Source organism: Halomonas sp. AOP43-A1-21 (genome assembly GCF_052376775.1).
GTDB lineage: Bacteria > Pseudomonadota > Gammaproteobacteria > Pseudomonadales > Halomonadaceae > Vreelandella > Vreelandella colorata.
In genome coordinates, this window is sequence record NZ_JBQSWC010000040.1 from 1 (window position 1) to 46,040 (window position 46,040).

Consider the following 46,040-nt stretch of genomic DNA (forward strand, 5'->3'; position numbering starts at 1 on the left):
CTAGCCTTGAGCATGCTGCACATGAGGGTAAATAGCCAGAGGTTATAGGGTGTGCAGCCCAATCATCGCACTGCGTGTTATGCAGTTAATCTAATGTCCTGTTTGGCAAAGCAGTGTATTCAAATTTTAAGGCGAGATAACGCTTATATACCGTGCAGCCAAAGGAAGCAGGCAGCTTTGGCATCCATTACTGGCTATGTGTACAGGGAATGAGATCTTCTCATGTTATGCAGGACGAAAACAGAATCGTAATTTAAGAAAGCGGCTCAAGACTAAAGCATTAAGGCTAAACGTTGGCCGTGGGAATCCTCATCAATGCAGCCAATTTACTCTGTCGGCCATGCAGTAAATCTGCCAGCGTGTAATTATCCAAAACCCCCAAGAAAGCTTCAAGCGCATCATTAAGAATCGGCTTTAGGCGACAAGAAGGGGTAATGACGCAAGCATTGTTGTCTCTAAAACACTCGACGAGCGCCATTTCCTGCTCGGTGTCTCGTATCAACGCGCCTAATCGAATAAGCTCGGGCGCGCGATTGAGCCAAAGTCCGCCATGTTTGCCGCGAATTGCTTTAAGGTATTCTTTTTGATGTAATTCCTGGACGATTTTCATCAAGTGATTGCGCGAGATCGAGAACGTCTCGGCAATTTCCGTAATGGTTGTCCGCTGTTCACCCTTGGTTGCCAGGTAAAGCAGCACGCGAATCGAATAATCCGTAAAGCGAGTTAAATGCATAGCAGACCGAGGGTGGATTAAACGCTGCATTGTACGGCGTTTTTCGGGCGTGGGGAACGTCCTTCCTAAGCGGGATCACCAAGGAACAGCCTGGATGCCGCTATGTATGCTTATTCGTCTGGGGTCGATGTTTTTTTAACCTATGACAGATAAATCGTTAGCAAGGGGGTATAGCATGAACAAACGATATACACAGTGTTCGTACATATTAGCCGCACGGAAAAGCTGTCTCAGGGAGGTCGTATGAGCTATGACATAGCCCTTAAGCGGGTTTATTCAGCGTTTGAAGAGCATGATGGCGCACGTATATTGGTCGACCGCCTATGGCCACGTGGTAAAGAACGTGCCTCCTTAGCATTAACCGACTGGTATCGGGATGCGGCGCCTTCCTCGGCCCTGAGGCGTGATTATCATCAGCAAAAAATTAGCGAGGCCTCCTTTCAAACCCGTTACCGGCTGGAGCTAAAAGAGTCTTCTGACGCGCTACTGCCCCTAATGCGCTACGCCCGGCAAAGAAAGCTTACGCTTTTGACCGCCTCACGCCAGCTTGAGCAGTCGCATTTGCCGATTTTGCGTGAAGCGCTTTTGGGTGCCTTAGAAGAAGAGGACAGCGGTGATCGCGAGCTAGCGTCTTCACCTTGTATGTTAAGCCAGCAGACCGAGATCTAATTATTTGAGCTATTTATGACATTAAAGCGCGGAGTATTCCGCGTGTTTTTACTGGTAGTGTTGACGCTTGGCTTGTTGCTGGTAGGCCCCGCGTGGATGCTTGCCAGCGGCATGATTGTGACGGATGCGCATTGGTCAACGCTTGACCGCTCTTCGTCCGGGTTGGCACCGCATCCCGACGCGTCAGCCGATGCAGTGATCCAGGTCTATGCTGCCCATACTTATAATTGGCGTGGCGCTTTTGGCGTGCATCCATGGATTGCAATGAAGAAGCCGGGGGCATCGCACTATTATATTTATCAAGTGATGAGTTGGCGCCGACCTACGGTTGTCGCCGCGGAGGATATGCCGGATCGTGCTTGGTATGGCAATACGCCTTCGCTTTTGGCCGATTACCGTGGGGAGGATGCGGCGGTGCTTATTCCGGCTATTGAGGACGCGATCGCCCGCTACCCCAGCGCTGAACAGTATCGAATATGGCCAGGCCCTAATAGCAATACGTTTGTTGCGTGGGTCGCTCGCGAAGTCGAGGGGTTTGATGTCACGCTGCCTGTGACGGCCGTCGGTAAGGATTACTTGTTTGATTCATTGATTGCCCCGGTGCCAAGCGGTACCGGCTATCAGCTTTCACTGGGCGGTGTGGCGGGGCTACTGGTGGCGCTTGAGGAAGGTATTGAAGTTAATCTGCTGGGGCTCTCTGTAGGAATTGACGTTAAGCATCCTGCGCTTAAATTACCCGGCGTGGGTCGTTTAGGAATGCCTGCCAATGTTTTAGGTAATGGCCCTTTCGTAACAGAGTAAATAACTAAGAAGGGCAATATAGCTTTAATTTAAAATAAGCTTTTTTATTAATGTATTGTTTGAGTGCAAGCTTTATGAAATTACACTTTTGTTGTGCGCTTTGAATGTTTGGTAATTAAGCGCCGCAATGAAAAAATCTTTCTTCTGACTGGTATTCTCGTGGTGGTTTTGGAAATATATTCCTATTCAGAGCTTTCAGGAGAAATAAATTGCTTATTGATCGATTTGATTTGAAAATTATTGAACAGCTTCAGCGTAATGATAACCTTTCTATTGCCCAGCTTGCAGAAGGCATAGGGCTTTCGGTAACCCCTTGCTGGCGTCGAATCCAGCGCCTTGAGAAAGAGGGTGTGATCGAAAAAAGAATCGCCGTCCTAAACCCTGAAAAGCTTAATCTTGGCTTGACCGTGTTTGTCATGATTAAAACTGATAAACACAATCAAACCTGGCTGGATGCTTTTAAAGAAGCCGTTCAGTCCTTCCCCGAAGTGATGGAAGTTAATCGACTAGCGGGAGAGTACGATTATTTGCTTAAGGTCATTACGCGCGATAACCAATCGTTTGATGCCTTTTATAAAAGGCTTATCGCTAAAATAGAGCTCAGTAATGTCACATCATGCTTCTCAATGGAACAGGTCAAAAAAACTACCGAGCTGCCACTCGGCGACGTCATCTGAATGGATTGAATATATTCGTGATGACGTGATTGGCGAGGGAGAGGTTATTCCTGGGCCATTTGGGCCTCGGCCTCTTCTATACGCTGACTACACGGCATCGGGCCGGGCGCTGGGGTTGGTTGAAGAAGCCATGCGACATCAGGTGTTACCGTTTTACGCTAATACCCACACCGAAACCTCCTATACCGGTAAAACCACCACTCAACTTCGTGAAGCGGCCCGCCAGGCAGTAATGAGTTCTGTAGGCGCTGATGCCGATTACGCCGTTATCTTTGCCGGCGCAGGGGCAACGGCTGCGATTAATCGCTGTAGCCATATTCTTGGTCTTCAAACCCCGTCTGAATCCTTGTCGCTTTCCAGGCCCGTTGTCTTTCTCGGACCCTTTGAACATCACTCTAATGACCTTGTGTGGCGTGAGTGCGATGTAGACCTGGTGCGTATTCCGTTAAACGAGAGCGGCACCCCTTGCCTTGAGACGTTGGCGCTAGGTCTTGAAGAGTACGCTGACCGCAAGACAAAGGTGGTGGCGTTTTCCGCAGCTTCTAATGTCACCGGTATTAAAACAGACGTTGCCGCACTGGCTCGCTTGGTTCACCGGCATGAAGGCATTGTATTGCTCGATTATGCCGCCAGTGGCCCTTATGTGAGCATCGACGTAGCGGGCACGGGTGAGGGCGATCATATTGATGGGATTTTCTTGTCGCCGCATAAATTTGTGGGTGGCCCGGGGAGCTCCGGCATTCTGGTTATCCGCAAAGCGCTATGCCGTAATCCCATACCCTCCGTGGCGGGCGGCGGCACAGTGTCTTATGTGACGGCTCAGCACCATCGCTATGTAACCAACGTTCAGCGGCGCGAAGAAGCCGGGACACCAGGCATCCTGGGCGATATTCGCGCGGGCTTTGCGTTTCGTATTAAAGACCTGGTCGGCGCTGCCAATATTGAGGCGCGCGAAAGTGAGCTGGTCGAGATGGCAATGAAACGTTGGCAAGCTGTCAGCAATATTCATCTATTGGGCTCTTTGACTGCTTCTCGACTGGCGATCTTTTCATTCAATATAAGCGCGGGTGGGCGTGACATTCACCATAACCTGATTGTTGCCATGCTTAATGACCTGTTTGGTATTCAGGCGAGGGGTGGCTGTTCCTGTGCCGGTCCTTATGGTCATGAGCTGCTATCAATAGATGAAAAAACGGCAGTTGAACATGAAGATTTAGTCCGAAAAGGCAGAAGCTTATATCGCCCAGGTTGGGTAAGGCTCGGTTTTAATTTCTTTTTTAGCAATGAGACCGCTAACTATGTAATATCGGCAGTCGAATTTATAGCCCGCTATGCACCTGTACTGATGAAGCTGTATTCCGTGGATGAAACCAGTGGCGTTTGGCTTGCTCGCCATCAAAGCGCCACCCAAGCGCCAACGAATCTCTTGGATGCGCTTCTGCCGCAATATGCTCGCCAAGCGCCGACCATAATGGCAGAAAAAGACGATTGCTTTGCTCAGGCTCAGCAGCTCGTTGAGCAGGCCACAGCGCTGCCGTTAGAGGTGAATGCGCCGTTTACAGATGTACCCGTTCGTTGGTTCTGGTGGCCTCATGAAGCGGAGCAGGCTATTCAGGCACAAATCGAGATGACGCAATGACCATGACCCCTTCACTGGCGGGCGCTGGCTTAGAAGCGCTTAATGCCCGCGTTCAATACGACTTGGCATGTTTGAATATTCCACCCGCTAACTGGGTACCTCCCCAGGTGATGGAAGACGGGCAGCCTGTGCATGATGTGGTGGTTATTGGCGGCGGGCAGTGCGGCATGGTGGCAGCCTTTGCGCTGCTATCCGGTGGCATTAGCAATATCCGTATTTTCGACCGTAATCCGGCTGGTCTAGAAGGCCCTTGGCTGAACTACGCGCGTATGGAAACCTTGCGCTCTCCCAAAACCTTGCCTGGCCCCAGTTATGGGTTTGCATCGCTCACGTTCAGGGCTTGGTATGAAGCGCAGTTCGGTAACCCGGCATGGGAAGCGCTTGATAAAATTCCGCGCCCCACCTGGATGGCCTATTTAAGCTGGTACCGCGACGTATTAAAGCTCCCCGTTGAGAATGACGTAAAGGTCGAGCACGTTACGCCCGAAGGTGATTTGTTAAGGCTTGAGCTTTCAGGCGCCGGTGCGCCCAGCAACACCGTGCTTACCCGAAAACTAGTAATGGCGACTGGCCGTGAAGGCACTGGCGCACCTAAAATTCCAGCATTCGTTAATAACCTGCCCGGCAACGCCTGGTCGCACTCGGCGGATGAGATCGACTTTGCACGTTTAAAAGACAAGCGGGTAGTGGTGATTGGGGTAGGGGCTTCTGCGGTTGATAATGCCGCCGAGGCATTGGAGCATGGTGCTCAGGAAGTACGCTTTTTAATTCGTCGCCCGCAGATGCCCACTATCAATAAAATGATGGGCATCGGGTCCTTTGGCTTTACCCATGGCTACGCCACATTGCCCGATGAGTGGCGCTGGCAAATTATGCACTACTCGTTTGCCACCCAAACGCCGCCACCCCGCGGCTCCACCTTACGCGTTAGCCGTCATAACAATGCTTATTTCCACTTTGACTGTGGTGTAAAAACCATGCAAATGGAGGGCGATGAGATTGTTATTGAAACCCAGCAGGGTACTGTGCGTTGTGATTATTTGATCCTGGGCACCGGTTTTGAAATCGACCCCCTGGCGCGCACAGAGCTTGCCGGCTACGCCGACCGTATTCTGCTATGGCGCGATTGCTACCAGCCGCCCGCCGAGCTTAAGAACGACGAGTTAGGTAACTTTCCTTACGTACAGCGTGACTTTGCGTTCCAGGAGCGTGAGCCGGGAGCCGCACCCTGGTTGCGTAATATTCACTGCTTTAACTATGGCGCGACCGTGAGCCTGGGCAAGGTCAGTGGCGATATTCCAGGGATCAGTGAGGGCGCAAGCTGGCTAGCAGGTGCAATTGCCGCCAATCTTTACCGGGAAGATGTCGAACGTCACTGGCAGCGGCTTGAGCAGTACGATTCGCCAGAATTATTAGGCGATGAGTGGCAAGCGACGCCTTTACCTGATGCGACTGCTAACGCCTAAGTGGCGTATTAATAAGTAGCGTATTAAAAAGCAAGGAATCACCATGACTCATGTATTAGAACAAGCGGCTAATGTGCCCTCTACTGGCCCGTTGGCAGATGCGCTGGCTGTGCGCCACAAGCTGATGGATCTCACCCAGGCTTCCTACGAAGCGGCTTTATTGCCGAGTGATGCAGGCCAAGTGCCTGCCGACATCAGAGCGGCTCTGTCATGTCGGATGGCGCGTATTTGCCAGCAGGCGGGTTTGACCCAGCACTATGCTAATTTACTCGCGGGCTATGGCAGCGATGCTGATCCTTACCAGCTTGCCGAGCCTGGTAACCAGCCTCCCGCAAACGAAATACGCCTTTGTGCCATGGTGACTTACGTTGATTTAGTCACCCAGCGCCCCCGCGATGCCACGAAGGAAGATATTCAAGCGCTCAAAGAGGCGGGTATTGAAGAAAGCGATATCGTTCGGCTGGCAGGCCTAGTGGCATTTGTTAACTATCAGCTGCGCGTTGCGGCGGTACTAAGCGTGATGGGAAAAGATAAAGTGGGAGAAGTTAAATGAGCCGCGTTATTCATAAATTTACGTCTCGAATCCCCACCTGGCGCCCCTATATCACGCCTATCGACTTAGATAGCGCCACGCCTGCCCAGCATGAAGCGCTGAAAGAAACGCCTTCCAATACTAAAGTCTCTGATTATGTGCTGGTGCTGGCGCACGATCCTGAGTCGTTGCGGATTCGTACCTCGTTGTTTAACGGCATTATGTACGATAAAGGCGGGCTGTCGCGGGATGAGCGTGAGTTAGGCGCGGTGGCTGCCTCCGTGGTCAATCGCTGCATTTACTGCGCGGCCGTTCATGCCCATCGTTATAACAATATCGTGGGCGATGAAAAGGTCATGCAGGATATCTTCTTGTGCGGTAAAGAGGCGGATCTGGAACCTCGCATCAGGGCTATTTTAAAGTTCGCGATGCGCCTGTCCGAGTGCCCACCTAACGTAACCGATAGTGATATTCAAAGCTTGCGCGATGTGGGTCTTGACGATCAGGAAATTGTTGATTTAACACTTTCAACCACGCTGTTTGGCTGGGCAAACCGGTTAATGCACACCCTTGGCGAACCTGTTTCTAACCTCTGATTTTTAAGCCCTGACACTGAAAATTAAAAAAACGTTGGCACACTCTAAGGACTTCCCATGATTAAACATACGTTCCCCCGTCTGGCATTGGTAAGCGCTGTATCCTTGTTGATGGCATCCCCGGCACTGGCAGAAACCCTGCGTCTGGGTACCGTAGTGAGTGCGCCACACCCCTGGATTGACGCTGCAGAAGCCTTTAAGGCAGAGGTTGAAGAAGCGACGGATAATCGTATTACGGTGCAAATTTTCCCGGGCGGTCAGTTAGGCAATGACCAGACCATGGTGGATGAGATTCGCATTGGCACCACGGATATGATCATTGGTGGGGTGATGAATGTGGCTCCCTATGTTCCGGATTTCGAAATTTTCAGCCTTAACTATCTGTTCCAGGACATGGATGAGTTCCGTGCGGCAACCGCTCCTGAGTCGGCGGTTTATAGTTATTTTGATCAGGCTATGACCGATGCTGGCGTTGGGCTAAATCTTTTGAGTTTGACCGGCGGCGGAACGCGTAACCTGAGTACCAATACCGGTCCGGTCGTAGAGCCGTCTGATTTGGAAGGCGTAAAAATGCGCGTTACAGGTTCGCGCCTGGATGCTGAAACATGGCAACTGGCGGGTGCATTAACTACGTCGCTTCCCTGGACAGAAATTTATACCGGCTTGCAGACCGGTGTTGTTGGTGCGTTCGAGAGCACTATTAGCGGCTATCTTTCAAGCCGTTTATACGAAGTAGCACCGTTTCATGCCAAAACGGAACACCAGATCATGATGAGCCACATCTCGATCAGCGAAAACCGCTTCAATCGGTTCTCTGAAGAAGATCAGACCATTATTCAGCAAGCGGCTCAGCATGCCGGTGAATATGGCACTGAGAAGGGGGTTGAGTACGATGCCGAGTTTATCAAGCAGTTTGAAGACCTCGGGGTTACCGTGACGGAGGTTGATAAACAGGCGTTTATCGATCAAGTGGTGCCTTTGCACGATGAGTTTGCTGAAGAGCGCGGTTTAACTGACCTGCTCGAGACTATCCGCAGCCTATAAAGACCTTGACCAGCATGCCGCTTTCTTTGCACCACAGCGTGGGGCGGAGAAGCGGCGCGTGCCAATAAAAGGACAGACGAATGCGGAAAATCAATGATGTAGTGGAAAAGCTCTTGCTGTGTTTAGCGGGGTCTTTGTTTGCCGCTTTTATCTTGACCGTTCTCTATCAAGTAGTTGCGCGAAATTACTTAAAAATCTCTGTCTCCTGGACAGATGAAGTGGCAATGGCTTGTTTTATTTGGGCGGTATTTATTGGCGCGGCGGTTGCAGTGCGTAAGCGCAAGCACTATGTGATCGATATTTTCCCCCCACAGTTTGTCATTACCCAGCGTGTGCTGCGCCTATTTGGCAGCCTAGCCTGCCTGCCGCTGATTTATGTGCTGGTGGTGCATGGCAATATTCTGGTGGATATGGGGTGGAATCGTCGTTCGGTAGCGCTGGGAACGCCGATGGCCTATGTATTTGCTGCCTTGCCTGTTGCCGGCCTCGCTATGCTTTTATTTTCCATTGAAGTTATTTACGACGATATGGTGGCGCTTTGCAATGGCGGCAAGGTCAAGCGAATGAATGAGGTGGAAGGCTCATGAGCCCACTAATTATACTAATCGGCAGCTTTTTACTGCTGATCGCACTGAGTGTGCCGATTGCCTTTGCTATTGGCTTGGCGTCTATTTTTACTATTTTGGAAATGGGGCTGTCGCTGACGTCGGTTGCCAACCAGATGTTTGCCAGCATTAATTCGTTTCCGCTTTTAGCCGTCCCGTTTTTTCTATTACTGGGACGCCTGATGAATGATGGCGGGATCACGGATCGCCTGCTCAAATTTGCTGATAGTTCAGTCGGGCATGTGCGCGGTGGGCTTGGGCATATTAACGTCATGGTCTCCATGATGTTTGCCAGTCTCTCCGGCTCGGCCGCGGCCGATACGGCAAGCGTTGGCGCCGTGTTGATTCCGGCGATGAAAAAGTCGGGCTATCCGGCTCCCTTTGCCGTTGCTTTAACCGCTGCCTCATCGGTATTAGGCGGTATTATTCCGCCTTCGATTCTGATGGTTATTTACGGTGCGTTTGGCAACGTATCGGTCGGTGCGCTTTTTCTAGGCGGCGTCCTTCCAGGGGTTCTGGTAGGGCTTATGCAAATGGGCTACGTCTACTACATCGCCAAGCGGGAAAATATTAAAGCGACAGGCAAGTTTTCCTTTAAGCAAATGGGGCGCACTGCGATTGTCGCGGCTCCGCCGATGGCCTTGCCTCTCGTGGTGCTTGGCGGTATTACCACCGGTGTTTTTACCGCGACAGAAGCCGCATCGGTAGCGGTATTAGTCGGCTTGATTCTAGCGGTTGTGTTTTATCGCGCGATTCGTTTTAAGCAATTGCCGTCTATTCTGGCAGAGTCAGCAATCTCTTTTTCGCTGCCTATGTTTGCGGTTGCCTCGGCGGGCATTATGGGCTGGTTAATTTCTTATCTGGGGATTGCCCAGGATGTCGCCAACTTCATTTTATCGGTGACTGACCACCGTGTTGGCATCATGCTGATGGTGATGTTCTTTATGCTAGTGATCGGGACGGTATTAAGCCCCGTGACGGCCGTTATTATTTTCTTGCCGATTATTCAGGGTATTTGTATCGCTGCGGATATTAATCAAATCCACATGGCATTAGTGGTTATCTTGTCATTAACTCTGGGCCTGATAACGCCGCCCTATGGCATTTGCTTGTTAATCGCCACCCAAATTGGTGAAGTTTCCATGCCGCGTGCTTTTATGGCAGTGCTACCTTTGGTTGGATTAATCATGGCGGTCATCTTGGCACTTATTCTTCTGCCCAGCGTATTTTTGTTCCTGCCTCAAATGATGTTCCCTAAAGCGTTTTAAGCGTATTAGTTAGGCCCCATGTCTGGAAAAAACGGCATGGGGCTTTTTTTGTGCCTCTAAAAGCCGTTTTTATCAACCAAAGCCTTTCCTATGTTTGCAGATACTTTTTTTATATTCTAGTATTTACAGATAGATCAAAGGGAGCTGTTATGCAAACAGCCAATAATATTGCTCAGAACAAAGCTGCCGCGGCTGCCGGTTTAAAAGCCGCCGTTCGCATTTTGGATAAATGGCGGGCGAGTGGAGAGCAGGGCGAAGCCATACTGCGGGTATCTCACAGTACTTATGCTCGAGCGAGGCGGGGCGATATTGACGAGATAAAGCTTGATAGCGACCAGCTGACACGGATCAGTTATCTGCTTAATATTCACGCGGCACTGCGTATGCTGTTTGAAAACCCGGATAACCTCTACGGGTTCGTCAAAATGACAAACCATAATCCCTATTTTAACGGGCGTACGCCGTTGGATGTGATGAGTAGCGGTGACTTTGCCGCGCTCTATGAAACGTTCAAGCGCATTGATAGCCTGCGAGGCGCGCAATGGTAGCGCTTGAAACACTGCCCGAGCTGCCCGCTCAGCCCGTTATTGGCTATCGGTTGATTAACAGTAAGTTTCCGCCGATAGACCTATTTGATGATGTCGCCGACGAAGATGAGTTTGCGGCGCTGCATGCGCTTCAGGCATTAACCAACCCGCGTCTGCAAAATCAAGTAGGTAATCTGGCCCTGTTGCCCGTTAAGGAGATACCGTTTGGTATTCGCGGATGCTCATACGCCGTGGCACCGTTTACCCACGTAAACCCCAGCGGGTCACGGTTTAGTGATGGCGGGTTTGGGGTGTTGTACGTGGCCGATAATTTGGCAACTGCAATTGCGGAAGTGAAATATCATCAACAAATTTACTGGGCGAAGGTTGCAGGCCTGCACTTTGAGCGCTTCGTTTTTCGTGGCTTGAAGTGCGCATTTAATGAGCGAGGCTGTCGGGACGCAACAGTGCTTAAACGCTCCAACCCGATTTACGCCCCTAGTGACTACCGTACTTCAAGAGTACTTGGCTGGTCAGTGCGTGAGGCTCAGGCAGGCGGGCTTCGTTATCACTCGGTACGTGAACCTGAAGCCACGTGCTGGGCGCTCATGACACCTCGACAGGTAAGCGATGTCGTTCAGACGACCCATCTGGAAATGATTTGGAACGGTAGTGTTGCGCAGGTTAACCAACTAAGCGCCTATCAGATCGACGCATAGCCGCTAGCGTTTAGCATGCTGGTCGATAAAACCCTGCATAATCGTTAACGTTTCATCACTGACATGATGCTCCATGCCTTCGGCATCTATCCGCGCGGTAGTGTCATTGACACCTAGGGCGCGCAAAAAATGCAGGACAATATCATGTCGCTTCCTGGAAATTTCCGCCATTTTTTGGCCTTCCTCCGTTAAAAACAGAGAACGGTAGGGCCTGCTGGTGACCAACCCAAGCTCGTTTAAACGCCGGATCATCTTGGAGACCGTTGCCTGGCTTACGCCCATTCGGTTGGCGATATCGGCGGCTCGGGCTTCACCTCGATGGCGAATCAAGTCACCAATTAGCTCGACATAATCTTCGATTAACTCGGTCTCATGGGCATTACGCACGGTTTCGTATTGCCGTGTATGTTGACCAACGGGCGGTAATGCATCGCCACAGTTGCTGTTGCTCATACTGGCGGCGGCGTTGGGATGCGACTGTTCGTTATCACTCATTGGTAAACTGTATCGAGGTGAATGGAAATCCTAATGGGGCATGGTAGCGCATTTTATGAAATAATTGTTAGCCAAGGCTAAACTATTTGCACAATGCTTTTTTGTTGAGCTAAAGTTGTAACTAAAGCGATCCTGAATGGAGTACGGTATGAGCCAGCGAAAAGCATGGTTAAAAACGGTCTTATTGCTTGCTGCGGTGAGCAGCATTACAACCGCTCATGCGCAAACGCTCTCACCCCCTATTAACGTTGTCTCCACCTTTTCAGTATTGGGCGATTTAGTTGCCAAGGTGGCGGGCAATGATGCACATGTGTCTGTGCTGACGCCGATAAATGCCGAAGTACATGAGTGGGAGTTGACGCCGGACAATTTTGCGGCCCTGGAAGATGCCGATATCGTTTTCTATAACGGCTACCAGCTGGAGCAATGGATGCGTCAGGTAGAGGCGACCACTCAAGACAACGTTGCCTTGATTCCTGTTGCCGAGGCCTCTGAATACCCGGTTCAGCATATTGCTATCGGCGATATGCAGGGTGATGTAGACCCACACATGTGGACCGATCCACGGGCAGCTATCGCTTATGTAGAGGTGATCGCCAGTGAATTGGAAGGTTTATTGCCTGAACAGGCTGAGGGTATTGAAGCCCGCGCAAAAGCCGTGACGGCAGAGCTGCAGGAACTTCATGCGGAGCTTCAAAAGGCGCTGAGCGATATTCCTGAAGAGCGTCGTGTCTTGCTCTCCAGCGAAGCGGCGTTTCTGTACTTTTCCGATGCCTACGGATTTGAGCATGACGGTATTTGGGGTAATAACGCCGAAACGGAAGGCTCGCCCCGTCAGCTCATGCGGGTAATCGATATGATTAACGAACGTCAGCCAGCGGCAATTTTCTGGGAAAGTACGATTTCAGACCGCTATGTTTCAAGCCTTGCCGAAGACACGGGTATTCCTGTGGCGGGTCCGCTGTATGTGGATTCGCTCAGCGAGCCTGACGGTGAGGCGGGAGATTATTTTGCAATGTTAAGGCATAACGTTGCGATGTTGCGTCGCGCGTTGGCAACCGAGTAACCCACCATGACAGGAAACACACAGAGTGCCGTGGCAGCTATCGAAGTGAAGGGCCTGTACGCGGCTTATCAGCGAAACACCGTGCTAGAGAACATCGAGCTTGCATTTCCCAAGGGCAAATGGACGGCGATCGTTGGGCCAAACGGTGCGGGTAAGTCGACGCTGTTTCACGTATTGACCGGCAGCATGAAGCCGCTGCAGGGCAGTGTAAAGGCCTTTGACGAGCCGATTGTCATCCATCGCCGGGCAGGGCATATCGCCTATATGGCCCAGCGAGAGGCGATTGAATGGGACTTTCCCGTCTCGGTATGGGAAACCGTCATGGGGGGGCGCTATGGGCATATGCGACAGGATGCCTTGTGGCGCAGGCTGCTGCCTGCTCGCTGGCACCATGCTCGGCATAGCGAAGCGGTGCGAGACGCGTTGGTGGCCGTGGATATGCTGGCCTATGCGGATCGGCCGATCGGAGAGCTTTCTGGCGGCCAGAAAAAACGTGTGCTGTTAGCTCGGGCGCTTGCCCAGCAGGCTAATATTTTACTTTTGGATGAGCCATTGGCGGGTGTTGATCCGCCTAGCGAAAAACTTATTCTTTCGGTACTGCGCCGTGAGCGGGAGGCGGGTAATACCGTGATTATGGTCACTCATGATATGCCGGGTGCACGTCGCCATGTGGATCATGTCGTGCTGATCAACCGTTTTGTACGAGGCACCGGTACGCCGGAAGAAATGCTAAGTGAAGCAAAACTGGCGGAGCTTGCGGTTAGCTCAACCGAACAGACCGTCAATGATCGTCAAACAATGCCAGGGGCTGCCTATGGCCCCGCTCAAGGGTAAATAACGTGGTTGATAGTATGTTGATGATTGAAGCGTTTAGCGACGCCCTGGTAAGTGGATTGATAACGGCATTAATGACCGTGGTTAACCTGTTGCCCAGCAGCGTATCCGATGCCTTTCAATATGCGTTTATGCAACGGGCGCTGCTTACATCGGTTCTGGTTGGCGCCATTTGTGGAATGCTTTCCTGCTATGTAGTGCTAAAGCGCTGGTCGCTTTTAGGCGATGCCATTTCCCATGCCGTGCTGCCTGGTGTGGCGATTGCGTACTTGCTGGGATGGCCTTTTTTTGTGGGCGCATTTATTACCGGCGCACTGACATCGGTGGGTATCGGGGCGATTGAAAGAAACACGCGGATCAAATCCGATGCCGCAATGGGGCTGATGTTTACCGCCTCGTTTGCCCTGGGGGTGGTGATTATCAGTAAGCTGGCTTCCAGCACCCACTTAATGCACATTTTATTTGGCAACGTATTGGGGGTTAAGCATTCAGCGCTAATGCTCACCTTTGTTGCCAGCGTCATTGCCATTTTAACGGTGTGGCTCGCGTATCGCCCTTTGCTGTTATATGCCTTTGATCCCCAGCAGGCGCAAGCGCTAGGTTTTAATACTCAAATTATTCATTACGGCCTGATTCTTTTACTAACCTTGACGATTGTTGCCAGCTTGGAAACTGTGGGCATTATTCTCGTAGTGGCGATGTTAATTACCCCAGGGGCAACGGCGCATCTGCTAACGGATCGTTTCAAAATAATGCTGCTGATTTCGGTATCTATCGGCGTTTGCTCTGCGGTCATCGGGCTTTGGCTATCGGTTGTGTTTAACGTTGCCTCCGGCGGTGCCATTGTATTGGTGGCATTTGCATTCTTCGTGATGGCGCTGCTCTTTTCGCCCAAGCAGGGTCTTATTTCAAGGCAGTGGCGCCATTGGAGAATGGGCTAGCAGCCATGTTAAAGGGGCGAGCCGGGAGCGCCGGAAAGCGCTTCAATTTGATGTTTGACGCCAACGGCATCTTCCACATCAAGTTGAAAGGCGATCCCGGTGCCTGAGGTCTCATCGAACTCGCCCACACGAGCAATGGCTTCTAGAATATGGCGACTAATATGCTCTTCCGCCAAAAAAAGCAGCATATCGCGCTGAGCCGTAATCTCCATACCGAAAATGCCTCGGGCTTTTTCCAGGCCTTCGCCCCGGGCATTGTTGATGACGGTCGCTCCCGTGGCGCCCGCGTCACGTGCCGCCTTTAAAAGAGCGTCGGTTCTTTCATCTTCGACCAGTGCCACAATCAATTTAAAGCGCATTGTTGTCTTCTCTTGGCATTTGCTGAGGTTTTTTCTTAGGTTTACATTTACTGGCCCACTGTGCGATCTGGGCGTACCCCATAACGCTAATGATGGGAAATAGACAGGCCAGTGCGATCATTCCAAATCCGTCCATTAGAGGGCTTCGTCCTGGGATGGAGGATGCCAAGCCGAGCCCTAGCGCAGCAATAATGGGCACGGTAATGGTAGAGGTAGTGACCCCGCCTGAATCAAAGGCCAGCGGAATAATGGAGCGCGGTGAGCGAAGCGTTTGAATAATCACCAGTAGGTAAGCCGCAAAGATAAACCAATGTAACGGCCAGCCCATCACGATTCGCCAGGCGCCTAGCGTAATGCCGAGTGCCATACCCAGCGAAACGGCAATACGCAGCATAAGAGGGTTAATCGTTCCGCCGGATATTTCGCCTGCCTTAATGGACACTGCAATTAACGAAGGCTCAGCAAGCGTGGTGCTGGCACCAATGGTAAACGCGAATACATAGACCCAAAAGTAATCACGCCAATGTCGCTGTGCGCCTTCTTCAAGCATGGGTAAAAAATCGGCATTGGTTAGCTGGGTGGCCATCAACTCACCCATGGGGAAAAGTGCCTGTTCAAGACCCACTAAAAAAAGTGATAGACCTATCCAGACCATCACAAAGCCCACAATAACTCGAGCCAGATGTTTTATGGGCTTACGTATCACCCCGTATTGAAAGCCAAAGATTACCGCCACAATAGGCAGTATATCCAGCAGCGTATCCCATAGCGTGCCCCATAAGTTCATAAGGCCACACCGGGGAGAAAAGGTAAGCCAATAATGCTAAACAGCAGCACAAAAATAATCGGCATCACCGACGCAAAAGCAATCAAGCCAAAACCGTCCAGCATAGGGCTGCGCCCCTTAATGGATGACGCCAAACCTACACCTAGCGCGGTTACCAGCGGCACGGTAATGGTTGATGTAGTGACGCCGCCGGAGTCGTAGGCGATACCCACTATTTCTGCAGGCACTAATAGTGTTAATAAAAGTACGATCACGTAGCCGCTGATGATCATTAAGTGCAGCGGCCAGCCTTTGAAAATCCGTAGTACGCCTACAACCACGGCACTACCCACGGAAGCAGCCACCACCATACGTAAGCTTGACGCAAACATCTGGCGGGCAGCATCGGTGTGATTGATAAGACCGCCTTCGGCGACAACGTTAGCAGCTTGATTGGCAACGGCTATCAGGGCGGGTTCGGCAACTGTTGAGCCAAACCCTAGGGCAAAGGCAAACAGCAGAAGCCACACAAGAGACCCTTTGGTGACAAATGCGCGCGCTAAACTTTCGCCTACCGGAAATAGACCGAACTCAAGCCCTTTGATAAAAAGCGTCAGCCCAATAACAACACATATTAGACCCGTTAGCAGGTCAGCCAGGTCAAGTGTTGAGGGTAGAGATTGGCGGAGAACCACCAATTGAAAAAAAGCCATGACCAATACTACTGGGGCTAGGTCGCGCAGGCTTTCACGCATTTGCCTTACAAGCGATACGACTATTTCCATGCTTCATCAGGCCGAGGGTAGTGTGTTAATGGGAGGTGATAGAAAGAATAACGGTTTTCCTCGTATAAAATTTTGATCTTACGCAAATGCTCGTTCTTTAAACTCAGAAACTGCCAAATAAGGTACCCAAGGTAATCACGCTGATAAGTGCGATCACGGGTAGCACTATCGTGACCATCGCAACGTTGGCATAAGACTGACGATGAGTGAGACCACAAATAGCCAGCAGGGTGATTACCGCGCCGGAATGGGGCAGGGTATCCATACCGCCTGCGGCTATTGAAGCCACACGGTGCATTAGCTCAGGATTAATACCCGCTTCCTGGGCCATTGCTAGGTACTCACTGCCTAGGGTTTGCAGAGCGATTGAAAGGCCGCCTGATGAGGACCCGGTAATCCCCGCCAGTACGCTCATGGCGAGCGCCTCGGAAATCAACGGATTATTGGGTGATACGTTAAGCACCGCATCACGAATAATTGCAAAGCCGGCAAGGCTTGCGATCACGGCGCCATAGCCGACTTCTGAAGCTGTATTAAAAATCGGTAACAGCGACCCCATGACGCCTCTATTGACGGTGTCTTTTAAATCCAGCCAATATTTCCAGCGCGTAATGATCAGCCACGCCGATGCGCTTAACAGCGCAATTAGAATCGCCCAGAGCCCGGTCTGAGCGTCTGGCGATACATTTTCGAAGGCCTCACTGATAAAGCTTAAATCCAGCGATGGAAAAATGCCGTAGGTAAACAGGGCGTTAAGGCCAATAACCATTATCAAAGGAATTATTGCGAGTGCCAGGGGCATCGTGATGGGCGTTGCGTCGGCGTTATCCGTGCTTGTTTCACGCTCTTTATGAGTGCCGTAGCCTTCACCGTTGGCAGCCGCTTTTTTTACGCGGGACTGTATGTAGGTAGTACCCAATCCTAGCATAATAAGCCCCGCAATAATCCCAAGCCCCGGCGCGGCAAAACTATTGGTTTCAAAAAAGGGGATAGGAATCGCATTTTGAATGGCGGGGGTCCCCGGCAGGGCCGTCATGGTAAAGGTGAAGGATCCCAGAGCAATACTGGCCGGAATTAAGCGTTTGGGAACATTGGCTTGGCGAAACAGCTCGCGGCTGATGGGGTAAATGGCAAACGCCACTACGAACAATGAAACGCCGCCGTAGGTAAGTACGGCGCAGGCAAGCACCACCGTGAGCACAACGTGGTGGGTGCCCAGCTTGCTGACGATACCGTTGGAGATGGACTGCGCCGCGCCGGAGTCCGCCATCAATTGACCAAACAGTGCGCCCAGCAAGAATAGCGGAAAGAACTGCATAACGTAGTTCCCCAGCGCCTGCATAAACGTGTCGGTATAGATCGGCAGTAAAAATGCACCGTCACCGGATAACAGTACCGCAAGTGATGCCATTAACGGCGCAAGTAAGAGAACCGAAATACCTCGATAGGCCAGGAACATCAATAACAGCAGAGAAACAGCAATCGCCAACGTGCCCATGTTCTTTGCTCCAGAGAAATATAAATTAGTAATATTAAATAAGCGCCAAGGTTTGGATACTAGGCAGTATGTTGCAAAGCAGCAATGGTAGGGGGACTAAAGTAGTAGCGCCATATGTAAGCGCAGGCGTTTAGAAATAACGCGATGGATGCTTTTTGTAAGCGAGCGATCTGCTAAAATTTGCCCCCTCGATATTAGGCTGTGTATCAAACCGCTGGCTCATTAGTGCGCCGCAAGGCGTTCGCTTGCTTTTCGTACACGTCCTGATCACTTTGTCATCGCTCTGGAACTCTTCATGAATGCAGTGATACTTGCAGTACTCGTTATGGTAGTACTGTCGCTTTTACGTGTGTCTGTTGTCTTTGCCTTGGTTTTAGGCGCCTTGGTTGGGGGCTTGGTGGGCGGCCTTACGCTTGATCAAACCCTGGAGGCGTTTAACAACGGGGTCGGCGGGGGCGCACAGGTGGCGCTGGCCTATGCCACGTTGGGCGCTTTTGCCGTGGCAATCTCGCGCTCTGGGTTGCCAGACATGCTGGCGAATCGATTGATTACCATGCTGGGTAAAGAGACGACGATAAAGCATCAGGCGCGCGTTAAAATGCTGCTCCTCACTGCCGTGTTACTGGTGGCGATTTCATCGCAAAATGCGATCCCCGTGCATATCGCCTTTATTCCGGTTTTAATTCCGCCGCTGTTAACCGTCATGAATCGCCTCCAGCTAGACCGTCGTGCGGTAGCCTGCGCGCTGACCTTTGGCTTAACCGCGCCTTATATGCTGCTGCCGGTCGGGTTTGGGGCTATTTTCCTTAACGATATTCTGCTGGCGAATTTAAACAGCGCAGGCGCCCCCCTGGGCCTGGAAATTACCCGTGCCATGGTGCCTATGGCCATGGCGATACCTGTGGGCGGCATGGCCATTGGGCTTTTAGTGGCCTTGTTCTTTAGCTATCGCGGTGGCCGCGAGTATTCCAGCAAAGACCTGGCGATGAGCAACGCACAGCACGTAAATACGCCTGCCAAACCGCATAAGTTAGGCTTGATAATGTCCGGTGTGGCAATTGTGGCGGCACTGGGGTTACAGCTTTACAGCGGTTCGATGATTTTAGGCGGTTTGGTTGGCATCGGCCTGCTATCCATCGGCGGGATTTTTAAATGGCGTGAAGCCGACGACCTGTTCACCAGCGGTATGCGGATGATGGCGCTGATCGGATTTATCATGATTTCGGCGGCTGGCTTTGCCGAAGTAATGAAGTCGACCGGTGATATTGATGCTTTGGTTGCGGGAGCTTTTGAGATATTTGGTGATAATCGCGGCGTCGCAGCGCTGGTAATGCTGCTGGTGGGTCTATTCATCACTCTGGGCATCGGCTCTTCTTTTTCAACGATCCCGATTATTGCCGCGATCTTTGTACCCCTGGCCGTACAGTTTGGATTTTCGCCCTTGGCGACGGTCGTGCTAGTGGGAACCGCAGCCGCCCTGGGGGATGCTGGTTCACCCGCTTCTGACTCAACCCTTGGGCCAACGGCTGGCTTAAATGTCGATGGGCAGCATGACCATATATGGGATAGCGTGGTGCCGACGTTTTTGCACTACAATCTGCCGCTGATTGCCTTTGGCTGGCTGGCGGCCATGACGCTTTAATCGTCATGCTGTAGCTACCAAGCAGTGCTAAAAAAGAAGCTCTTAAAAAAATTCTTAAAATAGTTCTTAAAAAATAGTTCTTAAAAAAATTAGCACCGAAAAGTAACGTCATATAAACGGCAGCCAGTGGCTGCCGTTTTTATGTAAGCGGTTGTGGCTATTTAGGCAAATGGGCTTCGAAGGCGCTAAGTAATCCACGCAGCAGTGAAAGCTCTTTACGGCTGGGCTGGGCGCGAGAAAAAAGGGCTTGAAGCTGTTCCTCGGTACGTGCATGCGGTTGGGTAAGAAAGCCGCTTTGCTGCATTAAACGGCCCAGATGATCCTGGAAATGCACAAATTGTTCGCGGCTGGGCGGGGTAGCTTCAAGGGGGCGCTGGTAGCTAAAGTCACTCGCATCACGTTTTCGCCAAGCGCGATGGGTCTCATAGGCCAGAATTTGAACGGCTTGAGAAAGATTTAAGATACCGTACTCAGGGTTGGCCGGGATACTTACTTGGTGGGTACAGCAGCGTATCTCGTCGTTGGTTAAGCCTGAGCGCTCACGACCAAATACCAGGGCAACCGGCGCGTTGGTCGCGTTCGAGATGACCTGCTCGGCCATATCATCTGGTTCGTCGAAGTGGGGCAGCGGCAGGCTGCGCAGCCGCGCGCTGGCACCTACTACCTGCACGCAGTCTTGCACAGCATCTTCGAGGCTAGTAACCACTAGCGCTTTTTCCAGAACATCCGTTGCACCTGCCGCTAGCCGCGTTGCTTCTTCATCAGGAAAGCAACGAGGATTAACCAGTACAAGGTTGGTTAGTCCCATGGTTTTCATGGCGCGCGCGGCGGCACCAATGTTGCCAGGGTGGAAGGTTTGCACAAGCACGATGCGTATATTGGAAAGCACGGTAATAACGACCTAAAAGCTGCCTAATAAAGGCGCTGATGGTAGCACGCTTTCATAATGAGTGGCGTGTGTGAATCGCTCACGCCGGGCTGCCGCTAAACGACAAAAACCCCGCACAAGGCGGGGTTTTTGATGACGCTAAATGTCAGAGCGATAGGCTCAAGGGTGCATCACATCATGCCGCCCATTCCACCCATTCCACCCATGCCACCCATATCCGGCGCGGCTTCTTTCTCTTCTGGGTCATCAGCGATCATGCACTCAGTGGTGATCATCAGACCAGCAACAGAGCCCGCAGACTGCAGTGCAGTACGGGTTACTTTCGCCGGGTCAAGAACACCCATTTCGAACAGGTCGCCGTACTCACCCGTTTGGGCGTTGTAGCCGAAGTTGCCTTCGCCATCTTTAACGCGGTTGATAACCACAGCCGCTTCTTCACCAGCGTTGGTTACGATCTGACGCAGCGGAGACTGCATAGCGCGCAGCGCCATGTTGATACCGTGGTTCTGGTCTTCGTTTTCGCCAGTCAAGCCTTGTACTTTGGCCATTACGCGAACCAGTGCGGTGCCGCCGCCAGGTACAACGCCTTCTTCTACGGCTGCACGAGTAGAATGCAGCGCGTCTTCAACGCGAGCTTTCTTCTCTTTCATTTCGACTTCGGTAGCCGCACCAACGCGGATAACGGCAACGCCGCCTGCCAGTTTGGCAACGCGCTCTTGCAGCTTCTCTTTGTCGTAGTCAGAAGAAGTGTCTTCGATCTGCGCACGGATCTGGTTAACACGTGCTTCGATATCGTTTTCTACACCGGCGCCATCAATGATGGTGGTGTTTTCTTTAGACATCGTCATGCGCTTGGCAGTACCCAGGTGATCCAGGTTCGCTTGCTCAAGCGTCAGGCCGACTTCTTCAGAAATAACGGTACCGTTAGTCAGGATAGCGATATCCTGCAGCATAGCTTTACGACGGTCGCCGAAGCCAGGTGCCTTGGCAGCGGCTACTTTAACGATACCGCGCATGTTGTTTACAACCAACGTCGCCAGTGCTTCGCCTTCGATATCTTCAGCGATGATGGCAAGCGGTTTGCCTTGCTTGGCAACAGCTTCCAGAACCGGCAGCAGTTCGCGAATGTTGGAGATCTTCTTATCCACGAGCAGGATGTAAGGATCTTCCAGTTCAACCGCCATGGTGTCCTGGTTGGTCACGAAGTAGGGCGAGAGGTAGCCGCGATCAAACTGCATACCTTCAACGACTTCCAGCTCGTCTTCGAAGCCACGGCCTTCGTCAACAGTGATAACGCCTTCTTTACCAACTTTTTCCATCGCTTCAGCGATGATTTCACCGATGCGCTTGTCGCCGTTGGCAGAAATAGTACCTACCTGAGCAATCGACTTGGTGTCGGTGCAGGGTACAGACATTGCCTGAATTTCTTTAACCGCTGCAGTGACTGCTTGGTCAATGCCGCGCTTAAGATCCATCGGGTTCATGCCAGCAGTAACGCCTTTCAGGCCTTCTGCAACAATGGCTTGAGCCAGTACGGTGGCGGTAGTGGTACCGTCGCCGGCTGCGTCAGAAGTTTTGGAAGCAACTTCTTTAACCATTTGTGCGCCCATGTTTTCGAACTTGTCTTTCAGTTCGATCTCTTTGGCAACCGACACACCGTCTTTAGTAACGGTCGGCGCACCAAAGGATTTGTCGAGCACAACGTTACGGCCTTTCGGGCCCAGGGTAACTTTTACCGCGTTGGCTAGAACGTCAACGCCGCGAGCCATACGTTTACGTGCGTCATCAGAAAACTTAACTTGTTTAGCTGCCATGTTCGTTACTTCCTAAAATCGAATTATAAAAGGTGAAAGTAAGTAGTTGAGGCGATGATTAGCCTTCAACGACCGCCAGGATGTCGGCTTCGCTCATGATCAAGACTTCTTCGCCGTCGATTTTTTGCTTCTCAACGCCAAAGCCATCTTTGAAAATTACGCTGTCGCCAACTTTAACGTCTAGCGGACGTACTTCGCCGTTATCGAGAATGCGACCGTTGCCTACTGCAAGAACTTCGCCACGCGTGGGCTTTTCTTGTGCATTGCCTGGAAGCACGATGCCACCAGCAGTTTTCTGTTCTTCTTCCACGCGGCGAACTACGACGCGATCGTGCAAAGGACGGATTTTCATGCTCACGTTCTCCTGAGTATCGTCAAGGCCCTAATAGGGCAGATAGCTAAAACAAGATTCTCGAGGGCATTACCACGAGAAATGAAGGTTCACAACCTTCGTTGTTAATGGTGGCAACGTAACCGTCACCACCGAGCCTGTATGCTGGTTCAAAAAGTGGGGGCTTCAAAAGCCCTTTCAAGGGGCAGCGATGAAAAAAGCGCCTTTTATTTGATTTTTTTATATTAATCGACGCTAGCGACGCCGGGAGCCATCATCGCGACTAATAAAATCACCTTCCAGCGGCCCCGTTTCATTGGAAGCACCAGTTTTATCGCCATTACTTTCATGATAGGAAGTACGTTGCTGGCGATGTGTTTTAGGTTGATCGTTTTGCCCGCTATAGAGGCTGGTTTTCAAGCCAAGCCACATTAGGGCTTTATACATAAGCTGCCGTGCGTTCGGCAGCAGACAGGCGATTCCCACTATGTCGGATAAGAAACCTGGCGCCATCAGAAGGGCGCCGCCGAAAATAAGCGCCGCGCCCGTTAGCAGTTCATTGGACGGGATTTCACCTGCCTGCATGCGTTGACGGGCGCGGGCAAACGTAGACACACCTTCTTTGCGAATTAGGTGTAGCCCAATGACGCCCGTCGCTAAAACAAGCAACAGGGTGGTGAGTAGGCCTATTTGGCTGCCGATTGAAAACAACAGTATGAAATCGAGTAAGGTAAATAAAGAGATGAATACAAGAATTGGCATGACCGGCTCCGTAACAGGCGTAATCGATCATTATTGTGTCATAAGTGCAAAAAACAAGCGTCTTCTCGTTATGTTTATTGATTCGCAATGCACGCCTGAGACTCAGTGTTAATGGGCTGTTGATGAAAGCTGAGGTAGAGTTATTTTACAAACCAATGGGTAAGGAGAGAAGCATGCAATTAGCCGGTAAGGTGATCGCTATTACGGGAGGTGCTCGGGGGCTAGGCTTTTCAATAGCACAGCGTTTAGGCCAGCAAGGGGCAGCACTTGCTTTGCTGGATATGAGTGCTGAAGCGTTAGATCGGGCGGTATCAGAGCTTAAGCGAGATGGTATTCAGTCGGAAGCATTTGTCGTGAATGTCGCTGAGGAGGCTTCGGTCATTGCGGCGTTTGGTGATATTGCGAAACGCATGGGGCCTATTAGCGGTTGTGTTAACAATGCAGGTATTACTGATGATGCTCTGCTGGTAAAAGCCACTGATGGTCATGTAGAAAAACGCATGTCATTTGAGACTTGGCAACGGGTTCTTAATGTTAACTTGACCGGTGTGTTCCTATGTGGCCGTGAGGCGGCGACCCAGATCATTGAAGCGGGGCTCGAGGGCGTTATCGTTAATATCTCAAGCATTTCACGAGCCGGCAATGCGGGGCAGAGTAACTATGCGGCGGCTAAAGCGGGCGTTCACGCGCTGACGGTGACGTGGGGTAAGGAGCTGGCTCGCTATGGTATTCGCACTGGTACCGTGGCGCCGGGTTTTGTCGCAACCGATATGACGGCGGCCATGCGCCCCGACATGTTGGAAAGAATCTCATCAAGCGTACCGTTGAGGCGCTTGGGAGAGCCTGATGATATTGCCAAAAGTGTCGCGTTTATTTTTGATAACGACTATTTCAGTGCGCGGATTATCGAATGTGACGGCGGCTTGCGGCTGTAATTCTATTTGAAAAAAAACGCTAAGACCGCGAGCCGGGCTTACGCCCTCGGCTCGCTTTAAGCGTTTATTACAAAATCAGCTAGCTATAAGTCAGGTAATTAGAAACAAGGTAATTGAAAAACCAAGGGGACTAGAAGCCAAAATAGTCACGATTTATTTCACGCTGAAAGTACATTTCCAGGCGTAGCGTCATTGCCCAGCGAGGGTCGTAGCTAACTTCGCGTTGAAAGTGCAGCTCTGGTATGACATCGGCAAATAAAATGCCTTTATGGACATCACGGCGATAACGGGTTTGTAAGTAGTAGTTCGTTATGCGCGGATTAGAGACGCTTTCGCCAATGGCAATAGCTGAATAGCGCAGCGCACTACGCTTATTGAGCCGTTGGTTAAGCTCGGCAATTTCGCTGTACTCTAGCGTATCTTCTTCTTCTCGCCACTGAACGTTAGTGATAAAGCGCAGGTGGCGATTTTCAGAAAGAGGGCGGCCAATATCCCATTCGGTGCGCGCGGAGTAACCTTCATTGTTAAACCACGAAAGGCGGTTAAACGATTCCAGCTGCCAGGGGCCGTCACCGATATCCCAGAGCCGTTCGCTGGTAAAGCGTACGTAAGGATCCAGAGGCAGGCGTAAGCGAACACCCGCGCCAATCCGGTTACTCCAGTTTTCGCGTTTATCCCGGCTTTCAAGCCAGTCCAGCCCAAATGTCGAGTTACGACGGTCGCGCTGGTCGTTATACAGGCGGCCAGAGCCTTGATCGGCCAAGGTTCCTTGTGACTCTTCCGGATCGCTTTCAATGACTAGGCGTAAACGCTCTTCGGTAGTGGGTAGGTCGATCCGATAACGTACGCTGACGTCGCCGCCCACACCCTCTCCTTCCATCCAGTCAATCTCTTGGCCCAGGCGTAAATAGGACTCGTTATTAACGGAGTTATTATAGTATTCCCCACCAAAAAATGAATCAATATTGCGTGATGTATTGTCCACCCAGTTGCCAACACTGGCACGAAACGGCTCAACTTGCTCTTCGGCCCAATCGGGTAAGTCACTAGTTTCTTCCTCGGCGTAAGCCTGAGAAGTGACAAGCGTTAAAGTGCCTAGACATAGCAAGGCAAAAAACTGTTTCATGTAATTATCTCGAATGATCGTTTTTAAAATTATATGAAGCGCTAGCTTAGGCTCAGGAAGCTTTGTGTATTTCTATATCCTTCGCCCACTTTAGCACGCGTTTTCGATCGCGTCGGCTGTTCATACGGTGAGTATCCACGCTGGAGGGGGTGAGTTGGCGAACAGGCTCGGCGGATAGATTCAAATGAAAACGCCGTGAAGCGCCAATCGGCATATCCTCTGAGCCGTAGATGGCAATAACACGTATCTCAAGCAACAGCTCCTGCTGTTTGATGGCATCTTCATCCAAGTCCCAATACTGAGTTAATCGTTTGATGATCGATTCAAAGGACTGGATGTGAATGTAATCACCTGAGCTAAGCGGTCCTTGGTGCGTGCGGTAATCTACCTCTTCATCTTCATCGCCCTGTTGTTGATATTCAACGATATCAAGCTGGTAGCTTTGCTCCTTGGTATGCAGAACCGCAACAAGATGCTGAACGTAAATGGCTTCGTTGCTCATATTGCTAACTAAGCAAAGCGCATCCAAGCCTATTCCTTTACCTCGGTTAATAATAATCCGAGGCCGACGTTGGCGCGCATAGCCGCCATAAAGCAATTGAGCATAAAAAACCCAAACAAATAAGGTGAGGATGCTGCTAGCAGCGGAGATTGCCTGTGCGTGCTCGTTGAGCCATTCCATAATTGAGATCCTTCTCAAGGCAAGATGCCGAATTGCAAAACACTAACGTTGCTAAAAGGTTAGCAGAAGTTAGCTAAAGGGGGAGGTGGTGAATAGGGGTGAAAAAAACATAAAAAAATCGGTAAGCATATGCTTACCGATTGATAGGAATATAATAAAAATGAGATAACTAACTAAAATTGGTGCGGATGGGGAGACTCGAACTCCCACACCTTACGGCACTAGAACCTAAATCTAGCGTGTCTACCAATTCCACCACATCCGCAGAAGACGAGACGTATATTATCAAATTTATGGATAATGTCAACGCTTTAAACAACATAGTTGTCAGGCATTGCTCAACTAAGGAGCTGTATGGGGTTAATGAAAGGGTGGCAACGGGTGCATCGAGGGTTGCAAGAAGCCCTGCCGGGATATTGTGCCTTTTGCCTGATGCCCGCCCACGATGGTGTGGGGTGGTGTCGCGACTGTTTGGCTGAGCTGCCTTGGAATACGCTTTGCTGCACACGGTGTGGCGAACCACTACGCCAACCGGCGCAATCGCTATGCGGTCACTGCCTGATGGAACCACCGCCTATCAAACGTGCTCATGTGAGCCTGCTCTATCAGTCCTCGATTAAAGAGCTTATGCATGATTTTAAATTTAATGCATCGCCTCGAGCGGGGATGCTTCTGGTGGAGTTGATGTTAGTGAATAAGCCCGATCTTTTGGGTTCTGCGTTACTGCCTGTGCCAATGCACCATCAGCGGGCGCGAGAGAGAGGGTTTAATCAGGCGTACTGGCTAGCAGAGCAGCTAGCCAGACGGACAGGCCTTGAACTGCTCAATGCTGAGTGTCACAAGCTAGTAGCTTCGCAACGTACGCTAAACCGACAGGAGCGAGCGGCTAATCTACGTGGCGCTTTCAGCATAAAAGGGCCGCTTCCCGCGCATATAACTCTGATTGACGATGTTGTCACAACCGGGGCCACTACCAACGCACTGGCAAGGGTTGCCCAAAAGGCTGGTGCAATGCATGTAGACATCTGGGCTGTTGCCAGAACGCCGCTAGGCAATAGTTGATAAGATAGGCGTTTGGTTACTCAGGAGCGATTTATGTCACATCTTTTCAGTGCACTGTCGCCTGATACGGTCATGTCGGCGGCCGAATCTGTCGATATTTGGCCAGCCGGCGAGCCTTTTGCGCTTAATAGCTATGAAAACCGTGTATTGATGTTTCGTGATGATGAAGCACGAAGCTGGGTGATAAAGTTTTATCGTCCCGAGCGCTGGTCGGATGCCGCTATTCAAGAAGAGCATGATTTTTTACAGGAGCTTGATAAAGCGGGGGTGCCGGTAGTGGCGCCTTGGCGCAATAGTGAAGGGCAGTCGTTGCATCGCTACGCCGGTTTTCGTTTTACGCTTTTTCGTCAATGTGCAGGTCAGGCACCGGAGCTCGATAACCCCGCGCATCTTTATGCGCTGGGCGAAGTGTTAGGGCGGCTGCATAAAGTATCGCACCGCAAAGCTTTTCAGCATCGCCCTCAACTAGTGCTTGAAAGCGGAATAGAAAATGCCCGCCAGCGGGTCGTTCAGAGCCAGTGGCTGAGTCAATTCCAGCAGCGTGCTTATCAGTCGGTGGTTGAAAAAATGCAGCGGCTGCTGGCATCTAAAGCGCTCGATTCCGCTTCGTTAATGCGTTGCCATGGTGATTGCCACTTGGGCAACGTGCTGGGGCGGGATGAGCAATTTACCTTAGTTGATTTTGATGACTGCCTGATGGCGCCCGCCATTCAGGACATCTGGATGTTGCTGCCGACCGACGACCCCGACGGCTGGCGAGCACAGCTTAATGAAATCAGTGAAGGGTATGAGGAGTCGCAGCCGTTTCCTCATGATCAGATGTCGTTAATTGAACCATTAAGGGCCTATCGATTGATTCGGCATAGTGCTTGGCTGGTGTCGCGCTGGGACGATCCTGCGTTTCCACGGGCTTTTCCCTGGATGGCCGAAAGCGGTTACTGGGATCAGCACATTCGTCAGCTAGAGCAGCAGTGTTTGCAGCTTGAGCGTCCTATATGGCTGGCTTAAGCATTTATTTAAAAGCTCCAGACAGCTTAAGAGCGGCGTAATTACCGTTTTAAAAGTCGTTGCCATCTGCCACATAGCGATTAGGTGCGTTAAAATAATTTGATAACGCGTTTTTTTAATACTTATATTAATTTGCATTAGCTTTTTACTGACTTCATATTGCATAACTTATGAATAAAGGGCTTAGGCACTGCTTAGGATGCTTGGCTTGTCGATGGAGTTGCCACGATGAGCAGTTGCATCGAGTAGACAGGCACCGTTTTAGTGAGACTTGATATGACCGATGACATCGCCCAGCATTATCGCCAAATTATTACTGCTCTTGGTGAAGATCCTGATCGTGAAGGGCTGCGGGATACGCCTAAGCGCGCAGCTAAGGCCATGCAGTTTTTAAACGCAGGCTATCAGCAATCGCTCGAAGAAATCATTAACGGAGCGGTTTTTGAATCCAAGACCGATGAGATGGTGCTGGTAAAAAATATAGAGCTTTACTCTATGTGTGAGCACCACTTATTACCCTTCATTGGTAAATGCCACATTGCCTATTTACCGGATGGCAAAGTGTTAGGGCTTTCTAAATTTGCACGTATTGTCGATATGTATGCGCGGCGTATGCAGATTCAGGAAAGTCTGACCCGTGAAATTGCCGATGCTGTCCAGCAGGTGACCGGTGCGAAAGGGGTGGCTGTCGTGGTGGAAGCGCGGCATTTGTGCATGATGATGCGTGGCGTAGAAAAGCAGAACTCAAGCATGACTTCATCGGTAATGCTGGGTGGGTTCCGTGATAACCCCGCCACGCGTCAGGAGTTTTTAACGCTGATTAATTAAGGTGGCGTTTCCATGGTCAGAGTGGCGATATTGGCCAAACACTTGGTTAATTACGTGGTTTCGTCTTAGCATGAAAGCGTAAATATGAGCCCACAGGGCCATCTTTTGGCCAGGAGTCTGTCATGGAAGCGTTAAAAGAGACACAGCTGTATAGCCCCTTTGCCTATATCGACGGCAGTTGGGTAGCCGCTGACAGTGGAGAACAAATTAACGTTATTAACCCCGCCACGGGCAAGCCGGTGGGGGACATGCCCCGCTTAGGCAAAGCGGAAACTGAGCGTGCGATTGATGCAGCCGACGCCGCTTTACCCGCATGGCGTTCGTTAACCGCGCAGGAGCGCGCTGATCTTCTACTCAAGTGGCACGATTTAATGCTTGAGCATCAGCATGATCTTGCGCTGCTGATGACGTTTGAGCAGGGCAAGCCGGTTAAAGAAGCCGAAGGTGAAATTGCCTATGCGGCGAGTTTTCTGCGCTGGTTTGCCGAAGAAGCCCGGCGCGTATACGGCGAGACCATCCCTGCCTCGAAGTCAAACCAGCGCATCATGGTTACCAAACAGCCGGTTGGCGTTGTAGGCGCGATTACCCCCTGGAATTTCCCGGCGGCGATGATTACCCGCAAGGCCGGTGCTGCTTTAGCAGCGGGTTGTACTATTGTGATCAAGCCTGCCAGTCAAACGCCGTTCTCCGCGACAGCATTAGCGCTATTGGCTGAGCGTGCAGGCATACCGCGCGGCGTCTTTAATGTGGTGCCGGGTCGCGCCGGTGAAATTGCCGAAGCGCTCACCCAGTCACCTAAAGTCCGCAAAATTACTTTCACCGGTTCCACCGAAGTGGGCCGAACGCTGATGGCGAAGGCCTCAGAGCATGTACAGAAAATCTCGCTGGAACTTGGTGGTAACGCACCGTTTATTGTTTTTGAAGATGCTGATTTAGATGCTGCCGTTGAAGGTGCGATGGCTGCCAAGTTCCGCAATGCGGGGCAAACCTGTATCTGCACTAACCGCTTTTTAGTTCAGTCCAGCGTCATTAATGCATTTTGTGAAAAGCTAGCAGTAGCCATGAACAGCGAGCTAAACGTGGGTGATGGCACGCAGCCGAATATTAATATTGGCCCGCTGATTGATGAAGATGGGGTCAAGAAAGTCAGCGAGCATGTTCAAGACGCGCTTGATAAGGGGGCTGAGCTATTGTTGGGCGGTCACCCTCATCCTCTGGGTGGCAATTTCTTCACGCCTACACTTATCAGCTTTGCAAAGGAAAACATGAAGGTGGCCCAGGAAGAGACCTTTGGTCCCTTAGCCGCTGTTTTCCCCTTTGATGATGAAGAAACCGCTATTGAAATGGCCAACGACACCCAGTATGGGCTGGCGTCTTACTTCTATTCTCGGGATCTCTCGCGAGTTTGGCGCGTTGCTGAAGCGCTGGAATATGGCATGGTCGGGATCAACACCGGCCTTATTTCCAATGCGTCGGCACCGTTTGGCGGGGTCAAAGCGTCAGGCTTAGGGCGCGAAGGCGGTCATCAAGGCTTGGAAGAGTATTTGGAAACCAAGTACCTGTGTATTGATCTTGGCTAACATGAGTAGAATATCGCAGGCTTGTTGCCGTTAAAAAAAGCCTCGCAGGCGGTGCTTGCGAGGCTTTTGTTTATCTAGCGCATTTATTTCACTACTGTTTAGTGACGGAAATGACGCATGCCGGTGAAGACCATGGCGATGCCCGCTTCATTGGCGGCGTCAATTACTTCCTGATCACGCATCGAGCCGCCCGGCTGAATGACGGCGGTGATACCCGCGGCGGCGGCTGCATCAATACCGTCACGGAACGGGAAGAAAGCGTCAGAAGCCATGACTGAACCCGGTACGGACAGGTTTTCATCGGCCGCTTTAATACCCGCAATTTTGGCCGAGTACACGCGGCTCATCTGGCCTGCACCGACACCGATCGTTTGGCCAGCTTTGGCGTAAACAATGGCGTTGGATTTAACGAATTTGGCCACGCGCCATGCGAATGCCAAATCGCGCAGCTCCTGTTCTGAGGGCGCGCGCTCGCTTACCACGGTAATCTCTTCACGCGTCACCATACCCTGGTCACGCTCTTGTACCAGCAGGCCACCGTTGACCCGTTTGAAATCAAATGCGGGCTGGGTTTCTCCAGGCCAATGAGCGCTTACATCCAGCAGGCGAACGTTTTTCTTCTCAGCGATAATTGCAACCGCTTCATCGCTTACCCCAGGCGCGATAATGACCTCAACAAACTGTCGGTCAACAATGGCACGGGCAGTATCGGCTCCAAGCGGCGTGTTGAAGGCAATAATGCCGCCAAAGGCGCTGGTGGGGTCGGTCGCAAACGCTTTGTCGTAAGCCTCTAGCGCGGTGGCACCGATCGCGACGCCGCACGGGTTAGCGTGTTTAACAATCACGCAGGCCGTTTCATCAAACGCTTTCACGCATTCAAAGGCCGCATCGGTATCAGCCACGTTATTGAACGAGAGCGGTTTGCCCTGGAGCATGGTGGCCGTAGCAACGCTGGGCTCCGAGGCGGAAGGGTCAACGTAAAAAGCCGCCTGCTGATGCGGGTTTTCGCCGTAGCGCATGTCCTGCTTTTTATGCAGCTGCAGATTAAACGTGCGCGCAAAGGTCGCGTCGCTCTCATTAACCTTGCGACCCAAATAATCCGCGATAGCGCCGTCATAGCCTGCGGTATGTTCAAAGGCTTTTACCGCAAGGTCAAAACGCGTGGCAGTGCTCACTTGACCATCATTGGTCGCAAGCTCTGCAAGCACGCGGGCATAATCGTCGGCATTAACCACGATGGTGGTATACGCGTGGTTTTTAGCGCAAGCGCGCACCATGGTCGGGCCACCGATATCGATATTCTCGATAGCATCTTCCAGGCTGCAGTCAGGCTTGGCTACTGTCGCCGCAAAGGGGTAGAGGTTAACCACGACCATATCAATCGGGGTGATATCGTTTTCAGCCATGACGGCATCGTCTTGGCCGCGGCGAGCCAGAATGCCGCCATGAATTTTCGGGTGCAGGGTTTTTACCCGGCCGTCCATAATTTCAGGAAAGCCGGTATGTTCGGAAACTTCCGTCACCGCAATGGCATTTTCCTGTAGCAAGCGGAACGTACCGCCTGTAGAAAGCAGCTCGATACCGCGCTCGGATAAGCCGCGGGCAAACTCCACGATGCCGGTTTTATCAGAAACGCTCAAAAGAGCGCGGCGAACAGGGGTAGCAGTACTATCAACCATTAGAGTGCTCATATGCAGAGTTGGAAATAAAAACAACAACGCCCCATGGTTATGGGGCGTCACCTTCGATAAGTCCGTAAAGCTTGAGTTTTTTGCGCAACGTCCCCCGGTTTAATCCAAGTACGTCAGCTGCTCGTGTTTGGTTACCTTCCGTATGCTCCATGACACAAGTGAGCAGCGGCGCTTCTACTTCGGCCATCACCATGGCGTACAGGTCGGTGGCCTGGCTGCCATCGAGATGCTCGAAGTAGCGGCGCATGGCGGTTTCCACGGCCTCTCTTAACGGCTGCGGTGGAACGCTTGCCGCCGGGTCAGCGAGCGTGCCCGCTAGGCGCGAGGATAACTCGCTGGAAAGAAAATCGCGTTCGTTCATGCAGCATGGCTTCCTGTAGCTAGCAGACGCTTGTCAGCATCAAGCGCCATCGCGTCATTAATCCAATTAAATTGCGTTTCAGGTAACGTTAACGCATTAAATTGTTGTTTCAATTGGCGGCGTGTTGCCTCGCAAAAGCGCTGGTCACTTTCGAGATACCAGCCAATATGCTTGCGAGCAATACGCACACCCATTGTGTCTCCGTAAAACGCATGAAGGGCCGCTACATGCGCTAGGAGCACGCGGCGACGCTCTTCAAGGCTTGGCAATGCTAATTGCTTGCCGTGTTCGAGATAGTGGGTGATCTGTTTAAAAATCCACGGATTGCCTTGGGCGCCTCGCCCCACCATTACCGCGTTTGCACCGGTATAACGAAGGACTTCAGCTGCTTTTTCAGGGCTTGTAATATCACCATTGGCAATCACAGGGATCGAAAGACGCGATTTAATATCGGCAATCGTGTCGTATTCTGCCCATCCAGTATAGCGCTGTTCGCGATGTCGGCCATGAACGGCCAGTGCTTGAATACCAGCATCTTCTGCAAGCCGAGCAATACGTACGCCGTTGTTCGATTCAGCGCACCAGCCGGTACGAATTTTTAGCGTAACCGGAACCTCAACAGCCTTGACCACGGCATCCAGAATTTCCGCTACTAAGGCTTCATCGCGTAACAGGGCAGACCCTGCTGCCTTGTTGCAGACCTTTTTCGCCGGGCAGCCCATATTGATATCAATAATTTGTGCGCCAAGCTCCACGTTTAGCCGAGCTGCCTGAGCAAGCATCTCTGCATCGCCGCCCGCAATCTGGACTACGCGCGGGTCGGGCTCGCCCTGGTGGTCCATACGCAGCTGTGACTTGCGCGTATGCCAGAGGCTCGGGTCGGCGGTTACCATTTCACCCACCACCCAGCCCGCGCCCAGCTGTCGGCATAGCTGGCGAAAGGGACGGTCGGTAACACCGGCCATAGGCGCCAGAATTACCTGATTGGACAACGTGTAAGGGCCGATGGCTGTCGATTTTTGCGTGGCTATGGTCATGGACATTGCGCTGCTGGATAACGAGTAGGTCGTTTCAAGGAGGCGTATGATACGCCTACTCGGGATTGGAATGAAGGCTGTTTCGCAGATTAACCGGGGCGATAGCCAGTGAGCCGTACCCAGCCTTCGCGAATGACGGGTTCATCCATCATGATGCCTTCTGCTTCGTAGGCCCTAAGCACGTCTTGGGCCTGGTTGGCAAGAATGCCTGACAGCGCAAGACGTCCCTTCGGTGCGATATGTCCAGCGATCATTGGCGCCAGCTCTACCAAGGGCCCGGCTAAAATATTAGCGGTGACAACCGGGTAGGGGCCGCCAGTTAACTGCTCGGGGTAATAAAGCGCTAAATCGTGTTCAGCAATATGATTACGTTCGGCGTTATCGCGGCTTGCTTGCAGCGCCTGGGGGTCTATATCCGTGCCATCGGCATGGCGTGCGCCAAGCTTGAGTGCGGCAATCGCCAGAATGCCCGAACCACAGCCAATATCCAGCACGTTCTGGTCGGCAAGCGTGCCCTCAACCGCTAGCTGATCGAGCCATTCAAGGCACAGCGCAGTGGTGGGATGGGTGCCGGTACCAAAGGCCAGGCCTGGATCTAGAATCAAGTTGACTGCATCGGCTTGCGGTGGGGTGTGCCAGCTGGGAACAATCCAGAGCCGCTGTCCCATCTGAAGTGGCGTGAAGTCATCCATCCATTCACGTTCCCAGTCGCGATCGGCTAGCAGCTCATACTCAATCGCCGGGCAGGGCTCGTCAGGCATCTGTTCAGCCCAAGCCGCTGCTATACGCATAAGCATGCTCTCAACGCCTTCAAGATCATCGTACAGGCCGGTTAAGATCGTATCCTGCCATAAAGGCGTGGTGCCGCGCTCAGGCTCGAAAACGGGATCGTCGTGAGCATCCTGAAGCCCAATGGCCGTTGCGCCTTCTTCAAGCAGCAGGTCTTCGAGTAGTTCCGCCTGCTCAGGCGCGACGTGGGCTTTAAGTTGAAGCCAGGGCATGGCGTGTCTCCGCAGTAGAAACAAAAACGGTAACGGGGTGGACTCAGCCACCCCGTTTGGCATCACTATCGGCTAACCAGTAAAATTAGCTGATTTCTAAATTAGCCAGCGAGTTTCTTTTCCAGGTAGTGAATGTTGACACCCCCTTGACGGAAATGACTATCGCGTACCAGGTCTTTCTGCAGATCGATATTGGTCTTGATGCCTTCAACCAGCAGCTCATCCAGGGCGTTGCGCATGCGCGTCAGCGCCGTTTCGCGGTCAGCCCCCCAGGTGATCAGTTTGCCGATCAAGGAGTCGTAGTGAGGCGGAACGGTATAGCCCGTATAAAGATGCGAGTCCATACGAACGCCAAGGCCACCCGGCGCATGAAATAGCGTTACTTTACCCGGTGAAGGCATAAAGGTACGCGAATCTTCGGCATTGATCCGGCACTCAAACGCATGGCCGTTAAGCTTTACGTCTTCCTGGCGAATCGACAGCGGCAGGCCAGAGGCAATGCGCAGCTGCTCTTTAACGATATCGACGCCGGTTACCATTTCAGTAACCGGGTGCTCTACCTGAACACGGGTGTTCATTTCGATGAAGAAGAACTTGCCATCTTCATACAGAAACTCAAACGTACCTGCGCCGCGGTAATTGATTTCGATACACGCCTGACGGCAGGCTTCGAGCACGTCAGCACGTGCTTGTGGCTCAATGCCGGGGGCGGGGGCTTCTTCCAATACTTTCTGGTGGCGGCGCTGAAGTGAGCAGTCCCGGTCATACAGGTGGATGGCGTTGCCCTGGCCATCGGCAAGTACCTGCACTTCCACGTGACGCGGTTTCTCAAGGAATTTTTCCATGTAGACCGTGCCATCACCAAACGCTGCCTGGGCTTCGTTTTGGGTGATGCTAATCGCTTCAAGCAGTTGGTCTTGGGAATGCACTACCCGCATACCACGGCCACCGCCGCCAGCGGCTGCCTTGATAATTACCGGATAGCCAACGCGCTTACCGGCGGCCAGATTCGAAGCATCATCATCGCCAAGCGGGCCGTCAGAGCCGGGAACGGTCGGTACACCGGCTTTCTTCATGGCTTCGATAGCGCTGACTTTGTCGCCCATCAGGCGAATGGTTTCAGCGCGCGGACCAATAAACGCAAAACCTGAACGCTCAACCTGCTCGGCAAAGTTGGCATTTTCAGACAAAAAGCCGTAGCCCGGATGAATCGCGCTTGAGTCGGTGACTTCAGCGGCGCTGATCAGTGCAGGAATATTTAAATACGACTGGGCCGATGAAGCCGGGCCAATACACACAGCTTCATCCGCCAGGCGTACGTGCATCAGTTCACGGTCGGCCTTAGAGTGTACCGCTACGGTTTTGATGCCCAGTTCTTTACAGGCCCGCAGGATACGTAGGGCTATCTCGCCGCGGTTCGCGATAAGTACCTTGTCCAGCATGGGAGAGTCCACCCGTGTTGATGTGAAAGATTAAGCGAGGACGATCATGGGCTGATCAAATTCCACCGGCTCACCATCTTCCACCAGGATGGCTTCAACCACACCGTCGCGATCGGCTTCGATCTGGTTCATCATTTTCATCGCTTCCACGATGCAAACGGTATCACCCTGTTTAACGGTGTCGCCCACTTCTACAAACGATTTAGCGCCGGGTGCAGGGCTGCGATAGAACGTGCCGACCATGGGTGAATTAACGGCATCGCCACGGAAGCTTGCGCCCTGAGGCTCAATGTCAGCGCCTGGAGCAACGGGGGCCGGGGCTGGTGCGGGGGCTTGTGTCGGGTAGCCGTACTGCGGCATTGGCTGGGGCTGCCAAGTGGCGCCATTAGGATGGCGGCTGATGCGTACTGACTCTTCGCCTTCCTGAATTTCGATTTCACTAATGTTTGATTCTTCGAGCAGTTCGATCAATTTTTTTACTTTGCGAATATCCATACTGAGCCCCATTAATGTCTGAAGGTTGCGAGCTGGCTACGCTGAACGTAAAGCGAAATGTGGCATGTTCGGCGCGCAGTAAACCAATTAAAGAAAACAAGAGAACGCTGCATGTTAGCGAACGTTACCCCTTCTACAGCTAAAAAATTGAGAATTTAACTAATATGGAAGCGGAGTTTGCCGAAAAAACAAGTGCATGTCCAGCGCTTGTCCGATGGACCGCCATGCCACTACCGTCCTTATCGGCCTAAGCAGCTTAGCCGTTGTTTAGCGATAACCGTCCTATGGTTAGCGCGAGCCGAGTACTACAAAGACAAAAGCAGAAGGATTATATTTTTAGTTCGATAGCCACTGCTTTAAGGACGAAAGATGTTCGGCAAGCTCATTGGCGGTGGCTTCCCCCTGAATGCGCGCTGTGCGTATCTCATTACCTTGATTAAAGAACAGTAGACTTGGCGGGCCAAAGAGCTGGTATTGATTCAGCAGCTGTCGGCTCTGCGCAGTGGTATCAGTCACATCGACTGAAATCAGCGTAAAGCCGTCCAGGGCAGCCACAACACGTGGGTCTGGGTAAACATCACGCTCCATCACCTTGCATGAGATGCACCATTCAGCAGTGAAATGAACAAATGCGGGGCGGTTAGCGTTGTCTGCTTGGGCAAGTGCTGACTGCAGCTCGTCCAAGCTACCCACTTCTTCAAATGTGAGCGCTCTGTTGGCGCTTGCCTCAGATGTGCTTGAGGCGCTTAACGGGCGCAGGGGGTTATTATTGCCCTGGGCTGCGCCCAGCACTAAGGCGACTCCCCAGGCCAGCAGCATTAGCCCTAGCGTTTGTCGAGCACGTGACCAGCCTGCTCGCTGGTTTAACGTTAAAGCGCCAAGCACCAGCGCGCTGCCAATAGCCAGGGCCGCCCAAAGTAATAGCCCGATAGGCCCTGCAACCAAGCGCTCGATCATCCAGACCGCGACACCCAGCAGCAACAGGCCAAAGGCGGTTTTAACGCCATTCATCCAAGCGCCTGTGCGGGGTAGCAGTGTTACGCCAAATGTGCCGACGAGCAACAGCGGCAAGCCCATCCCTAGGCCTAAGGCAAACAATACCGCGCCGCCAATAACGGCATCGCCCGTTGAGGAAATAAACACCAGCGCCCCCGCCAAAGGGGCCGTTACACAGGGAGATACTACTAAAACGGAAAGTGCCCCCGCTAAAGCCAGACCGCCAGGGCCGCTTTTTTGGGCGCGTGCCTGCCAAGCATCAATACGATTAGTGAGCCGTTGTGAAAAGCGCAGCTCGAAGGCGCCAAACATGGCCAGTGCAAATAGCGTAAATAAAACAGCAAACGTAATTAATACCGGTGCCGACTGAAGGCGCGCCTGTAGATTCAGTCCAGCCCCAAAAAGCCCCATCAGCACGCCTACGACCGCGTAAGTGACGGCCATACCCAGTACGTAGCTTGCCGAAAGTACAAAAGCACGCGGTCTGGTCGGATTCTGGCCTACGATAATAGAGGAAAGTATCGGAATCATGGGTAGTACACAGGGTGTAAACGTAAGACCAAGCCCTGCAAGAAAAAATAGCCCTAATGCCAATGGCAGGCTTGCCTCGCTTAAAAGCGTGCTAAAGCGGCTATCGGCACTTTGTGGTGTGCCTATAGATGGGTTTGAAACAGAACTTGAAACAGAACTTGAAGCAGAGCTTGAGAATGAACTGGCCATGTCGGGGTCTGACGTGTTGCCAGACTTTACGCTGCCAGCAGCTTGGCTGGTATTCTCGCTTAGCCAATCAGCATATTGGGCGGGCGGTTCTGATTCTGCCGCCTGAAGGTCTACGCGTTCTGGAGGATAGCAAAGCCCGGCATCGGCACATCCCTGAAAGGTGAGTGCAATATCAATAGGGCCTGAATAGGCACTTTCCAGAGGCGTTTCGAATACTACCTGATCACGGAACGTGTAAACGTCGCCGAAAAATTCGTCGGTGGTAAATGTGCCTTCCGGCAGAACGGAGCCACCCAGCGTTACCGACGGCGTCTGGCTTTCAACAGCAAACTGATGCCGGTAAAGGTAGTAGCCCTGAGTAATCTGCATACCCACATAAAGCGTTTCGCCATCGTGCCAGGCGCTGGACTGAAACGCCTCCATCACCGGTAAAAACGCATCTTCACTGCTAGATGAAAACCACTGTGCTTGGGCAACCAGGGGCAGGCAACAGAGAAGCAAGAGCGAACTTAAGCGTTTGATGGATAACACGATACATCCTTAACGGCGGTGTGACGGGATAAGCACCTGCATAGATCTCGCGCAGGGAAAACCGGACACTTTAATAGGGCAGCAGCACGATAAAAAAACGTTGGCTTGGCATAATAAGAAGGCCGCCTTGAGGGCGGCCTTCTTAATAGAGACAAAACGTGAGCGTTAGTTCACTTTATGCCTTTTGGTAAGCAGCCGCTGATTTCTCAATGGCTTTGCGTGCGGCTTCGACGCCTTCCCAGGATTCAACTTTTACCCACTTGCCTTTTTCAAGGTCTTTGTAGTTCTCAAAGAAGTGTGCAATTTGCTGACGCAGTAGCTCAGGCAGGTCGGTAACTTCTTGAATGTCATCATAAAGCGTGCTGAGTTTAGGGTGCGGTACGCACACAAGCTTGGCATCTTCGCCCGCTTCATCGGTCATGTTCAGGATGCCGATGGGGCGCGCACGGATAATGCTGCCAGGCGCTACCGGGTGAGGAGTAACCACCAGCGCGTCTAGCGCATCGCCATCATCCGCCAGTGTGTGCGGGATAAAACCATAGTTGGCGGGGTAGAACATCGGCGTAGCCATGAAGCGGTCAACCAGCAGCGCGCCCATGTCTTTATCGATTTCATATTTGATAGGAGCGTGGTTCGCAGGAATCTCGATCGCCACGTAAATATCGTTCGGCAAATCCTTTCCAGCAGGGATGTTATCGAAGTTCATCGTTGAGTCCTTAAGTCCTTGGGTGATGCAGTGGCTAAGCAATTGATGCGTTGCACGAATAGGCGGGAATTATACGAAGATGACTCAACGATTGCCAATGCAACATAGTGCTAGGGGCGTATCACCGTGCAAGTGCCAGCGACGCATCATGTTTATCAGTGCAAACGTGACGTTAGTTGGGCATCGCATTGAAGTCGTTGCGTGTATCATAGCGGCTGAGAAATTTATGCTGAGCGGCTAGCCAAGGAGGATGAGTGGGGCATGCCCAGTTGCTAATCAGTTATGGTCAAGCGTTTGTGGCTCCTGATAGGCGCTTGCATCGCAGCTCCATGTCGGTGCGTTTCCCTGATGCGCCGATACTGAAAGTTAAAGGGGGCTGTGCGGTTATCAGCGACTCCGTGTCACGCAATACGCTGGCCAAGCAGGCGGGCGACTTAAGCGTGCGGGGGTTTTTGGCAGACTACTTTTCCACGCCCGACCATTGGGATACAAAAACATCGGCAACTCGTGTGCTACGGGCATTGAACAGCTGGTGCTATAGCCAAAGCCAACATGTAAAAGAGGGCGGCTTTGTTTCCTCCATGTCGGTCATGGTCTTCCGTCAGCGCGAAGCCCATCTGTTTCATATGGGCGATACACTGGTCTTTCGACTGCGTGGCGCTGAGTTTGAGCAGCTGAGCCGTGATCATGTCACCGACATCGGCGGCTATCACTACCCATCCCGGGCGCTGGGAATGGATGGCAGTGTGGATATTGATTACACCCATCTAGGGCTCAAGCAAGGCGATATTTTTCTATTTACCACGCGGGGTGTGCGCGGCACGCTGCTGCCCTCAGATTACGTGAGACTGATTCGCCAGGATGCCAGTGACCTGGATGCTGCCTGCGAGCGCTTGGCCAGTGAAGCCAAACAGCGTGCCCAGGAGCGTGGCTACGGTGGAGAACAGTTTTGCTTTCAACTGGTGCGTATTGATGAGCTTCCCGAAGAGTCGCCGGATGACCCAAGCCTGATTTACGGCGACTTACCGATTCCGCCCGAGCTTGCCCCCGGTGAACGCTTGGATGGTCTGGAAGTCATTGAAGTGCTTTCACGTAATGCGCAGTCTCGGGTTTACCGCGTACGGGATGTGCATACGGAGCGGGAAATGGTCATGAAGGCGCCAAGCCCCGAGCTTTCACTGCGTAATGCTTATCTGGAGCATTTTCTACTTCAGCAATGGATTGTGGAGCGGGTTAACTCACCCTTCATTGTCAAAGTGATAAAGCCTTCAAGGCCGCGGCGCTATCTTTATTATCTAATGCAGCATGTGGAAGGCGAGACGCTTCGCCAGTGGGCCGAAAGGCATCCCCAGGCAAGCCTTGTCCAGCGGCTCGATATTGCCAATCAGCTGGGCAAAGCCGTTCAGGCACTGCATCACCGGGATATTATCCATCAACAAATTACCCCGGATAATATCTTGATTGATACGCATGGGAAGCTGATTCTGAATGATTTTAGCGCATGTCATATGCGTGAAGCGGATGGCCACCGTCAATCGGGAGAGTTGCTGCGCCAAATTGGTTTTAACGAGCATACCGCGCCTGAGTATGCGCTAGGCGACAGCGTTGGACGCCGCAGCGATCAGTACTCGCTAGCCTCAACCGCTTATTGGTTGTTGACCGGGGCGTTGCCGTATCAATTCACGCCTAACAAATTGCGCAGTCATACGGATTTAGAAGAACTTAGTTACCGCAGCTCACGTGCCCAGAACCCTGAAATATCCATTGAGTTAGATGAAGCGTTAAGACGCGCACTGGATCCTCAGCGAGCGCTGCGCTTTAGGCGGCTATCGGAATTTTTACATGCGCTGCGTGTGCCGCTTGGTCGTTTACCCGCCCGGGATGAACCCCGCACGGAGCCTCGGCGTCATTTCTGGCAGGGGGTCGCTGGCGTATTGCTGTTACTGCTCGTGCTGTCGTGGCTGCTACGTTAGGGCCGCTATATTAAAACGGTTATAAAATAGCTGACCATAAAAAACGGGCGATGAAATAATCATCGCCCGTTTTGGTATACGCTTGGCTTACAGCGTGAAAGTGGGGAGTTTTTGTTCCACTTTGGCAAGCTTGAGCTTAGCCACTTTGGGCAAACCGTTCTCAAACGGCGGGAAGTCTTCGCCTTGAATCAGCGGCGAGAGGTAGTCACGACACGCCTGGGTAATCGCAAAACCGCTTTCGCTGATAAAGTCACGCGGCATAAACTTTTCCTGGTTGGCAATCTGCGAAAGCGGTGCGGAAATGACATCCCACTGGTAAGGCGATTGAGAAACACGCCGAATCGCCGGCATCATCGAGTTTTTACCGGCAAGGGCCAGCGTCACGGCTTCACGGCCGACCGCATAGGCCTGTTCAACGTCGGTTTTAGATGCCAGATGGCGTGCTGCACGCTGTAAATAGTCTGCGACGGCCCAGTGGTACTTATAGCCCAGGTCTTGCTTGATCATACCGGCTAGCGTGGGGGCAACACCGCCCAACTGGCGATGGCCAAAGGCATCGGTATTACCCGCATCGGCCAGGAAAGTGCCGTCTTCGTAGCGCGCGCCTTCGGATACCACAATCACGCAGTAACCGTTCTGCTTAACGCTTTCTTCTACACGCGCCATCACCGCTTTACGATTGAAGGCAATTTCGGGGAAAATAATCAAATGTGGCGGCTCGCCTTCACCTTCCCCGGCAAGCCCGCCTGCGGCAGCGATCCAGCCAGCATGGCGGCCCATCACTTCAAGCACGAATACTTTAGTAGACGTTGCGCACATGGACGCGATATCCAGCGACGCTTCGCGGGTAGAGGTGGCAATATATTTGGCAACGCTACCAAAGCCCGGGCTGTTATCGGTAATCGGCAGATCGTTATCCACGGTTTTAGGCACATGGATGGCGGTCAGCGGATAACCCAGTTTTTCAGACAGCTGGGAAATCTTCAGGCAGGTATCGGCACTGTCGCCGCCACCGTTATAGAAGAAGTAGCGAATATCGTGGGCTTTAAAAACCTCGATCAGACGCTCGTACTGCGTACGGTGCGTGTCGATATCTTTCAGCTTGTAGCGGCAAGAACCGAATGCGCCGCCTGGCGTATGGCGTAGCGCAGCGATCGATTCGTCACTTTCCTGGCTTACATCGATAAGATCTTCAGTCAACGCGCCAATGATGCCGTTATGACCGGCATACACTTTGCCAATTTGCTCGGGCGCCTGACGGCAAGCTTCGATAACGCCACAGGCGCTAGCGTTAATAACGGCGGTAACGCCGCCTGACTGGGCGTAAAAGGCATTATGCTGAGCCATTGAAACGTCTCATCTCTTGAAAAGCGAAAAAGTGGAGCACGCGGAAAGTGTTAAATACGTTCACTACCGGTGCCTCAAGGTGGCGAAGTTTAGCGTAAAGCGATAATGGCTGCATCCAACGAACGGCTTATTCGCCATCATCCAGATCTTGCTCACGCTGGGCTAAACGCCAGCCACCCAAATCTTTATAACGATTAACCATGGCGCAAAATAGCTCTGCGGTGCGCTCGGTATCGTAGCGTGCAGAGTGCGCCGCTTTATTATCAAACTCGATGCCCGCTGCGCGGCAAGCCCGCGCCAGCACCGTCTGCCCATAGACCAGGCCAGCAAGCGTTGCGGTATCAAAACTCGAGAAAGGGTGAAAGGGGTTACGCTTAACGTTGCACCGTTTAGCGGCCGCGTTGAGAAACCCTTGATCAAAGGCGGCATTATGGCCAACCAAAATCGCCCGAGAGCAGCCGTGCGCTTTTATCGATTTGCGTATGGGCCGGAAAATTTCGCCTAATGCTTCAGACTCACTGAGCGCTACCTGGCGCCGCAATGGGTCATCAAGATTGATGCCGGTAAAATCCAGTGCGGACTGCTCGACATTGGCCCCTTCAAACGGTTTGATGTGATAGGCATAGGTCGCATCAGGCAGCAGATTGCCTTCTGGGTCCATGGTGAGCGTGACGGCTGCAATCTCAAGCACGGCATCACTTTGGGCATTAAAGCCACCCGTTTCTAAATCAATGACAACCGGTAGATAACTACGAAAACGTTGGGCCATTAATTCGCGGGCAATTGCCTCGCTCATGCAGCTCTCCTTAGTAAAGCGAGTAATCGGTCAAAAATGGGCGGCAAGCCGCCTCTTGAGTGGTGTGATTCTAGCAGCTTTCTTGCTAAGGCGTCGTTGACGGTATTCGCTGGGCATAGAGAACGCTATACTCAGGGTTTATTTCAACATGCAGCACGCAATTAGGTGCTGCATTTTCTAGTGAACTTGCTTTCATAAACAAGGAGCAAAGAATGTCCGATGTCAAAAAGGTTGTGCTGGCATATTCAGGCGGCCTGGACACATCCGTAATCGTTAAGTGGTTGCAGGAAACCTACAACTGCGAGGTAGTGACCTTTACTGCCGACATCGGTCAAGGCGAAGAAGTCGAGCCGGCCCGTGCTAAGGCCCAGGCGCTGGGTGTTAAAGAAATTTACATTGAAGACCTGCGTGAAGAGTTTGTACGTGACTACGTCTTCCCCATGTTCCGTGCCAACACGATCTACGAAGGTGAATACCTGCTGGGTACGTCGATTGCACGCCCGCTGATCGCCAAGCGCTTGATTGAAATTGCCAATGAAACGGGCGCGGATGCCATTTCTCACGGTGCAACGGGTAAAGGTAACGACCAGGTGCGTTTCGAGCTGGGCGGCTATGCGCTGAAGCCGGGCGTTAAAGTCATTGCGCCGTGGCGCGAGTGGGATCTGACGTCGCGTGAAAAGCTGATGGCTTACTGCGAAGAGCACAATATCCCGGTCGACTTCTCCAACAAGAAGAAAAAATCGCCGTACTCCATGGACGCCAACCTGCTGCATATCTCTTACGAAGGCGGCATTCTGGAAGACCCATGGGCCGAAGCCGAAGACGATATGTGGCGTTGGAGCGTGTCGCCAGAAGCGGCACCCGATCAACCTACCTATGTTGAGCTGACGTTCGAGAAAGGCGATATCGTCGCGATCGACGGTGAGGCTCTCAAAGCCCACGAAGTACTTGAGAAACTCAACAAAGTCGGCGGCGACAACGGCATTGGCCGTCTGGATATCGTAGAAAACCGCTATGTGGGCATGAAGTCACGTGGCTGTTATGAAACTCCTGGTGGCACCATCATGTTGCGTGCTCACCGTGCGATCGAGTCGCTGACGCTGGACCGCGAAGAGGCTCACCTGAAAGATCAATTGATGCCGAAATACGCCGAAGTGATCTACAACGGCTACTGGTGGAGCCCTGAACGTCGCATGCTGCAAGCCGCTATCGACGAGACACAGAAAAACGTCTCCGGCGTTGTGCGCATGAAGCTCTACAAAGGCAACGCTACCGTAGTAGGGCGTAAGTCCGAGCAGTCTTTGTTCGATGAGTCTATCGCAACGTTTGAAGACGATGCCGGTGCTTACAACCAGAAAGACGCGGAAGGCTTTATTAAGCTTAATGCTTTACGCTTGCGGATTGCTGCTGGCAAAGGTCGTCAGCAGAGCTAATCCCGTTAAAGGCGGCAGGTTGTCCTGCCGCTTTTTTTATAACGCTAGGAGCCAGTATGTTTAAGAAGCTCTTTTCAGGTCTGTTTGGCGGTGAAGGTAGCGGAGCCCCTAACGCGGGTGTCAACGCGGCTGACCCGGTGGAATACAAAGGCTTTTTTATTATTTCTCAGCCCGATCAGCAAAGCGGCCAATACCGCGTCAGCGGATGGATCAAGCAGCCAAGCGATAGCGGAGAACCCCGCGAACACCGTTTTGAACGCTCGGATATGTTACCCAGCCGCGATGCCTGCGACGCCATGATGGTGACCAAAGCGCAGCGCTACATTGATGAAGTAGGCGAGGCTATTTTTGAACCCGATCCCCGCCAGGCAAGTCATTAGTTAATAAATGACGGCTTGCTTGAAGATATGATCAAGTAGTCACGCTAATTGCTTTCGATGTGTCGCTTTTAGTTAACATTAACTGCCTAAAATACTAGCTTTAGGTTGTTGATGCGTGAGTATCAATCAGTGCCCTTGCTTGTGCAGCCGCTCTAAGCATCGTATTTGCTGGGAAGTCATTGGGCATAGTGCTTGTCTCTGCGATCTTGATGTCTCTCAATAGCTCTCCAAGCGGTCCTGCTTGTTTCTTTAAGGCGTTTTCAATTTTTTTGCCTAGATGAATTTCTTTTAACACTGCTTTTAAATCTATTTCTAAGATAGAGGGCATTAATGAGAACAAGCCTGTGATAAAGCTTTCTTGCTCATCAATATGTCTTTGCTCAGCTACTATCTCGCATGCAAAAGCTCTTGTTAATGCTTTTATTAAGTTCAAGCGACTAGCTGGGCTATTG

At 51.9% G+C, this 46,040-nt stretch carries 46 protein-coding genes, 1 tRNA gene and 1 pseudogene; 24 read left to right on the forward strand and 24 right to left on the reverse strand.

What is annotated here, in order from left to right:
- Positions 1-286: 286 nt before the first annotated feature.
- Positions 287-733, reverse strand: a complete 447-nt coding sequence (locus tag ACT3R7_RS18205; RefSeq protein ID WP_192539669.1) for an Rrf2 family transcriptional regulator — start codon at positions 731-733, stop codon at positions 287-289.
- Between the two features lie 243 nt (positions 734-976).
- On the opposite strand from ACT3R7_RS18205, the gene ACT3R7_RS18210 reads away from it, so the two are divergent.
- From ACT3R7_RS18210 to ACT3R7_RS18265, 12 genes are all read left to right on the forward strand, one after another.
- A complete protein-coding gene (locus ACT3R7_RS18210; RefSeq protein ID WP_441675112.1) occupies positions 977-1,402 on the forward strand; it encodes a DUF488 domain-containing protein in 426 nt (141 codons plus the stop codon).
- Between the two features lie 15 nt (positions 1,403-1,417).
- The gene (locus ACT3R7_RS18215; protein ID WP_441675110.1) at positions 1,418-2,203 is read left to right on the forward strand and encodes a DUF3750 domain-containing protein; all 786 of its coding nucleotides are present in this window, start codon (positions 1,418-1,420) and stop codon (positions 2,201-2,203) included.
- Positions 2,204-2,412: 209 nt separating this feature from the next.
- On the forward strand, positions 2,413-2,880 hold the full coding sequence (locus tag ACT3R7_RS18220; protein WP_441675108.1) for an Lrp/AsnC family transcriptional regulator: 468 nt from the start codon (positions 2,413-2,415) through the stop codon (positions 2,878-2,880).
- On the forward strand, positions 2,810-4,519 hold the full coding sequence (locus tag ACT3R7_RS18225) for an aminotransferase class V-fold PLP-dependent enzyme (protein ID WP_441675106.1): 1,710 nt from the start codon (positions 2,810-2,812) through the stop codon (positions 4,517-4,519). The genes ACT3R7_RS18220 and ACT3R7_RS18225 overlap by 71 nt, the downstream gene beginning before the upstream one ends.
- A complete protein-coding gene (locus ACT3R7_RS18230; RefSeq protein WP_417419872.1) occupies positions 4,516-5,985 on the forward strand; it encodes an NAD(P)-binding domain-containing protein in 1,470 nt (489 codons plus the stop codon). The genes ACT3R7_RS18225 and ACT3R7_RS18230 overlap by 4 nt, the downstream gene beginning before the upstream one ends.
- Positions 5,986-6,028: 43 nt before the next feature.
- A complete protein-coding gene (locus tag ACT3R7_RS18235) occupies positions 6,029-6,538 on the forward strand; it encodes a CMD domain-containing protein (RefSeq protein ID WP_417419873.1) in 510 nt (169 codons plus the stop codon).
- Positions 6,535-7,113: a peroxidase-related enzyme gene (locus tag ACT3R7_RS18240; RefSeq protein WP_417419874.1), complete on the forward strand. Its 579-nt coding sequence runs from the start codon at positions 6,535-6,537 to the stop codon at positions 7,111-7,113. Before ACT3R7_RS18235 ends, ACT3R7_RS18240 begins: the two co-directional genes overlap by 4 nt.
- Positions 7,114-7,170: 57 nt before the next feature.
- Complete coding sequence (locus ACT3R7_RS18245) at positions 7,171-8,157, forward strand: TRAP transporter substrate-binding protein (RefSeq protein ID WP_417419875.1); 987 nt, start codon at positions 7,171-7,173, stop codon at positions 8,155-8,157.
- 80 nt (positions 8,158-8,237) lie between these two features.
- Entirely contained in the window at positions 8,238-8,744 is a 507-nt protein-coding gene (locus ACT3R7_RS18250) for a TRAP transporter small permease (protein ID WP_417419876.1), read from the forward strand.
- Positions 8,741-10,030, forward strand: coding sequence for a TRAP transporter large permease (locus tag ACT3R7_RS18255; RefSeq protein WP_417419877.1), 1,290 nt, complete (start codon positions 8,741-8,743; stop codon positions 10,028-10,030). Before ACT3R7_RS18250 ends, ACT3R7_RS18255 begins: the two co-directional genes overlap by 4 nt.
- A 149-nt stretch (positions 10,031-10,179) precedes the next feature.
- The gene (locus ACT3R7_RS18260; RefSeq protein ID WP_193091433.1) at positions 10,180-10,578 is read left to right on the forward strand and encodes an antitoxin Xre-like helix-turn-helix domain-containing protein; all 399 of its coding nucleotides are present in this window, start codon (positions 10,180-10,182) and stop codon (positions 10,576-10,578) included.
- Positions 10,572-11,276 carry an RES family NAD+ phosphorylase gene (locus ACT3R7_RS18265; RefSeq protein ID WP_417419878.1) on the forward strand — a complete coding sequence of 235 codons (705 nt, stop codon included), beginning with the start codon at positions 10,572-10,574 and terminating at the stop codon, positions 11,274-11,276. The genes ACT3R7_RS18260 and ACT3R7_RS18265 overlap by 7 nt, the downstream gene beginning before the upstream one ends.
- A 3-nt stretch (positions 11,277-11,279) precedes the next feature.
- On the opposite strand, the gene mntR is transcribed toward ACT3R7_RS18265, so the two are convergent.
- The gene (gene mntR / locus ACT3R7_RS18270) at positions 11,280-11,771 is read right to left on the reverse strand and encodes a manganese-binding transcriptional regulator MntR (RefSeq protein WP_417419879.1); all 492 of its coding nucleotides are present in this window, start codon (positions 11,769-11,771) and stop codon (positions 11,280-11,282) included.
- Positions 11,772-11,919: 148 nt separating this feature from the next.
- On the opposite strand from mntR, the gene ACT3R7_RS18275 reads away from it, so the two are divergent.
- The 3 genes from ACT3R7_RS18275 to ACT3R7_RS18285 are packed head-to-tail and all read left to right on the forward strand — an operon-like array spanning position 11,920 to position 14,612.
- Entirely contained in the window at positions 11,920-12,837 is a 918-nt protein-coding gene (locus ACT3R7_RS18275; RefSeq protein WP_417419880.1) for a metal ABC transporter solute-binding protein, Zn/Mn family, read from the forward strand.
- Positions 12,838-12,843: 6 nt separating this feature from the next.
- On the forward strand, positions 12,844-13,671 hold the full coding sequence (locus ACT3R7_RS18280) for a metal ABC transporter ATP-binding protein (protein WP_192537934.1): 828 nt from the start codon (positions 12,844-12,846) through the stop codon (positions 13,669-13,671).
- Positions 13,672-13,688: 17 nt separating this feature from the next.
- Positions 13,689-14,612, forward strand: a complete 924-nt coding sequence (locus ACT3R7_RS18285) for a metal ABC transporter permease (RefSeq protein WP_192537939.1) — start codon at positions 13,689-13,691, stop codon at positions 14,610-14,612.
- Positions 14,613-14,620: 8 nt separating this feature from the next.
- On the opposite strand, the gene ACT3R7_RS18290 is transcribed toward ACT3R7_RS18285, so the two are convergent.
- The 4 genes from ACT3R7_RS18290 to ACT3R7_RS18305 all read right to left on the reverse strand — a co-directional run bounded on the left by ACT3R7_RS18290 (position 14,621) and on the right by ACT3R7_RS18305 (position 18,020).
- Positions 14,621-14,971: a P-II family nitrogen regulator gene (locus ACT3R7_RS18290; protein WP_417419881.1), complete on the reverse strand. Its 351-nt coding sequence runs from the start codon at positions 14,969-14,971 to the stop codon at positions 14,621-14,623.
- On the reverse strand, positions 14,961-15,758 hold the full coding sequence (gene umpB / locus ACT3R7_RS18295) for a Na,Li,K/H(+) antiporter subunit UmpB (RefSeq protein WP_417419882.1): 798 nt from the start codon (positions 15,756-15,758) through the stop codon (positions 14,961-14,963). Before umpB ends, ACT3R7_RS18290 begins: the two co-directional genes overlap by 11 nt.
- Entirely contained in the window at positions 15,755-16,522 is a 768-nt protein-coding gene (locus ACT3R7_RS18300) for a DUF1538 family protein (protein WP_417419883.1), read from the reverse strand. The genes umpB and ACT3R7_RS18300 overlap by 4 nt, the downstream gene beginning before the upstream one ends.
- A 103-nt stretch (positions 16,523-16,625) precedes the next feature.
- A complete protein-coding gene (locus tag ACT3R7_RS18305) occupies positions 16,626-18,020 on the reverse strand; it encodes a GntP family permease (protein ID WP_417419884.1) in 1,395 nt (464 codons plus the stop codon).
- Positions 18,021-18,315: 295 nt separating this feature from the next.
- On the opposite strand from ACT3R7_RS18305, the gene ACT3R7_RS18310 reads away from it, so the two are divergent.
- The gene (locus tag ACT3R7_RS18310; protein WP_193091427.1) at positions 18,316-19,662 is read left to right on the forward strand and encodes a Na+/H+ antiporter family protein; all 1,347 of its coding nucleotides are present in this window, start codon (positions 18,316-18,318) and stop codon (positions 19,660-19,662) included.
- A 157-nt stretch (positions 19,663-19,819) separates the two neighbouring features.
- Here the strand turns inward: ACT3R7_RS18310 and ACT3R7_RS18315 are convergent, their stop codons facing one another.
- The 4 genes from ACT3R7_RS18315 to ACT3R7_RS18330 form a co-directional block, all read right to left on the reverse strand.
- A complete protein-coding gene (locus ACT3R7_RS18315; protein WP_192537928.1) occupies positions 19,820-20,551 on the reverse strand; it encodes an RNA methyltransferase in 732 nt (243 codons plus the stop codon).
- Positions 20,552-20,721: 170 nt separating this feature from the next.
- A complete protein-coding gene (gene groL, locus ACT3R7_RS18320) occupies positions 20,722-22,365 on the reverse strand; it encodes a chaperonin GroEL (protein WP_192537926.1) in 1,644 nt (547 codons plus the stop codon).
- 58 nt (positions 22,366-22,423) lie between these two features.
- Complete coding sequence (locus tag ACT3R7_RS18325) at positions 22,424-22,717, reverse strand: co-chaperone GroES (protein ID WP_018916005.1); 294 nt, start codon at positions 22,715-22,717, stop codon at positions 22,424-22,426.
- A 234-nt stretch (positions 22,718-22,951) separates the two neighbouring features.
- A complete protein-coding gene (locus tag ACT3R7_RS18330; protein ID WP_417419885.1) occupies positions 22,952-23,458 on the reverse strand; it encodes an FxsA family protein in 507 nt (168 codons plus the stop codon).
- A gap of 173 nt (positions 23,459-23,631) precedes the next feature.
- Between ACT3R7_RS18330 and ACT3R7_RS18335 the strand changes: the two genes are divergently transcribed.
- Positions 23,632-24,393, forward strand: coding sequence for an SDR family NAD(P)-dependent oxidoreductase (locus tag ACT3R7_RS18335; RefSeq protein ID WP_417419886.1), 762 nt, complete (start codon positions 23,632-23,634; stop codon positions 24,391-24,393).
- A gap of 130 nt (positions 24,394-24,523) precedes the next feature.
- Here the strand turns inward: ACT3R7_RS18335 and ACT3R7_RS18340 are convergent, their stop codons facing one another.
- From ACT3R7_RS18340 to ACT3R7_RS18350, 3 genes are all read right to left on the reverse strand, one after another.
- Positions 24,524-25,519 (reverse strand): hypothetical protein, encoded by a 996-nt coding sequence (locus ACT3R7_RS18340; RefSeq protein ID WP_417419887.1) that lies wholly within the window; start codon positions 25,517-25,519, stop codon positions 24,524-24,526.
- 52 nt (positions 25,520-25,571) lie between these two features.
- Positions 25,572-26,201, reverse strand: coding sequence for a hypothetical protein (locus ACT3R7_RS18345; protein WP_417419888.1), 630 nt, complete (start codon positions 26,199-26,201; stop codon positions 25,572-25,574).
- A 180-nt stretch (positions 26,202-26,381) separates the two neighbouring features.
- Positions 26,382-26,466: transfer RNA gene (locus ACT3R7_RS18350), tRNA-Leu, on the reverse strand.
- Positions 26,467-26,564: 98 nt separating this feature from the next.
- Between ACT3R7_RS18350 and ACT3R7_RS18355 the strand changes: the two genes are divergently transcribed.
- From ACT3R7_RS18355 to ACT3R7_RS18370, 4 genes are all read left to right on the forward strand, one after another.
- The gene (locus ACT3R7_RS18355; RefSeq protein WP_225736133.1) at positions 26,565-27,263 is read left to right on the forward strand and encodes a ComFC family protein; all 699 of its coding nucleotides are present in this window, start codon (positions 26,565-26,567) and stop codon (positions 27,261-27,263) included.
- 33 nt (positions 27,264-27,296) lie between these two features.
- On the forward strand, positions 27,297-28,271 hold the full coding sequence (locus ACT3R7_RS18360) for a serine/threonine protein kinase (protein WP_417419907.1): 975 nt from the start codon (positions 27,297-27,299) through the stop codon (positions 28,269-28,271).
- 276 nt (positions 28,272-28,547) lie between these two features.
- A complete protein-coding gene (gene folE / locus ACT3R7_RS18365) occupies positions 28,548-29,099 on the forward strand; it encodes a GTP cyclohydrolase I FolE (RefSeq protein WP_192537920.1) in 552 nt (183 codons plus the stop codon).
- Positions 29,100-29,221: 122 nt separating this feature from the next.
- A complete protein-coding gene (locus ACT3R7_RS18370) occupies positions 29,222-30,679 on the forward strand; it encodes an NAD-dependent succinate-semialdehyde dehydrogenase (protein WP_192537919.1) in 1,458 nt (485 codons plus the stop codon).
- Positions 30,680-30,777: 98 nt separating this feature from the next.
- On the opposite strand, the gene purH is transcribed toward ACT3R7_RS18370, so the two are convergent.
- From purH to ppa, 8 genes are all read right to left on the reverse strand, one after another.
- Positions 30,778-32,358 carry a bifunctional phosphoribosylaminoimidazolecarboxamide formyltransferase/IMP cyclohydrolase gene (gene purH / locus ACT3R7_RS18375; protein ID WP_192537918.1) on the reverse strand — a complete coding sequence of 527 codons (1,581 nt, stop codon included), beginning with the start codon at positions 32,356-32,358 and terminating at the stop codon, positions 30,778-30,780.
- A 49-nt stretch (positions 32,359-32,407) separates the two neighbouring features.
- A complete protein-coding gene (gene fis / locus ACT3R7_RS18380; RefSeq protein WP_192537917.1) occupies positions 32,408-32,731 on the reverse strand; it encodes a DNA-binding transcriptional regulator Fis in 324 nt (107 codons plus the stop codon).
- Positions 32,728-33,768, reverse strand: a complete 1,041-nt coding sequence (gene dusB / locus ACT3R7_RS18385; protein ID WP_192537916.1) for a tRNA dihydrouridine synthase DusB — start codon at positions 33,766-33,768, stop codon at positions 32,728-32,730. Before dusB ends, fis begins: the two co-directional genes overlap by 4 nt.
- A gap of 89 nt (positions 33,769-33,857) precedes the next feature.
- Positions 33,858-34,769, reverse strand: a complete 912-nt coding sequence (gene prmA, locus ACT3R7_RS18390; RefSeq protein ID WP_417419908.1) for a 50S ribosomal protein L11 methyltransferase — start codon at positions 34,767-34,769, stop codon at positions 33,858-33,860.
- 101 nt (positions 34,770-34,870) lie between these two features.
- Positions 34,871-36,211, reverse strand: a complete 1,341-nt coding sequence (accC, locus tag ACT3R7_RS18395) for an acetyl-CoA carboxylase biotin carboxylase subunit (protein WP_417419909.1) — start codon at positions 36,209-36,211, stop codon at positions 34,871-34,873.
- Between the two features lie 30 nt (positions 36,212-36,241).
- Positions 36,242-36,706: an acetyl-CoA carboxylase biotin carboxyl carrier protein gene (accB, locus tag ACT3R7_RS18400; RefSeq protein ID WP_192537913.1), complete on the reverse strand. Its 465-nt coding sequence runs from the start codon at positions 36,704-36,706 to the stop codon at positions 36,242-36,244.
- A 336-nt stretch (positions 36,707-37,042) separates the two neighbouring features.
- Positions 37,043-38,953 (reverse strand): protein-disulfide reductase DsbD, encoded by a 1,911-nt coding sequence (gene dsbD, locus ACT3R7_RS18405; RefSeq protein ID WP_192537912.1) that lies wholly within the window; start codon positions 38,951-38,953, stop codon positions 37,043-37,045.
- Positions 38,954-39,128: 175 nt separating this feature from the next.
- Positions 39,129-39,659 carry an inorganic diphosphatase gene (gene ppa, locus ACT3R7_RS18410; RefSeq protein WP_018916021.1) on the reverse strand — a complete coding sequence of 177 codons (531 nt, stop codon included), beginning with the start codon at positions 39,657-39,659 and terminating at the stop codon, positions 39,129-39,131.
- Positions 39,660-39,913: 254 nt separating this feature from the next.
- Between ppa and ACT3R7_RS18415 the strand changes: the two genes are divergently transcribed.
- The gene (locus tag ACT3R7_RS18415) at positions 39,914-41,632 is read left to right on the forward strand and encodes a bifunctional protein-serine/threonine kinase/phosphatase (protein WP_192537911.1); all 1,719 of its coding nucleotides are present in this window, start codon (positions 39,914-39,916) and stop codon (positions 41,630-41,632) included.
- A gap of 87 nt (positions 41,633-41,719) precedes the next feature.
- Here ACT3R7_RS18415 and ACT3R7_RS18420 read toward each other — a convergent pair whose 3' ends face one another.
- A complete protein-coding gene (locus ACT3R7_RS18420; RefSeq protein WP_018916023.1) occupies positions 41,720-42,979 on the reverse strand; it encodes a 6-phosphofructokinase in 1,260 nt (419 codons plus the stop codon).
- 127 nt (positions 42,980-43,106) lie between these two features.
- Positions 43,107-43,775 (reverse strand): ribonuclease T, encoded by a 669-nt coding sequence (gene rnt / locus ACT3R7_RS18425; RefSeq protein WP_417419910.1) that lies wholly within the window; start codon positions 43,773-43,775, stop codon positions 43,107-43,109.
- 212 nt (positions 43,776-43,987) lie between these two features.
- Between rnt and ACT3R7_RS18430 the strand changes: the two genes are divergently transcribed.
- Both ACT3R7_RS18430 and ACT3R7_RS18435 read left to right on the forward strand, forming a co-directional pair.
- The gene (locus ACT3R7_RS18430; protein ID WP_018916025.1) at positions 43,988-45,208 is read left to right on the forward strand and encodes an argininosuccinate synthase; all 1,221 of its coding nucleotides are present in this window, start codon (positions 43,988-43,990) and stop codon (positions 45,206-45,208) included.
- 56 nt (positions 45,209-45,264) lie between these two features.
- Positions 45,265-45,588, forward strand: coding sequence for an HlyU family transcriptional regulator (locus tag ACT3R7_RS18435; RefSeq protein WP_192537910.1), 324 nt, complete (start codon positions 45,265-45,267; stop codon positions 45,586-45,588).
- Positions 45,589-45,688: 100 nt separating this feature from the next.
- On the opposite strand, the pseudogene ACT3R7_RS18440 reads toward ACT3R7_RS18435, so the two are convergent.
- Positions 45,689-46,040: pseudogene (locus ACT3R7_RS18440) on the reverse strand (EAL and HDOD domain-containing protein); the annotation flags it as partial.

What these genes read in the sequence shown, in the direction of transcription:
- fis (WP_192537917.1), bottom strand. Translation starts at nt 32,731, where the DNA reads ATGAACGAACGCGATTTTCTTTCCAGCGAGTTATCCTCGCGCCTAGCG.
- dusB (WP_192537916.1), bottom strand. Translation starts at nt 33,768, where the DNA reads ATGACCATAGCCACGCAAAAATCGACAGCCATCGGCCCTTACACGTTG.
- ACT3R7_RS18205 (WP_192539669.1), bottom strand. Translation starts at nt 733, where the DNA reads ATGCATTTAACTCGCTTTACGGATTATTCGATTCGCGTGCTGCTTTAC.
- ACT3R7_RS18255 (WP_417419877.1), top strand. Translation starts at nt 8,741, where the DNA reads ATGAGCCCACTAATTATACTAATCGGCAGCTTTTTACTGCTGATCGCA.
- prmA (WP_417419908.1), bottom strand. Translation starts at nt 34,769, where the DNA reads ATGCCCTGGCTTCAACTTAAAGCCCACGTCGCGCCTGAGCAGGCGGAA.
- ACT3R7_RS18215 (WP_441675110.1), top strand. Translation starts at nt 1,418, where the DNA reads ATGACATTAAAGCGCGGAGTATTCCGCGTGTTTTTACTGGTAGTGTTG.
- ACT3R7_RS18245 (WP_417419875.1), top strand. Translation starts at nt 7,171, where the DNA reads ATGATTAAACATACGTTCCCCCGTCTGGCATTGGTAAGCGCTGTATCC.
- ACT3R7_RS18275 (WP_417419880.1), top strand. Translation starts at nt 11,920, where the DNA reads ATGAGCCAGCGAAAAGCATGGTTAAAAACGGTCTTATTGCTTGCTGCG.
- ACT3R7_RS18225 (WP_441675106.1), top strand. Translation starts at nt 2,810, where the DNA reads ATGTCACATCATGCTTCTCAATGGAACAGGTCAAAAAAACTACCGAGC.
- folE (WP_192537920.1), top strand. Translation starts at nt 28,548, where the DNA reads ATGACCGATGACATCGCCCAGCATTATCGCCAAATTATTACTGCTCTT.
- ACT3R7_RS18250 (WP_417419876.1), top strand. Translation starts at nt 8,238, where the DNA reads ATGCGGAAAATCAATGATGTAGTGGAAAAGCTCTTGCTGTGTTTAGCG.
- ACT3R7_RS18265 (WP_417419878.1), top strand. Translation starts at nt 10,572, where the DNA reads ATGGTAGCGCTTGAAACACTGCCCGAGCTGCCCGCTCAGCCCGTTATT.
- ACT3R7_RS18240 (WP_417419874.1), top strand. Translation starts at nt 6,535, where the DNA reads ATGAGCCGCGTTATTCATAAATTTACGTCTCGAATCCCCACCTGGCGC.
- ACT3R7_RS18345 (WP_417419888.1), bottom strand. Translation starts at nt 26,201, where the DNA reads ATGGAATGGCTCAACGAGCACGCACAGGCAATCTCCGCTGCTAGCAGC.
- umpB (WP_417419882.1), bottom strand. Translation starts at nt 15,758, where the DNA reads ATGAACTTATGGGGCACGCTATGGGATACGCTGCTGGATATACTGCCT.
- ACT3R7_RS18355 (WP_225736133.1), top strand. Translation starts at nt 26,565, where the DNA reads ATGAAAGGGTGGCAACGGGTGCATCGAGGGTTGCAAGAAGCCCTGCCG.
- ACT3R7_RS18285 (WP_192537939.1), top strand. Translation starts at nt 13,689, where the DNA reads ATGTTGATGATTGAAGCGTTTAGCGACGCCCTGGTAAGTGGATTGATA.
- ACT3R7_RS18230 (WP_417419872.1), top strand. Translation starts at nt 4,516, where the DNA reads ATGACCATGACCCCTTCACTGGCGGGCGCTGGCTTAGAAGCGCTTAAT.
- ppa (WP_018916021.1), bottom strand. Translation starts at nt 39,659, where the DNA reads ATGAACTTCGATAACATCCCTGCTGGAAAGGATTTGCCGAACGATATT.
- ACT3R7_RS18210 (WP_441675112.1), top strand. Translation starts at nt 977, where the DNA reads ATGAGCTATGACATAGCCCTTAAGCGGGTTTATTCAGCGTTTGAAGAG.
- mntR (WP_417419879.1), bottom strand. Translation starts at nt 11,771, where the DNA reads ATGAGTGATAACGAACAGTCGCATCCCAACGCCGCCGCCAGTATGAGC.
- ACT3R7_RS18325 (WP_018916005.1), bottom strand. Translation starts at nt 22,717, where the DNA reads ATGAAAATCCGTCCTTTGCACGATCGCGTCGTAGTTCGCCGCGTGGAA.
- accC (WP_417419909.1), bottom strand. Translation starts at nt 36,211, where the DNA reads ATGCTGGACAAGGTACTTATCGCGAACCGCGGCGAGATAGCCCTACGT.
- ACT3R7_RS18335 (WP_417419886.1), top strand. Translation starts at nt 23,632, where the DNA reads ATGCAATTAGCCGGTAAGGTGATCGCTATTACGGGAGGTGCTCGGGGG.
- ACT3R7_RS18300 (WP_417419883.1), bottom strand. Translation starts at nt 16,522, where the DNA reads ATGGAAATAGTCGTATCGCTTGTAAGGCAAATGCGTGAAAGCCTGCGC.
- ACT3R7_RS18235 (WP_417419873.1), top strand. Translation starts at nt 6,029, where the DNA reads ATGACTCATGTATTAGAACAAGCGGCTAATGTGCCCTCTACTGGCCCG.
- rnt (WP_417419910.1), bottom strand. Translation starts at nt 43,775, where the DNA reads ATGAGCGAGGCAATTGCCCGCGAATTAATGGCCCAACGTTTTCGTAGT.
- ACT3R7_RS18260 (WP_193091433.1), top strand. Translation starts at nt 10,180, where the DNA reads ATGCAAACAGCCAATAATATTGCTCAGAACAAAGCTGCCGCGGCTGCC.
- ACT3R7_RS18435 (WP_192537910.1), top strand. Translation starts at nt 45,265, where the DNA reads ATGTTTAAGAAGCTCTTTTCAGGTCTGTTTGGCGGTGAAGGTAGCGGA.
- ACT3R7_RS18370 (WP_192537919.1), top strand. Translation starts at nt 29,222, where the DNA reads ATGGAAGCGTTAAAAGAGACACAGCTGTATAGCCCCTTTGCCTATATC.
- accB (WP_192537913.1), bottom strand. Translation starts at nt 36,706, where the DNA reads ATGGATATTCGCAAAGTAAAAAAATTGATCGAACTGCTCGAAGAATCA.
- ACT3R7_RS18330 (WP_417419885.1), bottom strand. Translation starts at nt 23,458, where the DNA reads ATGCCAATTCTTGTATTCATCTCTTTATTTACCTTACTCGATTTCATA.
- ACT3R7_RS18310 (WP_193091427.1), top strand. Translation starts at nt 18,316, where the DNA reads ATGAATGCAGTGATACTTGCAGTACTCGTTATGGTAGTACTGTCGCTT.
- ACT3R7_RS18290 (WP_417419881.1), bottom strand. Translation starts at nt 14,971, where the DNA reads ATGCGCTTTAAATTGATTGTGGCACTGGTCGAAGATGAAAGAACCGAC.
- ACT3R7_RS18420 (WP_018916023.1), bottom strand. Translation starts at nt 42,979, where the DNA reads ATGGCTCAGCATAATGCCTTTTACGCCCAGTCAGGCGGCGTTACCGCC.
- ACT3R7_RS18280 (WP_192537934.1), top strand. Translation starts at nt 12,844, where the DNA reads ATGACAGGAAACACACAGAGTGCCGTGGCAGCTATCGAAGTGAAGGGC.
- ACT3R7_RS18360 (WP_417419907.1), top strand. Translation starts at nt 27,297, where the DNA reads ATGTCACATCTTTTCAGTGCACTGTCGCCTGATACGGTCATGTCGGCG.
- ACT3R7_RS18305 (WP_417419884.1), bottom strand. Translation starts at nt 18,020, where the DNA reads ATGGGCACGTTGGCGATTGCTGTTTCTCTGCTGTTATTGATGTTCCTG.
- groL (WP_192537926.1), bottom strand. Translation starts at nt 22,365, where the DNA reads ATGGCAGCTAAACAAGTTAAGTTTTCTGATGACGCACGTAAACGTATG.
- ACT3R7_RS18340 (WP_417419887.1), bottom strand. Translation starts at nt 25,519, where the DNA reads ATGAAACAGTTTTTTGCCTTGCTATGTCTAGGCACTTTAACGCTTGTC.
- ACT3R7_RS18430 (WP_018916025.1), top strand. Translation starts at nt 43,988, where the DNA reads ATGTCCGATGTCAAAAAGGTTGTGCTGGCATATTCAGGCGGCCTGGAC.
- purH (WP_192537918.1), bottom strand. Translation starts at nt 32,358, where the DNA reads ATGGTTGATAGTACTGCTACCCCTGTTCGCCGCGCTCTTTTGAGCGTT.